At 54.0% G+C, this 44,591-nt stretch carries 38 protein-coding genes, 1 tRNA gene and 2 pseudogenes; 6 read left to right on the forward strand and 35 right to left on the reverse strand.

What is annotated here, in order from left to right; genetic code table 11:
- Window positions 1–81: 81 nt before the first annotated feature.
- From HY788_07090 to HY788_07220, 27 genes and pseudogenes are all read right to left on the reverse strand, one after another.
- Window positions 82–741: an MBL fold metallo-hydrolase gene (locus HY788_07090; protein MBI4773934.1), complete on the reverse strand. Its 660-nt coding sequence runs from the start codon at window positions 739–741 to the stop codon at window positions 82–84.
- Window positions 742–1,106: 365 nt separating this feature from the next.
- A complete protein-coding gene (locus tag HY788_07095; protein MBI4773935.1) occupies window positions 1,107–1,901 on the reverse strand; it encodes an SDR family NAD(P)-dependent oxidoreductase in 795 nt (264 codons plus the stop codon).
- 85 nt (window positions 1,902–1,986) lie between these two features.
- Window positions 1,987–2,940 carry a methylmalonyl Co-A mutase-associated GTPase MeaB gene (gene meaB / locus HY788_07100; protein MBI4773936.1) on the reverse strand — a complete coding sequence of 318 codons (954 nt, stop codon included), beginning with the start codon at window positions 2,938–2,940 and terminating at the stop codon, window positions 1,987–1,989.
- Between the two features lie 26 nt (window positions 2,941–2,966).
- Window positions 2,967–3,359, reverse strand: coding sequence for a cobalamin B12-binding domain-containing protein (locus HY788_07105; GenBank protein ID MBI4773937.1), 393 nt, complete (start codon window positions 3,357–3,359; stop codon window positions 2,967–2,969).
- A 37-nt stretch (window positions 3,360–3,396) separates the two neighbouring features.
- Complete coding sequence (locus tag HY788_07110; protein MBI4773938.1) at window positions 3,397–5,118, reverse strand: methylmalonyl-CoA mutase; 1,722 nt, start codon at window positions 5,116–5,118, stop codon at window positions 3,397–3,399.
- A gap of 220 nt (window positions 5,119–5,338) precedes the next feature.
- Window positions 5,339–6,547: a radical SAM protein gene (locus HY788_07115; GenBank protein ID MBI4773939.1), complete on the reverse strand. Its 1,209-nt coding sequence runs from the start codon at window positions 6,545–6,547 to the stop codon at window positions 5,339–5,341.
- Window positions 6,544–6,924 (reverse strand): hypothetical protein, encoded by a 381-nt coding sequence (locus HY788_07120; protein MBI4773940.1) that lies wholly within the window; start codon window positions 6,922–6,924, stop codon window positions 6,544–6,546. Before HY788_07120 ends, HY788_07115 begins: the two co-directional genes overlap by 4 nt.
- A gap of 110 nt (window positions 6,925–7,034) precedes the next feature.
- Window positions 7,035–9,083, reverse strand: coding sequence for a thiamine pyrophosphate-binding protein (locus HY788_07125; protein ID MBI4773941.1), 2,049 nt, complete (start codon window positions 9,081–9,083; stop codon window positions 7,035–7,037).
- A gap of 913 nt (window positions 9,084–9,996) precedes the next feature.
- Entirely contained in the window at window positions 9,997–11,874 is a 1,878-nt protein-coding gene (locus HY788_07130; GenBank protein MBI4773942.1) for a GNAT family N-acetyltransferase, read from the reverse strand.
- 64 nt (window positions 11,875–11,938) lie between these two features.
- Window positions 11,939–12,547, reverse strand: coding sequence for an indolepyruvate oxidoreductase subunit beta (locus tag HY788_07135; protein MBI4773943.1), 609 nt, complete (start codon window positions 12,545–12,547; stop codon window positions 11,939–11,941).
- Window positions 12,537–14,456 (reverse strand): annotated as a pseudogene (locus tag HY788_07140) (indolepyruvate ferredoxin oxidoreductase subunit alpha). The gene HY788_07135 and the pseudogene HY788_07140 overlap by 11 nt, the downstream one beginning before the upstream one ends.
- Window positions 14,457–14,502: 46 nt before the next feature.
- Complete coding sequence (locus HY788_07145) at window positions 14,503–15,522, reverse strand: Coenzyme F420 hydrogenase/dehydrogenase, beta subunit C-terminal domain (protein MBI4773944.1); 1,020 nt, start codon at window positions 15,520–15,522, stop codon at window positions 14,503–14,505.
- A gap of 159 nt (window positions 15,523–15,681) precedes the next feature.
- Entirely contained in the window at window positions 15,682–17,055 is a 1,374-nt protein-coding gene (locus tag HY788_07150; GenBank protein MBI4773945.1) for a hypothetical protein, read from the reverse strand.
- 17 nt (window positions 17,056–17,072) lie between these two features.
- On the reverse strand, window positions 17,073–17,846 hold the full coding sequence (locus tag HY788_07155; GenBank protein ID MBI4773946.1) for an MBL fold metallo-hydrolase: 774 nt from the start codon (window positions 17,844–17,846) through the stop codon (window positions 17,073–17,075).
- 78 nt (window positions 17,847–17,924) lie between these two features.
- Entirely contained in the window at window positions 17,925–19,178 is a 1,254-nt protein-coding gene (locus HY788_07160) for an insulinase family protein (GenBank protein MBI4773947.1), read from the reverse strand.
- Window positions 19,179–19,180: 2 nt separating this feature from the next.
- Window positions 19,181–21,286 carry a polyribonucleotide nucleotidyltransferase gene (pnp, locus tag HY788_07165; GenBank protein MBI4773948.1) on the reverse strand — a complete coding sequence of 702 codons (2,106 nt, stop codon included), beginning with the start codon at window positions 21,284–21,286 and terminating at the stop codon, window positions 19,181–19,183.
- A gap of 25 nt (window positions 21,287–21,311) precedes the next feature.
- Window positions 21,312–21,581 carry a 30S ribosomal protein S15 gene (gene rpsO / locus HY788_07170; protein ID MBI4773949.1) on the reverse strand — a complete coding sequence of 90 codons (270 nt, stop codon included), beginning with the start codon at window positions 21,579–21,581 and terminating at the stop codon, window positions 21,312–21,314.
- A gap of 35 nt (window positions 21,582–21,616) precedes the next feature.
- Window positions 21,617–22,579 carry a tRNA pseudouridine(55) synthase TruB gene (gene truB / locus HY788_07175; protein ID MBI4773950.1) on the reverse strand — a complete coding sequence of 321 codons (963 nt, stop codon included), beginning with the start codon at window positions 22,577–22,579 and terminating at the stop codon, window positions 21,617–21,619.
- Window positions 22,551–23,525 carry a bifunctional oligoribonuclease/PAP phosphatase NrnA gene (locus HY788_07180; GenBank protein ID MBI4773951.1) on the reverse strand — a complete coding sequence of 325 codons (975 nt, stop codon included), beginning with the start codon at window positions 23,523–23,525 and terminating at the stop codon, window positions 22,551–22,553. Before HY788_07180 ends, truB begins: the two co-directional genes overlap by 29 nt.
- Before the next feature lies 1 nt (window position 23,526).
- On the reverse strand, window positions 23,527–23,874 hold the full coding sequence (rbfA, locus tag HY788_07185) for a 30S ribosome-binding factor RbfA (GenBank protein ID MBI4773952.1): 348 nt from the start codon (window positions 23,872–23,874) through the stop codon (window positions 23,527–23,529).
- Window positions 23,871–24,158: a DUF503 domain-containing protein gene (locus tag HY788_07190; protein MBI4773953.1), complete on the reverse strand. Its 288-nt coding sequence runs from the start codon at window positions 24,156–24,158 to the stop codon at window positions 23,871–23,873. Before HY788_07190 ends, rbfA begins: the two co-directional genes overlap by 4 nt.
- A 21-nt stretch (window positions 24,159–24,179) precedes the next feature.
- The gene (infB, locus tag HY788_07195) at window positions 24,180–27,131 is read right to left on the reverse strand and encodes a translation initiation factor IF-2 (GenBank protein MBI4773954.1); all 2,952 of its coding nucleotides are present in this window, start codon (window positions 27,129–27,131) and stop codon (window positions 24,180–24,182) included.
- A complete protein-coding gene (locus HY788_07200; protein ID MBI4773955.1) occupies window positions 27,100–27,399 on the reverse strand; it encodes a YlxR family protein in 300 nt (99 codons plus the stop codon). The genes infB and HY788_07200 overlap by 32 nt, the downstream gene beginning before the upstream one ends.
- On the reverse strand, window positions 27,389–28,696 hold the full coding sequence (gene nusA / locus HY788_07205) for a transcription termination/antitermination protein NusA (protein ID MBI4773956.1): 1,308 nt from the start codon (window positions 28,694–28,696) through the stop codon (window positions 27,389–27,391). Before nusA ends, HY788_07200 begins: the two co-directional genes overlap by 11 nt.
- Before the next feature lie 17 nt (window positions 28,697–28,713).
- Entirely contained in the window at window positions 28,714–29,184 is a 471-nt protein-coding gene (locus HY788_07210) for a ribosome maturation factor RimP (GenBank protein ID MBI4773957.1), read from the reverse strand.
- 134 nt (window positions 29,185–29,318) lie between these two features.
- Window positions 29,319–29,394 (reverse strand) — tRNA-Gly (locus HY788_07215).
- A 101-nt stretch (window positions 29,395–29,495) separates the two neighbouring features.
- Complete coding sequence (locus HY788_07220) at window positions 29,496–31,409, reverse strand: tetratricopeptide repeat protein (protein ID MBI4773958.1); 1,914 nt, start codon at window positions 31,407–31,409, stop codon at window positions 29,496–29,498.
- Window positions 31,410–31,855: 446 nt separating this feature from the next.
- Here HY788_07220 and HY788_07225 point away from each other — a divergent pair, with 446 nt between their 5' ends.
- A complete protein-coding gene (locus HY788_07225) occupies window positions 31,856–32,278 on the forward strand; it encodes a cytochrome c3 family protein (protein ID MBI4773959.1) in 423 nt (140 codons plus the stop codon).
- 88 nt (window positions 32,279–32,366) lie between these two features.
- Here the strand turns inward: HY788_07225 and HY788_07230 are convergent, their stop codons facing one another.
- The 7 genes and pseudogenes from HY788_07230 to HY788_07260 form a co-directional block, all read right to left on the reverse strand.
- On the reverse strand, window positions 32,367–32,555 hold the full coding sequence (locus tag HY788_07230; protein MBI4773960.1) for a ferredoxin family protein: 189 nt from the start codon (window positions 32,553–32,555) through the stop codon (window positions 32,367–32,369).
- Window positions 32,556–32,793: 238 nt separating this feature from the next.
- Window positions 32,794–33,954 (reverse strand): annotated as a pseudogene (nrfD, locus tag HY788_07235) (polysulfide reductase NrfD).
- A 7-nt stretch (window positions 33,955–33,961) separates the two neighbouring features.
- Entirely contained in the window at window positions 33,962–34,738 is a 777-nt protein-coding gene (locus HY788_07240; protein ID MBI4773961.1) for a 4Fe-4S dicluster domain-containing protein, read from the reverse strand.
- The gene (gene dsrJ / locus HY788_07245; GenBank protein ID MBI4773962.1) at window positions 34,722–35,123 is read right to left on the reverse strand and encodes a sulfate reduction electron transfer complex DsrMKJOP subunit DsrJ; all 402 of its coding nucleotides are present in this window, start codon (window positions 35,121–35,123) and stop codon (window positions 34,722–34,724) included. The genes HY788_07240 and dsrJ overlap by 17 nt, the downstream gene beginning before the upstream one ends.
- Window positions 35,116–36,735 carry a (Fe-S)-binding protein gene (locus HY788_07250; GenBank protein MBI4773963.1) on the reverse strand — a complete coding sequence of 540 codons (1,620 nt, stop codon included), beginning with the start codon at window positions 36,733–36,735 and terminating at the stop codon, window positions 35,116–35,118. Before HY788_07250 ends, dsrJ begins: the two co-directional genes overlap by 8 nt.
- A complete protein-coding gene (gene dsrM / locus HY788_07255) occupies window positions 36,735–37,745 on the reverse strand; it encodes a sulfate reduction electron transfer complex DsrMKJOP subunit DsrM (GenBank protein MBI4773964.1) in 1,011 nt (336 codons plus the stop codon). The genes HY788_07250 and dsrM overlap by 1 nt, the downstream gene beginning before the upstream one ends.
- Window positions 37,746–37,791: 46 nt before the next feature.
- The gene (locus HY788_07260) at window positions 37,792–38,343 is read right to left on the reverse strand and encodes an RsbRD N-terminal domain-containing protein (GenBank protein MBI4773965.1); all 552 of its coding nucleotides are present in this window, start codon (window positions 38,341–38,343) and stop codon (window positions 37,792–37,794) included.
- 1,093 nt (window positions 38,344–39,436) lie between these two features.
- Between HY788_07260 and HY788_07265 the strand changes: the two genes are divergently transcribed.
- The 5 genes from HY788_07265 to HY788_07285 all read left to right on the forward strand — a co-directional run bounded on the left by HY788_07265 (window position 39,437) and on the right by HY788_07285 (window position 44,092).
- Window positions 39,437–40,099, forward strand: coding sequence for a methyltransferase domain-containing protein (locus tag HY788_07265; protein MBI4773966.1), 663 nt, complete (start codon window positions 39,437–39,439; stop codon window positions 40,097–40,099).
- 307 nt (window positions 40,100–40,406) lie between these two features.
- Window positions 40,407–41,825, forward strand: a complete 1,419-nt coding sequence (gene dsrA / locus HY788_07270) for a dissimilatory-type sulfite reductase subunit alpha (GenBank protein MBI4773967.1) — start codon at window positions 40,407–40,409, stop codon at window positions 41,823–41,825.
- Window positions 41,826–41,849: 24 nt separating this feature from the next.
- The gene (gene dsrB, locus HY788_07275; protein MBI4773968.1) at window positions 41,850–43,034 is read left to right on the forward strand and encodes a dissimilatory-type sulfite reductase subunit beta; all 1,185 of its coding nucleotides are present in this window, start codon (window positions 41,850–41,852) and stop codon (window positions 43,032–43,034) included.
- A 49-nt stretch (window positions 43,035–43,083) separates the two neighbouring features.
- Complete coding sequence (locus tag HY788_07280) at window positions 43,084–43,314, forward strand: dissimilatory sulfite reductase D family protein (protein ID MBI4773969.1); 231 nt, start codon at window positions 43,084–43,086, stop codon at window positions 43,312–43,314.
- A gap of 151 nt (window positions 43,315–43,465) precedes the next feature.
- Window positions 43,466–44,092: a tetratricopeptide repeat protein gene (locus tag HY788_07285; protein ID MBI4773970.1), complete on the forward strand. Its 627-nt coding sequence runs from the start codon at window positions 43,466–43,468 to the stop codon at window positions 44,090–44,092.
- A gap of 51 nt (window positions 44,093–44,143) precedes the next feature.
- Here the strand turns inward: HY788_07285 and HY788_07290 are convergent.
- Window positions 44,144–44,591, reverse strand: a 448-nt coding sequence (locus HY788_07290; GenBank protein ID MBI4773971.1) for a hypothetical protein, incomplete at its 5' end; no start/stop codon positions are given.

Genomic DNA, 44,591 nt, shown 5'->3' on the forward strand with positions numbered 1-44,591 from the left:
ATCACGGCGCACGGAGCCGGATAAGGGAGCGTTATAATCGGTCCATTCGAAGAAGGCTGGATCTATCGGAGAAGGTCGGATCTAGAAGAAGTCGCCGTTTACCGATCCGTTTAGAAATGGGTTCGTAATTCGTTCATGGCCGATGGTGGAACTGGGCGAAAACCCATAGTTATGTCCGGGAAAGATCTCCGTGTCGTCGGGTAGCGTCAGCAGACGTGTCCGGATGGAATCGATCATCTGTCCCCACGACGCTTTTGGACCGTCGGTGCGCCCCACCGAACCCACAAAGAGCGTATCTCCGGTGAGACAGATCCCCCCACTCGCATAATACAGACAAATTCCGCCGGGCGTATGACCCGGAGTATGGATGACTTCCCATTCGTAGGCGCCGATGCGTATCCTATCACCGTCGTTCACGATCCGGTCGGCCGGGGGCGATTTCCTCGCATTGAACATCTTGAGCCAGAAATCACCGACTTTATCGAGATATTCGGCTTCTGCGGCATGTATGATAATCTCGGCGTCTGTCCTTTCCTTCATTTCAGCGTTTCCCATGACATGATCCACATGGCCGTGTGTATTGATAATACTCACAATTTTCAGGCCCTGTTTGTCCGCCATTTCTATCAGGCGATCTGCGTCCGCGGCGGGGTCCACCACGGCGCCTTGACCCGACACGGGATCCCCCAGCAGATATGCGAAAACGGAGTGGTATCCCACCTCCAGTTGTTGAAAAACCATCTTCGGTTCCTCACTTCTTCAGGTATTTCATGATGCCGGTTACACCGAGACCGAAAGAAACCCGTTCATAGACATACCTTTTCAGCTCCGGGCGTTTCTCCGAGTACGGATCGAGCAGCTCGCGCCCGTTCGCTTCGGGTCTTTGACTCTCCGGTTCGGAGCCGGTCTCCAACCGGAGATCGCGCTTTAGCTTGGCACTGCCAAAATATTTTCGTTTTCAGACAAAGACTAAGGGCTGTTATAAGCAAGCCGCGCTGGGCTCGCGAAGTCGCCAAACGAACAGCCGGAAACAAAAAGTCGGGCCGGTGCGATACGCCGCTTGGCCCGACAAATCAGAAATCAGGATCGATTAGTGTGGATGGAAACTATCCCTTGGAACCGAGTCTGAGACCTCCATGCAGGAAATACACCGCTCCGTTCACGGCTTCGTTTCTGTACATCTCGAAGATCAAGGAAGCAACCTCTTCCGGCTCCACCAATCTTCCAATGGGAACATTCTCGAGGATGCCGTCCAGAGCCTTCTGATTCATCCCTTTAACCATTTCCGTACCCACGTATCCGGGAGCAATAGCCGCGCAGCGGATCTGGTTCCCAAGGCCCTTGCGGAAGAACTCCGCCACCAGGACACTCGGCATCACACTCATGGCTGCCTTGGTCGAGGAATAGTTGATTTGACCGGCCGTGCCAAGAGATCCCGTGGACGAAATCAGACACACCAAGCCTTTCGATCCGTTGTTGATCATCTGTTCGCAACATTCACGTATCGTCAGGAACACGCCCGTCAAGTTGATGTTGATGACCCTTTGAAATTGATCAAGGCCCATTTTCTTTTTCACTTTGCCGGTTTCTTTATCCGGGGCCAAAAACAGTCCATCAGCGATGATTCCCGCGCACGGCACCACCAGGTTAATGGCTCCGAAGGTTTCAATCGCCTTCTTGGCAAACCCGGCCATGCTCTCTTCATTGGTGACGTCGCAGACCATCGATCCTACCTGACCGCCCATCCCTTTAATCTCGTCTTCTACTCGTTTCAGCGCTTCGCCAACAACATCACCGATGAAGACTTTGCCGCCCTGCTTAACCCATTCTTTCGCCAGAGACTTGCCTATACCACTACCGCCTCCGGTGATTACGGCTACGTGGTCCTTGATTTCGAGCATTTGCTTCCCCCTTTCTGCACCTGAATACCGACGTTTCAGCTTTCCGATCAAGCCATGTTGTTTAGAGCATTGGATACCATCCGCTTTAGACCATCTTTACTCCGGCGGTGATCTCCAGGGCTGCGCTTTCGGGATCCAACCTGTGTTCCCAGATATCGTTCACCAACTGGTCCCCAAGTTCGGTTTCATTCAGCCTCTGCCACACCAGCCGGACAATCTCTTTTTCGACGAGCCGGCGCAGTTCCACCTTGAGCTGAGTTTTCCTGCGGTTCTCCAGATGGCTGTCGTTTTGAAGATGGGTACGATGTTTCCGTATCCCCTCATAAAGCTCGTTGATCCCCCAGTTTCGCATGGCAGCCACAAGGAACACCCGGGGCACCCACTTTGTCTTATAGAACGTGCTCCGACGTTCCAACATGGTGCCTATCGACTCGGCGATCGTCTCAGCCCCGGATCGATCCGATTTGTTCACTGCAAACACGTCCGCAATTTCCATGAGGCCGGCTTTCATGATCTGGACGCTGTCGCCGCTTTCGGGAACCAGCACTACCAAAACCGTGTCCGTCGCGCCGGCAATATCAAGCTCCGACTGCCCAACGCCGACCGTCTCGACAATAATGACGTCTTTGCCGCAAGCATCCAGGATCCGGGCAGCTTCTTTGGTGGTTTCCGACAGTCCTCCCACAATCTTCCCGGCGCTCATGCTCCGAAAGAAAATATCCCATTCGGGCTTTCTCTTGATGTTCATGCGGATCCGGTCGCCTAGAAGCGCCCCCCCGCTGAAGGGGCTGGATGGATCCACAGCGATGATGCCCACTGAGAATCCATCCTCGCAGAACTTGCGGGTCAGTCTGTCCACCAGAGTGCTTTTGCCGGCGCCGGGCGGTCCCGTAATCCCCAGGTAATATGCTTTACCCGCGCGGGGGTAAATCCTTCTCATTACCTCATGAGATTCGGGATCCCGACGTTCCACCTTGGAGATGAGCCTGGCAATGGACAGGGTATCACCTCCGAAGGCCTTTTCAAGGAGTTCGTCCAACGTCATATCGACTTACGTATCCTCTCTTAGACGGAAACCGAGTCCTTTATCCCGTTGATGATGGTTTCCATGGGTGTATCCGGGCCGTATACCTTGTGTACGCCGCCATCGAGAAGCTGAGGAATGTGCTTCGGGGGAATCACTCCGCCCATAAACACCTTGACTCCGGCCATATCGGACTTTCCCAAGAGGTCCACGGTCTTCAACCCGAGCGTAAGATGGTTGCCGCCGAGCGTGCTCATTCCGACGACATCGGCATCTTCCTGCATCGCCGCTTCCACGATCTGCTCCGGGAATTTGTTACCGATGTAAACCACGTCCATTCCGGCGTCCCTGAGAAACTGGCTTACCAGATAGACGCCACGCCAATGGATATCCAACCCCAGCTTCGCCATTACCACTTTTATTGGTCTTGCCATAATTCAACCTCCATACGTTGAGCTACTCAGCGATCGATTAGGAAATAAGTGGGAACGTCCAAAGGCCGAATTCGTCTCGGAAAAGTTCCTCAATCTCGCCCAAAGTGACCAGATTCTTTACCGCCTCCATCGTGAACGGATACAGGTTCTCATCCGTATGACACTTGTCTCGGAGGACCTTCAGACATTCGTTCACTTTTTGCTGGCTCCGCTCTTTTCGCAGGCGATCGAGTTTGGCTTTTTGACGGGTGTAGGTTTCCGGATACTCGAACACTTCGATCTCTTGGGTGCTGCTATCTTCAGATCGGAAATAGTTCACTCCCACAATCTTCATTTCGCCGGTTTCAATTTTCTTCTGATACTTGAGATTGTAATTGGCGATCTCTCGATGCAGCCATCCGTCCTCCACCGCCTTGACCAGTCCGCCCAACTCCTCGATCTGTTTTATGTAATCGAAGATTCGATTGATCATCTGCTCGGTCAGATACTCGACGTAATAAGATCCGGCCAAGGGGTCCACCGTGTTAATAACGCCGGTTTCAGACTGAATGATCTGCTGCGTCCTCAACGATACCAGGGCCGCTTCTTCAGTGGGCGCGGAATACGCTTCATCGTAGGAATCGATATGCAAGGATTGACATCCGCCGAACACCGCGGCCAGCCCCTGAATGGCGGAACGAGCCACATTGTTCAGAGGTTCCGTCGCGGGCAGGGTCACTCCCGCCGTCTGAACGTGGAACCGCATCAGAGCGGATTTGGGATTCTTAGCGCCGAAACGATCGTGCACGATCTTGTACCATACCTTGCGACTGGCGCGGCACTTGGCAATTTCTTCAAAAAAGTCGTTATGCAAATCCCAGAAGAAACTCATCCGTGGAGCAAACTGGTCGACGTCCATGCCCCTCCTGATCAACTCTTCAGCGGTGGCAATGGCGTTCGAGATGGCTATGGCCACTTCCTGAACGGCGTCTGTTCCCGCTTCTCGAAGATTGTATCCGTTATAGCTGATGGGGTTGAAACGGGGATAATTTTCGCAAACGTACTCCACGACATCGCATTGGAGACGAAAACTGACCGGAGGCGGCAGAATTTCCGGACCGCTGCCCACACAGGTTTCCATGATAAAGTCGTTCTGACAGGTTCCTGCGATCTTGTCTCTCGAGGTGCCCCGTTGTTCCGCAACCGCGAAGTACATACCCGGTATCACGATGGACGTGCTGGGCAGGTGGGTCACCACCGATGTGCTGATCGCGCCGAGATCGATATCCTTGAAAAATGCGTCAATGTCCCAAATGGAATCAACCGCTGCGCCGCAGTGCCCGACGTTTCCTTCGGCCTCGGGATCGTCCGAGTTGTATCCCCGGATGGTCGGAAGATCGAACAGAATGTTGACCCCCGTGGCCCCGTGTCCCAGCAAATACTTGACCCTGAGGTTACAGTCCTCGGGCGCGCCCAGACCGGCTAACTGGCGCAAGGTGAAAGGCCGACCCCGATACATGTTCGGATACACGCCTCTGACATAAGGGGCGCAGCCTGGAAAACCGAGGTCCTCGGAATAATCAATGCCGGCGATATCGGCCGGCGTGTGCAGCATCCGAATGGGAATCCCGGAATGGGTGGTGTATTGGCCCGATAGCTCGTCCTGCCGGTCGTTGTCCTTCAATACATTGTTGAACCAATCGTCATAGCCCGACTTGATCGTATCAAGTTGCTCCCGACTGAACAAACAAACATCTTTTTTGGATTCTTCCCGTCCCATATCTTGCCTCCTTTAGTGAAAGCATAGACAGCTTTAAAGAAATATTGACCTCATATGGTTTCCGAGACCTTACCGGTTTCTGAACCATCTTGTATTCTATACCAGAGTCCCGTCATCTCATTTCCAGCTCTGCTCTACCACTCGAAACAAACTCAGAGATACCTGACACCCGTAAATTGTCAAGCACTTCCGAACCGCGTCACGGGCGCGCATTGGCATCCTAGAATTCCTCGGAGCCGATTTCCAGTTCGAGGGGGTCCGTTGCTAGAGGGACTTCTGAACCGCCTTGCACGACTACTCGGCTTAGTCCGGCGGACAGCAAAACCCCTTTCGCCGTCTCCATCATATGCGACTCCACAAAAGCTTCATCGCGACGCCGAAAGGCGGGTTGATATTCGATCAATGTGACCGGCATTTCGGGATTGATCTCCGCAATGGCCCGAGCCGCGTCCGCCAACTCATCGAGTGAATGAATGCTGGGATGGTACGGCAGACTTACAGCCATGAAAACCTCTTCCCTATAACGCTCATCCAGATAACGAACCGCATTCCAGGAAGTTTCGAGGAACACCTTCGCGGTTTCTCTTGACTTGATTCCACACAACTTCATGAAGGTATCTACACGCCGCGCCTTCAAGTCCGGAGATATGTCCGAAACACCGGATTGAACGATCTCATCGATATACTCGTTCGTCAGAAGCGATGCATTCGTATCCAATTGTATGCGGCTGTCCGGGACCGTTTTTCTAATCTCTCGGATGGTGTCCAGCAGCCATCTACGGTTCAGCGTCGGTTCTCCCCCGGAAATGCCCACCCAGTAGTCCCTCTCCTTGTTCAAGCGCAGCATCGCCACCGCATCTTTAGGACTCAAGGCATTACCTTCGGAGGCAAACGTCATCTCCCAATTGTGGCAGAAATCACAATCATAGTTACAACCATGAACAAACACAGATGGATGATAGTGAGGCGGGGGACGCATGAGCGTCACGATTCGCCGAGGTTCCGTTCGTAGAACAATATCCGGATCCGTCACGATGTCCATGCCTTCCCGAAGCGGCGTAGCGCAGCTCCGGCATAGGACACCGTCTATCAGTACGGCGCAATTCCAACATCCCCCGGTATCGCAACGCGCCCGATCACTCCGGCCTTCGTCCCCCACGGTCTCCGGCGTTCCGCCCAGTTCAAACAAGGCATCCCGGACACTCAGGGCGCCCGTAATCGTACGCGCCTGTCCGTCGATTATGCAACGGATTTCGGACGGCGAACCTGAACGCGGGCGGAGTTGCCGGGCCCCCTGAGGGCATCCTTTGATACAGATGCCGCACCCGATGCAGCCGTTTCCATGAGTGGGACAACTCACATAATGCTCACAAAAGCCGCAATGCACACAGCGCTCTTCCCGCGCGACAACGAACCGGTCAGAGCTCATTCCCAGATCAACTCGACACAGTCCGCGGAACTACCGAATTCGAAGTCGAAGTCTTCCCAGAATTGTCTCTCCGCTTCGGGAGACACGTCTTCCATCTTTTCCACTCCCAACTTTTTCAGGAATTCTTCTTTTTCCGGCAGATTCAATACCAGTTGATCGAAACTGGGAAGAGGAATGAAGTCGAAGGGATGTTCCGCATCCAGGCTTGCCCAGACCACATCGCCTTTGTTGACCATCGCGCTGTCCGCCAGGGCCACGAACAATTCCCTTGGGAAATCGGGGCGCTTGAAGAGCTGTCTGACATAGCCTACGATCAGCGTGCGCTTTAGGGTTGCCTTTTCAGGCCTTGGTTCCAGATAGTTACCCAAAAACGACAATGCGGGTCCTCCTCGTGGTAAATACACAAAAGCAGAGGGGGAGCCAAACTTGATCCCCCCCCCTGACTTCCTCGGATAATCAGTTCACAGGGAACAAACGTTCAGAGCTGTTATTTGAATAGGTCGTCCTTCGGCTCATAGCCGAACTCTTCCGCTTGCAGCGGTTCCCAGGAATCGAAGATCGGCATTTGAGGCAGATCCTTCAGTTCGGGGAACCAACCCTTCAACGTGGAACGTCGGGAATGCTTACCTCTCATCGGCAGCTCTTCCCACGGGATATGAGCGTACATCAGAGAGTATACCGGGCCGATGACGGCCTTGTTGACCAGGTGCTGATCCATGATGCAGTTCATGATCACCGGGCCCTGTTTTTCGGCGATGTTGTAAGCTTCCTTCAGTTGGGCTTTGAATTTTTCTGATCGGTTACAGACCATGCCCTTGCCACCGAACACTTCGGCCAGCTTGTCGAACCGAGTATCGATCGGGCGCTCTTCACCCATCATCGTGACGCCCATCCATTTATTGCCGAAGACATCCTGTTCACCCAGGATATCCCAGTTGGGGCCATACCACGGATACTTCATGCCGGGCATCCAGCCGCAGTTGTTGGTGACGAGATAAACGATCGGGAGCTTGTACATAACGGCAACGTGGATGTCCATGGCCGCATTCATCATTCCCGAGTCGCCCATCAGGGCCAGGAACGGAATCCGCGATCCGTTTTCCAGATCGCCGACAGCCGCGCCGATGGCCTGCCCGACACCGTGGCCCACACCGGCCTGATCGTTGGCCGTGATGCAGGAGCCGGGACGGGTGAATTGGAGATACGGCATGACGAAGTCGCTCATGGTGTATCCATCGATGGACACGCGCACGGCGCTGTCATACATCTCTTCGTTCACTTCCCGGATGATCTGTGACATATATCCGAAATGGAGCATGTCTCTCGATTTATATCTCGGATGATCCGGACCGTACTTGTACGCTTTGGCGGCTCTCTTTTCCGTTGCATCCGCCAGGGACTTCTGGCAGCGTTTGGCCCACTCTTCGCGTTCCGGGCTGACCTTGTATCCATTCTTCTTGATACAATCGTTCAACTGCTTCATCACGACCTTGGTGTTACCCACCAATGACGCTTTGGTGTTGACATAGGTCCACACGTAATCGTTGCACGGAGCGATCTGAATGGATTCCGGCCACCCACCCGCGTATCCGTCAAAGAATCCGACTTTCAGTCCGACAGGGATCATCATGTCGAACTCGCTGCGGAACTTGGGGAACCCGCGATGATGCAGGGGGTGCTTTTCGGAGACGGCCGCACGCCCGAGACGCCGGGTGTTGAAAGGAATTTTGGTCAGGTTGATAAATTCTTCCAGTTCGGGGCCCGCCTGATCCCAGGCAGCATAGTCGCCCAAAATAATGAAGGGCTTCTTCGCTTCCATGATCGCTTTGGCCGCCTTCTCGATGGCCGCCGGATCGGCGCCGGCGCTGATGGGTTTCTGCGTGTCTTCCTGACGCCAGTTGGGCAGCCAGTCCGCGTGTTGCGGGAAGAAACCGCCCCAGTAGTGTTCCCTGGCTTCATCTTTCATGAACAGACAGTCAATGCCCAGTTCGAAGGCCACCGGTCCCATGGGGGCCGACGTGGCGATACGGAAACCACGGGTCATGAACTGCTTCACGGACCATGGATAGAACACTCGCTGCGCCCACTTACAAACGTGCGTAAAGAATTCCGCGGCAATACTTTCCTGGATCGTGTTGTACAGATGGTCGTGCTCTTGCTCGATACCGCCCGCCAGGAAGACGATAGGAGTATTGCTCAGAAAGGCCTGTTGCATGGGGCTGAACGCGTTTCCGGTTCCAGGACCCACCGTACCAAAGGCAACAGCCGGCTTTTGGGTGACCTGAGAATAACCCTCGGCAGCATACACGGCGTTTTGCTCGTGCCCGAAAATGATCAATTTGATCCCAATTCGGGAAATGGCATCCACAAAATGCCAGATGTGACCGCCCGGGACGCCCCAGGCTATGGTAACACCATGTTCTCGCAGCACTTCCGCCACGTACTTGCCTACACTGGGATACAACTCTCGTTTCCCAAGAGGAACCTCTAATTTCTTCTGTGCTTCTTCGTCAAACTCAATTCCAAGCTTCGGCATTCTACGCTACCTCTCTGTGTGTTAGCTCCCTTCATTGGGAGACTGCGGTTCATGCCAATAATGCGCTCTGAGAACCTAATACCCCGAATGCAGCGATCGCCTTGCTTTGTATCACCACCTTCCCTCGCCGAATTAATTTGGTCAGTTTCACACCCGGGCATACATCGTAGGCTCGACACTCACCTGGTCGTCGCGTAGGCCAACTGACACAAAGTGGGCTAGCTGGCCCAACTAGCCCGAAATTCCTCATTTTTTTGGAGACTAAGAAAAAAGAATATCAGTGTCAAGGAAAATCCTAGTATCGGATTGCACGGAGCCCTCAACACGTTTCGGGCTCGCATTCTTGGAATCGGTGAACGGGGGGTCCGGCCTCACAATCTAACGCAGCTTTCCAGTCCCCGGATAGGCGCACGTAAGCCCATCTCGCTGTTCGATCAGGTTCCCCCAGCCCTCGTACAGCGACCTCGCCTTCTTCCGTATCGCTTATATCCACACTATCATCAGAGACGTGCCGCATCAACCATAATGGGAGGCGCCCGGACGCCATCCTGTATTTTCGCGGTTCGCAGCAGCAGTCACGCGGAAGTTCTGTTCATCAACCGCCTGCCTGAGCAATAACCCTTCACTCTGCCTCAGCCAAACGGTTTCTCCAGTATTACGAAGTTATTAACAGGCCTCTTAAATCGCATTCTCACCTATCATAGCGACTATTTGAAAGTCAAATATTTTTCTTTCCATGTATTGAAAAACGGGATCTTTTTTCTACAGACCGTCTAATTTCGAGAATCGACATCTCCTGCTTCGTTCTGAACCGTCCGTCCTGAACCGGTTTCTCCAAACCCGATCCCATCATCCATAAAAAACTTTGTCACATCAGTTGATTAACGCATCATCGGCCTTCGGTCCCACCACCTCATTGCGCCGGCGACCCGTCAAAACGGAGCTGTATATGGAGCACATCGTCTTCTTCCAACTCCGTGAGCATGCGATAACCGGTCTTCCGGAAAACGCGGACCATCCCCATGTTCGTGCGCAAAACATACGCAGCAAACCCCTTCAGTCCGTTTGCGCGTGCGATCTCGATCAGATAATTTATCAGGAAAGATCCGATTCCGGTGTTCTGGTACTTCCTGTTCACCGCAAAATCCACTTCGGCCGTGTCCGATCCATCTTCCCTGATGTAATGGGCGACCGCCACGATGCGCTCTCCGCCGCCTTCTCGCAGGGTCCCCACGATGGTCATCTGATTCAGATAGTCAATATTGCACATGGCCTGCACATCCCGATGAGGAAAGGCCTTCATAGGAAGAAAAAATCGCGTTCTGACGTCTTCCCGGGGCATGAAGTAGTAGAGTTCCTGCAGCGCTCTCTCGTCCGTGGGCTTGATGGGACGGAAACGAACGCCGAGGTCTTCTTTGAAAGTTCGCTTAGTCTCCCATCGGTCCGGATACAGGCGGCCCCGCTCGTCGGAGAGCGCTTGATCTTCATACACGTAGTGCAACCGTTTGGCATCCGACATAAGCTGCCTGCGGAACCTCGGGTGAGCGATGTCAATCAGTGCGATTGTTCGCTCGCGAATACTCATACCGAACAGGTCGACGATGCCGAATTCGGTGACCACGTATTGTACGGAGGCTCTGCTCAGGACAACCCCGCTGCCGGGGGTAAGCTGGGAAACGATTCGAGATCGGGAACCATCGGGGTTAGTGGAAGGTATCACAACGATCTTCTTGCCACCTTTGGATAAGTCGGCTCCATCCATGAAATCCGCGTAGCCGCCGAATCCGCTGAAGATTCTGTGACCCTGGGAATCCGCACACACTTGACCAGTCAGATCCAGTTCAATGGCCGGGCTGATGGACACCACCTTGTCGTTGAGGGCGATGGAAGCAGGATCATTCACCACCTCCGTCGGATGAAGCTCCACGTCCGGATTGTCGTGAACAAAATCGTACAACCGTCGGGTTCCGATGCAGCAACTCGCAATTACCTTGCCTGGAAACGACTTCTTTTGCCGATTCGTAACGGCGCCGGATTCGATCAAGCCCAGAAATGCGTCGTGCAGGACGTCCGTGTGAATCCCGAGGTCCTTCTTTCCACGCAGCGAAAGCACCGCCTGAGCGGAGGTCGGAGCCAACCCCGCGGCGATGACGGAACCGTCATCCACCAGACCGGCCACTTTTTCCGCGATTCGATCCTGGATATCCGTCGGAGTCGGGAATCGATACTCCAACAACGGCTCCTCGTGCTCAACGATGAAATCGATCTCGTCTACGTGAATGCGGCTGTCTCCATGCACCCTAGGCATAGAACGATTGACCTGGGCTATGACCGTTTCGGCGGACTCAGCGGCCGACTTTCCGATATCCACGCTGATTCCGAACGTGCAGTAACCGTGTTCGTCCGGAGGCGACACCTGAATCAGCGCCGCATGTAGGGAAAGCCGGCCGCTCGTGAACAGCTTGGGGACATGGCGGAAATGAATGGGCATGTAATCGGCGTTCCCCGTGGAAACGGCCCCCCTGGTTCCGGAGGCGACAAAAAAGGACTTTACGCGGAAGGACTCTTTATAGGCATCGGAGGTTAAGGACCGTCCTCCTAAAGAAAAAGAATGGATTAATTCGACGTCGGATAACTCATAGTGTAAGGCCTCGAGTGCACTCACCAGATGGCGGGGTTCGGCGCATCCCGAGCTTATGAATACGCGCTGGCCCGGTTTAATCGACCTCAGCGCCGTATCCGCACCCGTCTTCTTCTTCTCGTAAACGCTCTTCCAATCACTTGTACCCATACATGGTCTCCACTGGGTCCGGCATTTCCGAGCCAGGTTTCCACGCATGAACCCGGTTGGCGCTCTATTGTTCCGTTGCCATACTCACGCCTCTGTAAAAGGCTTCCCTGTTGGCCTCCCACTTGTCCGAGGGAAGGCGCTCCCGAAGCACCTCCAACATGATCTCACTCGGAACAGGAACGAGTCCGGCGCCAAAAAGGGTTCCCATCATCACGATGTTGGCCACAATGGCGCCGCCCAACTCCTGCGCGATTCTTGTCGCCGAAACCCAATACACCCCGGCGCTCAACTCCTCGAGGGCCTGCCGGATTTGTTGAGGCTCCGGATACTCGAGCTCGCCGGCTATGACATTTAATGGATATACCGGACGGTCGTTGGTCATGACAACCACATCCGGGTTTCCGTAATCCGCCAATACGCGAAGCGTTTCCACCGGTTCGAGCCCCAAGATCACATGAGCAAGCCCTTTAGGGATCAGGGGGCCGTAACGCCGATCCCTGGATATGCGAATGTGGCTCATCACGGATCCGCCACGTTGGCTCAGACCGTAAGTATCGCCTACCGTCACTCGTAGGCCGTTCCTCAGCAACGCCTCTCCCAGCCAATGGGCCGCGATTACATTGCCCTGGCCGCCGGCTCCCGTAATCACCAGGTTGAGCGGTTCACCCAGCATGGTTCAGCACCTCCCGCGAAATGGCCCCCTCAGGACAGATATCCGCACACACCCCGCACCCCACACAAATGACCTCGTCCACGATCGACTTGGCGGTCGTCCGATCGAAATACAGTCCGGGACAACGGAAGACGCGCGTGCAGTACCGGTTACACCCGCAGTCCTCGCCTGTGCACTACTCCGTATCCACTCGAACGGTATATGGAAAACCGCCCTGCTTGCGCTGAACCAGAGCGCAGGCGCGTCTGAGAATCAGCACCCGGACCCCCTCCTCGTTGAGAAGGCGGTAGATGGCGTCTCGTGTCGCATCGAGATCGTAAGGATCCTGAACAACGACCGAAGCGCCCAGCGATCGGCATAGGGCCTCGAGATCCAACGCCCTGGCTCCCGGCCCCATGGCGCCCTTTTCCAAACCGGGATGCGGCTGAAAACCAGTCATGGCCGTCGCTCTGTTATCGAGAATGATCAAAAGGTATTCGGCTCCATGGTGAACGGCGTCCACCAGCGGCGGAATCCCGGCGTGAAAAAAGGTCGAGTCGCCCACAACGCTGATAACCGGTTGATCGAAGCCTTGACCCCTAAGCTTCATGAAGCCTCCGGCCACACCCAGACCGGAGCCCATGCAATGCGTCAGTTTGGACTGTAAAAACCCGGTGGGGAACAAAGACAGCGTATAACAGCCGATGTCGCCCGATACAAACCCTCCGCGCGCATCGAGTTTCAGCGCGTTCTTGATGCTCCAGAAAGACGCCCGGTGAGGACACCCGGGGCAAAAGCCAAAGGCTCGAGGAGGAGCCATCGCATCGGCCATCGCCTTCGCCCGATCGGCGTATTCACGATCCCTTAGCGGGAGATGCCGGTCCAACAAACGCGCGAGGGCAACCATGACCAGATCGGGATTCATTTCACCGTCTTTCGGCAGGGTTTCATCCACCCTGCCGTGGAACGTCTTCATACCCAATGCTGAACAGGTCTGCGCGAAAAACGCTTTCACACCATCCTCGACAAACGGATCCACTTCCTCCACGAACAAAATGCGATCACATCGATCTAGCTGCCTGGCAAGCCATCGCCGCGGCAGGGGCCAGGTGGTTCCCAGCTTGGCCACGCCGACACGCTTTCCGAGACCCAACAATTCGACCGCTTCCCTCGAATACAGGTAGCCGTTGCCGCATGTGATGATGAGCAGTTCCGCATGATCGGGGCCTTCGTACCAGTTAAATTCCGATCCCTCGAACCAAGCTTCCGCCCGGTCCATGTTCCTGTGCATTCTCTGATGGTTGGGAGCTACAGGAAACGTCTTCCAAAGCGAGCCGAGATCAAACCCGGGGATCCGCTTCTTTTCCGGAAGCGTTCCCAACGTCACCGCCTCCCTGGAATGGGAAAGGCGCGACACACTACGGAGCACACACAACGACCCGAGCGTCTCGGATAATTCGAGGGCGTACTTGGCCATGTTCAACGCTTCTTCAGGGAAGGCGGGTTCAAGCAGAGGCACATCCGCGACCCTCGCCACAAAACGCGCGTCCTCTTCGTTGGTGCTCGATATCGCGCCGGGATCGTCACAAGTCACCAGAACCAGGCCGGCCTTGACGCCGGAAAGGGCCAGGTTGGTAATAAAGTCCATGGCCACGTTGACGCCGTTTTGCTTCATGGCCGCCATCGAGCGAACTCCGGCAAAGGAAGCAGCCGCCGCACCTTCCAGAGCCACTTTCTCGTTCACGGACCATTCTGCCCAGATGCCCAGATCCGGAGCCACGGCAGCGATGTTCTCGAGGATCTCCGACGAAGGATTTCCGGGATACGCAGCGCAAAATTGAACGCCTCCTTCGAGGAAGCCCCGGGCGATGGCCTCGTTTCCCATCAGTAATACGCGAGCGCCGGCCTTGCCTTTCGCAATCTCAGACATAGCATGTTCCCTTACGCGACATTTCCAATTGGTCTCGGATTTCGACTCAGTCTCGATTCATTCTATCCCGCTGCCTGGCCAGCCCGCGCGCCCGTTTGGCCACGGAAGCCTCTTCAAGATGGCTCAGGTTCGATGAAGGCATCTCGGCAACCTCTACAACGCCTCGATCGGAGGCCCTTTCGAGCAGTTCCCGCCCCAATTCGGTGCGGACGATCGCCGTATTCCATCCTACGTCACCTTCCAGGGCTCCTACCGAGATATCGGCCTGTTCTGCGGTCATGTCGGGACACAAACCGCAGCCTTCCATAGCCATAGGGCGTATGCGATCCAGAGGAAACTCGCGGATCGCGTCTGACCGAGCGATCTGAAGCACATTGGCCGGAGGGGGAGGAATGTCGTATTTTCGGATCTCGGGGCCGACCTCCTCCCGTTTCAAGAAGCGAATGAACGAGCGATAATCCAGGGCCCAGGTACAGAAAAGCCATACGATCAATGATATGGAGGCCGAGTGCTCTTTCTTTGTCAGAGCTGAGGCTCGCATCTTATTCAAGGCCATGGCCTGGCACGGCAGCGCCACCAGTCCGGTGGGAGCCGCGCTCCGTTGAGCTTCCCGATTGAAGACGGACAGACTGCCGCCAGCCACATATCTGGAACCGCCGCAGGCCGAGACCTCCTCCCGGGTCACGGCCACAACCCCGTGGGGGCCTCCGATTCCTTCTTTAGAGGTCAAAACCGCCCTGGAAATGATTCCTTCGTGCAGCGCACAGTCTATTATGGCGGAGACCGTCCCTCCATACTGTCCCGTTTGCTTCCACGGATCCACAGTAGCTCTCGTTCTGTGCACGGACTGGAAACGGCCAAGAGGCGGGACCGTGCCGTTCGACAACTTCATCGGAACCTTGGGGCACACCTCGTAGCATCGGCCTTGTTCACGTTCACAAACATCCGTGCACACAACTTTGCCGTCAAGAAATACCAGATAAGGGCATAAACTCACGCATGCGCCGCATGCCACGCACAGACCGGGGTCGATCACTTCTTTCAGCAGTGTTTTCAACGCACTCATTATCGATCCTCGAAGCCATTAGAACAGGGGGTGGAATGGATTGATCCTTGGGTGATCGACGGCCCACTCATCGTAACCGATACGGCGTGTTCGGTCTTCCGTCCCGACCACGCCCACCCGAAGGTCGATTGAAGCCCTCCGTCGTCCTCCATTATGACCCTAAAAAGGCAGCTTTTGCTTGCCATGCGACTCCAAACAGATGTCCGCCAAAAGGTCCACAAGCTCCCCTTTAGGGTCGGGAGCACCCGTTTTCAGCGCAATGTCCGTGTCCAGCACACGACCGAGGGCGAACACAAGTTCATCTTCCGTAAAATTGTCTGCATACTCGATGAGTTTGAAAATGCCGTAAGGCGCCATCTGTCCGATCACCTCCTTATCCGCGTCGTCGAGTTGCTTGTGCATCTCGCGCTGGAACTGATTATAGGTCACCCTGCCCTGATGAAAGCGGCCTTTTGCCCAGAGCAGCCGTCTTACCTCATCCCCGATCACCTTCAGAACAGCCAATGGAAAGAATCCCTGGTCCCATAATTTCTCGAGTACCAGACAAGACCGCCCGAAATCCCTGTTGGCCAGAGTGTCCATGACCTCGTAAACGGCCTCTTCGCGACTCGAACAGACGACCGCTTCCACATCCCCTAACTCTATGATCTTACGATCCCCTACATAGGTAATCAATTTCTCCAGCTCAGAGCCGATCTGGCGCAGATCGACTCCCGCATACTCCAGAAAGCGCTTGTGTGCGTCCGGGCTTAGTTTTTTCCCCGCCTCCAGCAATTGCTCGCGCAATTGCTGCACAATCAGCTCCTGTTTCTGGTCCTTCGCCTTTTTGGAATCTCCCTCGCCCACCGAACAGTCCACAACGAGCCCGACTTTTTCAAGAAGCTTGAAAAGACGCTTTCGTCGATCCACCACGTTCGCCGACAGAACCAGGACGTTCTTGCCGGCAAAGCCCCGGTCCAAGGCCGCATCGAGGATATCGTCCGACACTTCGGCGATGCTCCGGGACATCCCCTGATCAAGCCCATGCTCCACAAGCCTCTTGATCATGGCTGCGTCCTCGGAGGTCCTTTGGAGCCCAAACGCGGCCTCCCACTGGACGTCATCCATTTCAAGAAGAAAGCCGACGCCGGTTTCCTCCGCGCCTAATCTTACGGAAGCACACATGCGCTGCAATGACTTCAGCGCTTCGGACAGGCTGCCTTTCTGATAGTATGATCGGGCCTCGGATAACAGGTCTTTGGCCGTAATCCTGGAATGAAACACCCGTGTATTCTTGACCAGGACGACTTTGGATCCGGTAAGTAACGGAAAAGAATTGAGAAAGTGGACCGTGTCCGCAACGTTTTCCCGATCCCCGTCGATGACGACAAGATTGAACGCCCGTTGTTCCTCTGTCAGAAGCACATCCAGCAGGGCATCCACCGCGCGATTTGTCAGGTATTCCTGTCCGAACAACAGATAAACCGGCCAATAGTGGCCTTTTGTCAGGCCTTCGAGGACCTTGGCGAGTTCTTTGCATTGGATCGTGGGCACGTACTGTTTTACTCGTACTAGATGTACGCCTCCGTACTGGGACGATCTTGCGAACAAACATGTATCGCCGTTTTTGTAGATTTGGCCTTCAAGACGCCGCCGACCGCCGACACCGCTTTGTCCGCCAAATTGTTGGCTTCGCTCAAATGGGCCAAAAACACGTGTCTCAAATCCAAGTGGTCCAGGTCCGCCAGCAATTCGGCTGCCTGGTCGTTGGATAAGTGTCCTAGCCGGCTTAGGATTCGCTGCTTTAACGGTTCGGGATACGGACCCAGCCGGAGCATTTCTCGGTCATGGTTGGTCTCGAGGATAAGTGCGTGGCAGTTTCGCAGACAATTCCGTGTGAGCGCACTCGCAAAACCGAGGTCCGTGGCCAACCCAAGTTTAACGTTGCCATTGGACACCGTAAAGTTCACCGGGTCAACCGCATCGTGTGAAGAAGCGTAAGGGCGAATCGTAAGATCCCCAACCTTGAAAGAAACACCGTCTCGAAAGAAATGAACATGCTCCACTTGCTTGAGCATCGAGGATGCCGCATGGTAGGTCGGCTCAGTAATGTACACGGGCAGTTCGTGCTGTCTGGAAAGCACCCCCACGCCCTTCACGTGGTCGGCATGCTCGTGGGTCACAATGAGCGCCGACAGTTGGCCGGGGTGAGCACCTATGCATAGAAGACGTTGTCGGATCTCCTTGCCCGACAGACCGGCGTCAATCAATATGCTGGTGCGTTCGGACTCGATAAAAACGCTGTTTCCCTTGCTCCCACTGGCGAGTACGCAAATGCGTATCATTTAGCGTCCTTCGACAACAACAGGTTTTCGCGACCAGGCTGAACTCGGTCGATTTGGGCCTCGGCCTCTCGAAGACCGTCAGGAAGGAAAGACCGAAATTCTGTCTACAGGCCCGAGGGTGACTAAGGATACTTTGGTGGGGTCTAAACGCCGACCGGCCAGTTCGATGAGGCCGTCAAGCGTAACAGCGTCGATGCGTCGCTCGATTTCCTGATACGAAATGAATCTCCTGAAAGAGATTTCATTCTTGGCCAGTCTCATCATACGATTTTCCACGTTTTCCGCATTTAGCAGGATACTTCCCTTGAGGTAGTTCTTGGACGATTCCAGATCATCCTCGGTCAGGTCTCCGGATCGCAAGCGGGCAAACTCTCTGGCGGTGAGTTCCAGGGTTTCATCCAGCGATTCGGGTCCCACTCCGATGTAGACGCCCAGCATTCCGGCGTCTTCATAAAAATTGAGATACGAATAGACGGTATAGGCCAAACCGCGCTTTTCCCGAATTTCTTGGAACAATCGGGAACTCATGTTGCCGCCCAGAATAATGTTGAGCAGGGTGTCCGCGAATCGCGATTGGCTCGTGGCGCTCGGTCCCGGGGTTCCCAGGCACACGTGGACCTGCTCGATGTCTTTGTATACGAACGTCTCTTTCTTGCTGTTCTCAGGAGAAGTTCGCTTGTTCCGGAAAGACGTATCATGAAAGGACGAGAGTTCCTTATCCAAGAGATCCAGAAGACCCTCGTGCTCGACATTACCCGCCGCGGAAACAATGATTCTGGATGGCGCGTAGGACTTGCGAACATAGTCGAGGATTCCGTGTCTATTCATCCGCTCTATATGTCTCCGGCTGCCGAGTATGGAACGGCCGAGGGGGTTGCCCTCCCAAAAGGCTTCCCCGAACAGAACGTGAACGTAATCTTCCGGGGAATCCTCGATCATGTTGATTTCCTGCAGAACGACCGCCTTTTCGAGCTCTAGATCTTCCGGGTCAAACCTGGACCGCATGAAGATATCAAGGAGCAGGCCAACGACATGTTCCAGGTGAGTGTCCAACACTTTGGCGTGGAAGCAGGTGTGTTCCTTTGCCGTATAAGCGTTTGAATTTCCGCCTATCGTGTCGAACTCCTTGGCGATTTGAAAGGCCGATCGAGTGTCGGTGCCTTTAAATACCATGTGTTCGAGAAGATGAGTCACACCCTGTTCCGATTCCTCCTCATCTCTCGATCCGACTTCCAGCCAGATCCCCACTGCCACCGAACGAAACATGGGGATCTTTTCCGTGATCACGCGGACGCCGTTTTCCAAAACGGTTTTGCGGTAGCTGCTCTCCATGGCTACCGTTTGCCGCCGCCTGCCGGCAAAGCGTCCTTTCGGCTGAGTCGAACCTTGCCTTGCTGGTCTATGTTGATGACTTTTACAGGGATGCGGTCTCCCTCATTCACCACGTCTCTGACGGTTTTGACGCGTTCGGTGTCCAGCTGAGAGATATGCACGAGGCCTTCGACCCCGGGCAGGATCTCAACAAAAGCCCCAAAGTCTGTTATCCGTTTTACAATGCCTTCGTAAAACTCCCCAATTTCCGCTTCACGCACGATCGATTTAATGGCCTCGATCGCTTTCTGCGCCGTCTCTTCGTCGGGAGAAGCGATCTTGACCAGACCGCTGTCGTCTATATCGATACGCAGCACCCCGGACTCGCTCGTGAGCGCTTTGATGGTCTTTCCACCGGGTCCGATGACGTCCCGAATCTTCTCCGGTCTGACCTGATAGGTAACGATACGCGGAGCGAAGGTTGAAAGGACCGGTCTGGCTTCAGGCAGGACTCGGGCCATGCTATCCAGAATATGCAGCCGTCCTTCACGAGCCTGCTCCAACGCTTTCCCCACGATCTCGCGATCGATTCCGGCAATCTTTATATCCATCTGAATGGCTGCGATTCCGTCGCGTGTTCCCGCCACCTTGAAGTCCATGTCACCCAGATGATCTTCATCCCCTATGATGTCGGTCAAAATGGCGGACCGCTCGCCTTCCTTAATCAGCCCCATGGCAATACCCGCAACGGGCGCCGAGATGGGTATTCCGGCGTCCATCAAGGCCAAGGAGCCCGCGCATACCGTCGCCATGGAGGAGGACCCGTTCGATTCGAGAATTTCCGACACCACCCGAATGGTGTAGGGAAATTCTTCATTCGAGGGCAGGACTTTGGACAGAGCACGTTCTGCCAACGCACCGTGTCCGATTTCCCTGCGTCCCGGTCCCCGCAGCATACGGGCTTCACCTACGGAATAGGGAGGGAAGTTATAATGTAGAAGGAAGGACTTAAAGGAATTGCCCATTAACGACTCGATACGCTGCTCGTCCGAAGTCGTTCCCAGGGTGGCTATGCCCAGAGCCTGGGTCTCACCGCGGGTGAATAAGGCGGATCCATGGGTTCTCGGCAATACGCCCGCCTCGCAAGTAATAGGTCGAACGGTTCGAAGGTCTCGTCCGTCAATCCTTCGTCCCTCATCAAGGATCATTCGGCGCATGGTTGCCTTCTTGATTTTCTCGAAAGCCTCCAGCACCTCACCGGTCCGCCCCTCGTAGTCCTTCGCCAATTGTTCCCGTAACCCGATTTCGATTTCCCTGATCCGATCCTGCCGCGCCAGCTTATCCGCAATGGTCACTGCTTTCTTCAAAGAGCTCAGACTCAGCTCTTCCACTCGAGCCCGAAGTGTCTCGTCCGCCGAGGTCGCTTCGACGACCCGCTTGGGCTTGCCGATCAGCCTGCACAGTTTTTCCTGGCCTGCAATAATGGGCTGCATCGTTTCATGAGCGAACATGATCGCTTCCAGCATATCGTCTTCCGAGATAAACGCGCCTCCCCCCTCGACCATGACTACCGCGTCCTTCGTACCCGCGACAATGATGTCCAAGTCGCTCTCTTTCAATTCAACCGAGGTGGGATTGACGATTAGACGATGATCGACCCTTCCGACGCGAACACCTGCAATCGGGCCTCCGAAAGGAATGTCCGAGATGTGCAACGCTGCGGAAGCCCCGACCATGGCCAATACGTCGGGTTCGTTTTCCTGGTCTACGCTCAAAACGGTGGTGATAATCTGGGTTTCAAAACGATAGCCTTTAGGGAAAAGGGGGCGAATGGGCCGGTCGATCAACCGCGATGTCAGAGTTTCCTTTTCGCTGGGCCGACCCATCTCGCGGCGGAAAAAATTGCCGGGAATGCGTCCGGATGCGTAGGCCATCTCGAGATAATCCACGGTGAGCGGCAAAAAGTCGATCCCTTCGCGCTTATCTTTCGTTGACACGGCGGTTGCCAGCACAATGGTGTCTCCAAGCTTCACAATGGCAGAGCCACTGGCTTGCTTGGCGACCCTTCCCGTCTCGATCGAGAGCTTCCTGTCAGCCCCCAAGTCGATTTCAATACATTCAGGCATAATAAATCCTCACACCGCGCTTCAGAAGTTATTTTCGGATGCCAAGCTCCTGAATCAAACCACGGTACCTTTCAATGTCTTTTCGTTTAATGTAATTGAGCAGTTTTCTCCGTTGTCCCACCAATTTTAGAAGTCCTCTTCGCGAATGGTGATCCTTCTTGTGGACTTTGAAATGCTCGGTCAAATGGTTGATCCGTTCGCTTAATAGGGCAATCTGAACCTCAGGTGAACCGGTGTCGTGTTCATGAAGCTTAAACTTCTCAATTACCCGTTTTTTCACATCAGCGTTAAAGGCCACTTCCTTTACCCTCCTCCTATTCGTGCTACGTGCTATTAATTAAACACTCTCAAGGACCGAAGCTTTTCGATCCGTCTGTTTTCTGCGTCGAAAACCGGCGACATGATCGCCACAAGATCGTCTTCCTCTGATAGTACACGTAAGATAGGGGCGCTCTGTAATCCGGCCACGATCTCTTCGTCCAGGTGAGTCGTCCCGAGCTGGGAACCCTGTCGTATCCTCTTGGCCAGGCATTCCCGTACCTGAATCGAGGGCATATAGCCCAGCGCCTCGTTTAAGCCGACCAGCAGGCGATCCAGGGCGCCCGAGCTATAACCGGACTCCAGCTCCTGGAAAGTGACCGCCTTGTCTATCCCGAAACTGCCGCACCGGATCCTTCTCAATTCCGATACATGAGCTCCGCAACCGAGCATTTGGCCCCACTCCGAGGCCAGGCTCCTCACGTACGTCCCGGACGAACAACGCACCCGGAACGCGACTTTCGGCAATTGAATGTCCAAGACCTCCAGTTCTTTGACTTCCACCTCCCGGCTGGGCATTTGAACCTTTATCCCTTGCCGGGCCAACTTATAAAGCCGCGTCCCGTTGAGCTTAACGGCCGAGTAAGCGGGGACCAGTTGAAGCCGTCTGCCCAATAGTCCTTTTCCCGCTTCTTCAACGTCACTGGACCGGACACCATAGACCGAACGCTCCGAAGTCACCTTCCCGGTAATGTCCAATGTGTCGGTATCGACCCCAAGAGTCATTGCTGCTTCATAGACTTTGTCGCTTTCCAGGAAAAACCGCGACGCCTTGGTCGCCTGGTTCAAACAGACGGGCAGAACCCCGGTGGCGAATGGATCCAACGTTCCCGTGTGCCCGGCCTTCTTTACCCGCAGGAGGTTTCTGACCCGGCTTACCGCTTTCTGGGAACTAATCCCCGCGGGCTTGTCCAGAACAATAAAAGCGTCGGGTCCGACGTTGTCTAAACTAGCTTTGCCCGGTTTCATCTCTTCCATTCATTCGCGCTGCGATTTGACTTAGAATTGCATCCCGGTTGGCCTTAATGGAGCCCGGAACCCGGAAACCCGCCGCGTTTCTATGACCGCCACCGCTGAATCCGGCGGCAACGGCCGCCGCATTGACATTTCCCGACGTCCTCAGGCTCACCCCCGTCGTGGCGCCCCCATCCACCTCTTTCATGAGAACGGCCATCTCGACACCCGGTATGGCCCGAACATAATCGATGAAGCCTTCGGAGTCGGCGACACCGGCGGCGCATCCATCGAAATCATCCTTTGTGAGCACCATCAACCCAATCCGTCCTCCGTTCAACCTCTCGACCGAATCCAGCGCCAGTTTCAAAAGACGAAGACGATTCATCGGCAGATTGAGATACAGTTCTTTCGCCACAAAGGCTGGATCAACACCAATTCCCACCAATTCCGCAGCCATGAGAAAAGCTTCGCTCGTCGTGTTCCCATACCGAAACGAACCGGTATCCGTGACCAGTCCCGTATAGAGATTCAAAGCGATATCCGTTTCGATCTCCGCGTCCATCGCCTTGAACAGCTCCAATAGCAAGGCCGTTGTCGCGCAACAACTCGTATCGACAAGGTTCACGACTCCAAAATTAGTGTTATATAAGTGGTGGTCAATGTTTACAATTACGGGAATCGAGGCAAGTCGGTCGGCCGTCTTGCCCACTCTCGAGATATCCCCGCAGTCGACAATGACGGCCGTATCGACATCCTGCACACTTTCCAGGTCGTGCCGTATGCGGTCCACGCTTGGAAGAAATCGAAGGAATTCGGGAACCTCGCTCTCCAGGTACATGGTCGTTCTCTTGCCCCGGCTCTCCAGAAAGATCCCCATCGCCAGAACGGAACCTACGGCGTCCCCATCCGGATCGACATGGCTGGCAATCAGCACATGCTCCGCTTCGGCGATCTTGGAAGCTATCATGTCAAGACTCATCCTTTATCTCTTTTATCACCCGTTCGATACGATCCGCGTAATCGAACGAGACGTCATAATCAAAACGAATCTCGGGAACGAATCTCAAGTTCAGCACCTGACCGATCTCTCTTCGAATCATCTTGCCGGCGCTCGAAAGCCCTTCTTCCACGACGCTCTTATCCTGATCCAGGCTGGTGTAGTACACCTTCGCCAAACGCAAATCATCCGTCATTTTAACGCCGGTAACGGTGACATTCCTGACGCGGGGATCCTTCACCTTCTTCAACAGCAAATACGAAATCTCGCGGTGGATAACGTCGGCCACCCGATCGGCGCGTTTGTAGCGAACATTCATACGTGGATGATCTCAATATCGGAGTCTACGAGGTCTCCGAGTTGCATGCTTTCAATATGGTTCAAAATGTTGTCTATGCACGAGTTGACAAAGCTATGGTCATTTCCCACGACGCTGAACCCCAAAACGGCTCTCCTCCACACATCCTGCAGCTCTATTTCCGCAATCGAGACGTTGAATCGGTTTCGCACTCGCTGAATCAAACTCTTGACCACCTTCCGCTTGTCTTTCAAAGAATGGTTCTCCGCCATCAGCAGCTCTAAACGACAGACTCCTACGACCATGCGCCGGGCCCCATCAAGCGACTATTCAAGAGTCGGTTGCACCTCTACCAGGATATAACTCTCCATCACGTCGTCGATCTTAATATCGTTGAAATTCACGACATTAATCCCGCACTCGAGTCCCTGGGCGACTTCCTTTGCGTCCTCTTTGTACCGTCTCAACGACCCGATATCGCCGTTGAAAACAACCACGCCGTTCCGAAGCACTCTTATTTTGGAACCACGAATAATTTTTCCGCTGGTCACGTAACATCCGGCCACAGTACCCAATTTGGTTATGTGGAACACTTCGCGCACCACCGCCTGACCCAGCGTTTTTTCCTCATAGGTCGGTTCGAGCAGGCCTACCATCGCGTCCCTAATGTCGTCGAGCAACTCGTAAATGACGTTGTAAAATCGAATCTCCACCCCTTCTTGTTCGGCTTGATCTCTCGCCTTGTTCGTGGGCCTGACGTTAAAGCCCACTATGATCGCGTTCGACGCCGCGGCTAACATCACGTCCGACTCCGTTACAGCTCCCGTGCTTGCATGGATAATCTGCACAGTCACAACGCGGGTGTCCAAATTGTGGAGCGCATCGACGATGGCCTCGACGGAACCGTGGACGTCGCCTTTCAATACGACATTCAGTTCCTTTATCTCTCCTTCCTGTATCTGCTGATACAGTTTCTCGAGCGTCATAGCGCCGGATTGAGGCAGCAGAGATTGCCGGATTTCGTCCTGTCGGTGTTCGCTGATCAGCCTGGCGGTCTTCTCGTCATCCACAACGACGAATTCGTCTCCCGCGTTCGGAACGCCGGACAACCCCTGAACTTCGATGGGAGTCGAAGGACCGGCTTCCTTGACGGTCCTACTCTGGTCGTCCATCATGGCGCGGACTCGACCAGCCTGTTTTCCACATACAAAAGCGTCGCCCACACGCAGCGTTCCGGACTGCACCAATACGGTGGCCACCGCTCCGCGCCCCTTGTCCAGTCTGGACTCAATGATGGTGCCTTTCGCTTTGGCCGAAGGATCCGCTTTGAGTTCAAGAACCTCCGCCTGCAACAAAACGTTTTCCAGCAGGGCGTCAATGCCTTCCCCTGTCTTGGCCGAAACAGGGACGAACATGGTGTCGCCGCCCCATTCCTCGGGCATAAGGTTATACTCGGCCAACTCGCGCTTTACCCGATCCGGATCCGCTCCGGGTTTGTCGATTTTGTTGACAGCCACCACGATGGGGACTTCTCCGGCGCGCGCGTGATCAATAGCCTCCTTGGTCTGCTGCTTCATTCCTTCGTCCGCCGCGACAACGAGGATCACGAGGTCCGTAATCTTGGCGCCTCTGGCCCTCATTCCGGTAAAGGCCTCATGCCCAGGAGTGTCTAAAAACACTACGTCGCCGGAGTCCAAAGTCACTTTGTAGGCGCCTATATGCTGGGTAATTCCACCAGCCTCGCCTTCCGTAACGTTGCTTTTTCGAATGTAGTCCAACAAAGAGGTTTTTCCATGATCCACATGGCCCATTACCGTAATAACCGGGGGGCGTGGTTCCAGATTCTCTTCCTTCGTCTCTACGATGATTTCAAGACGATCCTCAACGTTCGCCTGACGTTCAACCTCGTAGCCGAAGTCCGCGGATACCAGCGCTGCGGCGTCGAAATCCACAGCCTGGTTTATATTGGCCATCACACCCATTGACAACAGTTTTCGCAGAAGTTCTGCGGCCTTGATCCCCATCTTCTTGGCCAGTTCCGCGACCATGATGGATTCGCCCATTCGAATCCGCCGCTTGATGGCCTTTGGCACCGTGATGGTCGTCTTCTTTGACTTCCGAACCGCCGGTTTTTGTTTTTTGGTTCTGCCTTTGGCTTGACTCAGATCATACAGTTCATCTCGTTCCACTATCTCCCTGCGCTTGACCGCTTTCTTGGGCGCTTCCAGTTCAACTTCCTCTGCCTTAAAGCCTCGTCTGCCCTTTTTCTTCCGGCCCGGTTTCGCCTCCGCAGGAGCTGTTTCCAATGGTATTTCAGGAGGTTTCTCCGCGGCGCCAAGATCCCCCGAAACCGCTCGTTCCTTGACCGCTGCCTGTTCAGGCGGTCTTTCAGCCGCTATTTCCACCGGCTCCGGCATTCTTATGATCCGCGCAGGCGTTTCTTTTCTTTTCTTCTTCGGTTTCTTGGCTTTGGGTTTGGGTTTTGCTTTGGGTTTCAGCGCTTCCCCTTCAACGATCTCCGCAGCCTCTACTTCCTCTCCCACTTGTTCGACCTGTCCCACCCGCGTCCGCTCCCGCATTTCGACCAGCTCAGCTCCCTGCTTTCGATCCGCATGCAATGGTTCTTCCATAACCGGTTCTATGGCCGGAACGGTTTCAGCTTCAGTTGTCTCTACGAACTTCGGCTCCGGCTCGGCCTCCGTCGGCCTTTCCGACTCGATACCCCCGGCAGGTGATCCTGCTTTCGCTTCCGGCTCATCGGAAATCCTTTCGGCCTCTTCGACGGGCGTGACTGCTTCCATCGTCGGAGCAGGCGCCTTCTCGGCAGCTTCACGACTCTTCTCCCCGGCGATCTCGACTTCACCGGCGGATATTTTCTCCACGTAGGGTGCTGTTGGTACAGCAGGCTCGGAGGGCGGCTCGGGAACACCTCCTTCAGCCGGCATAGCGAGGGGTATAGCCGGTCCCTCTTCAGTTTGGAACTCGGGGGGTTCCGGGATTTCCACCTCCCCTTCCGAGGGCATCGTCTCAGCCCCGGATGGTGGAGACGTCACGACCGCCTTCCTGCGACGCCGGATGATTCGGTCGGCCACTCGCTTTTCCTCAACAACCTCGGGCTCGTTATCACCGAATTCCTTCCGCACACGCTCGACATCTTTTTCTTCGATGGCGCTCATGTGGCTCGATACATCGATTCCGGCGGCAATAAGCCGGTCCAGGAATTCTTTGCTCTCTATGCCCAGTTCTTTAGCCAACTCGTACACTCTGGTTTTTGGCATCTAGAAAACCCCCTAAGTCGATCCTCTCTGGTATATCCGAAGCATCGACGCACACCCCGAAACTTCGTTCAAAAAGCTGCCTCCGGACCGCATGATCAAGGCAGGCCCGATCAGGGCACACATAAGCACCGCGGCCGGGAAGAACTTTCTTAACATCCCACTCCACGCGATTCCCTTGCAGACATACGAAACGCCGCAGCTCATCGCGGCTCTTCCTTCTCCGGCAAGCGATGCACATCCGAACAGGAAAATCTCTCTTAGGAGACATCCGATTCCTTTTCCTCCCCCTCGACCTCGGAATCGGACGTCACGCCTGTTTCGGATGGAGCACCCGCAAGAAGCAGTTGGCGCGCCGACTCAATGATCTTTTTGGCCTTCTCCACCGTAAGACCCGGAAGCTGCATCAATTCAGCCTCCGAACTTCGCGCCACATCCTCGGCGGAAGAGAACCCATGTTCAAGAAGCACTTCGGCCGCAACATCTCCTGCTCCCTCCAATCGCAACAAGGACTCGAATCCCTCTCGAAGGATTTTGGAGTACTTGCTCTCGCTCGTAACGTCGATCTTCCAGTTGCTTAATTTAGAGGCGAGCCGCACGTTTTGACCGCGTTTTCCTATGGCCAAGGATAGCTGATCGTCCGGAACGATGACCTCCATCACTCTGTTGCCTTCGTCAATAACCACTCTCGTGACTTCGGCGGGCGCCAAGGCATTGCAGATGAAACGAGCCGGGTCCGGATTCCAGAGCACAATGTCGATTTTCTCCCCACGGAGTTCCTGTACCACGGCCTGAACTCTCGACCCTCTCATTCCAACGCATGCTCCCACTGGATCGATATCGCTGTCCTCTGTCGATACGGCAATCTTGGATCGGCTCCCGGGTTCTCGGGCTACGCTCGTGATCTTCACTATCCCTTCGGCAACTTCAGGGACCTCGATTTCAAAAAGGGCTCTTAAGAAGTCGGGGTGACTGCGGGACAGCACAATCTGTGGTCCCCTTCCACTTCGATCTACTTCCAGAACGTAGGCTCGAATTCGATCGCCTTGCCTGTATGTCTCACGAGGAATTTGCTCGTGATAGGGCAGCAACGCCTCGGCCCGCCCCAAATTGACGACCACTCCGGCCCGGTCAAGCCTCTGGACTATACCGTTGATGACTTCACGCCTGCGATCCTTGAAATCCTCATAAACAATCTCGCGCTCGGCATCTTTCATGCGTTGAATGATAACCTGTTTGGCGGATTGTGCGGCTATTCGACCGAATTCAGCCATTTCGACCTTGGTCCCGATGCTGTCGCCGATCTCACATTCCGGATCGAGTTTCCGCGCCTCTTCCAGACCTACTTCGAGTTCAGGCTTGGTTACGTTCTCCACTACTTCCTTGAATTGGAAGACTTCCACCTCTCCAATATCTTCATTAAATGCAACTTCCAGATCGTATTTGTGGCCGAACTTCTTCCGAGCCGCTGATCGAATGGCCTCCTCGAGCGTGTTGACCAGAATGTTGCGATCGATTCCTTTGTCACGGCTGATTTGGTCGATGGTTCTTTTTAGATCCGTGGTCATGGCACGAGTACCCTTTCCTAAATTTCAACAAAGATACTAGCCTTGGCGATCTCTTCTATAGGCACGATCATGACTTCACCATCCTGATCGATAGTTACCGAATCTCCGCTATAATGCACGAGCCTGCCAATTAGATCCCGTTGGCCTTTCTCCGGGTGTTTTTTCAGAACACGCACTTTCTTTCCTACAGCCCACTTGAAATCTCGATCTTGTTTCAAAAGGCGGTCCAATCCCGGAGAAGAGACTTCAAGCGTATAACTTTGTTCTATCAAATTCTTGGCTTCGATTAGGTCGCCGATTCTTCGACTAATTTGAGCACACTCACCCACCGTGATTCCACCTTCCCGGTCCACGTAAGCCCGCAGGACCCAGCCGACGGGCTCGCGTCTGTACGTAACATCAACCAGCGCATACCCTTCTTCCTCTATAACCGGTCCCACTAGGGAAGCGACCTGGTCCAGCACCCATTTCTCTCGTGCGCTCGTCATAGTCCGCTCAAAAATAAAAAAAGCGGGTATTATAACCCACTTCGAGTTAGCAGAACACGCGGATGATTTATGGAATCATCTACTAATCGAAGTAGACACGCCCACTTTCAACGCAGCGTGACCTCAACAAGAGATGGAGCGGGCAACGGGATTCGAACCCGCGACACCAAGCTTGGGAAGCTTGTACTCTACCAACTGAGCTATACCCGCGCGGTTTCTGAGTAGCAATTATTGCCCTGAATGTCAATTTCTTTTTTCTTACCCGTAGTAAGAGACGCTTCTGCCGACAAAAGGTTTATGACCGGCCATCCTCAGGTCCCGGGAGCGCCTTTCCCGTCTTGATCCGACTTCTTGATGCGGCTGTATCTCAGCCGCAAAAAAGACTGCTCGGCGTCACGATAGCCTTCGTCAATGTCGATCACTCTCTGATAAAACTTAAGCGACAGATCCAATTGGCCCGTCCTCTCATACAACTTGGCCAGTTGATAAAGTATGGACACGTCCTGGGGATGGAGTTCACTGGCATGTTCAAACTGAATAGTGGCATAGGCTATGTTCTGCTCCTTCAAATACACCACGCCGAGATACTCCCTCAATCGACCGTCGCCCGGCAAAGCCTCAACGCCTTCGGTCAAAACCACCTTCAAGGCCTCCGGACGTTCGTCTTTCAGCTCACGAAACAGATAATCGTAAACGGGACGATCTCGCGGATCGATCTCAAGTTGCCGCTCGGCCGTCGAAATGGCTTTGTCTCTTCGACCGGTGCGCTTATATATATCGAACAGATAGGAATTCGCTTTCGGATGATCCGGGTCCAGCGCCAATGCCCGCATGAGGGCCTCCTCGCTCTTCCTGTAATTTCTCCGCATAAAGTACAGACGCCCCAGATTATAGAGCACCTCCGGATTTTCAGGAGCTAATTTGGCGATCACTTCGTAGGCCGAAAGGGCGCCGGTGGTGTCGCCCAGTTTTTCGTGCGCCGATGCGAGTTTAAGCATAAGGTCGATATCCTCGGGCGTTTCTTGAATCAGCTTCTCCAAGTGAGGCACCAACCCTCGGTAATCCCCTTTCTTCTCGTAGCTGCTCACCAATAAAATAATCGTCTCCCGGTCGTCCGCTCGCAGCGAATTCGCTTTTTCCAACGCGTTGATCGAAGCATCCGTTTCCCCCATGCGGTGGTAAAGCTCGCCCAGGTTGAAAAACACATTGGGATCTTCCGGATCCAGCTTTGACGCCTGTTCATACATTTGAACCGCTTTCTTCAGTTCCTTCTTTTCAACATAATAGTATCCCAGTTTTTTCAGAACGGCGGCACGCTCCGCACCTTGAAGCGACGGGACCGCCTTCTCGTAGTAGGGAACGGCTTTCTCTGAGTTCTTCAATTCCTCGAACGCCTGCGCCGTCAATACCAAATATTTTGCATCAGGATTGATGGCCACGGCGCGTTCGAACGCTTGCGCCTGGGATTTCAGGTCACCATTGCCGCGATACAGCTCCACCATCTTGTTCAACCATATGGGACGGGTGTCTCTCTCCGCGATCCACTCATAGAACTCCGCCGCCTTTCGCCAATTTCCGGTCTTTTCATATAAATCCGCAAGCGATTCGCGTGTCGAGACGGACGAGGAATTCAACGAGAGGGCCTTTTCAAGCATCAGGATCTTCTCCGCCGGGTCCGCTGAGCGCTGAGATCTCAGCCACCAGTACTTCTCATCCCCGACCACCTTAACGTTCACCTGACCGATAACGTCGCCACGATAGACCATCTGGATGGGCTTTGTGCCTTCCAGCATCCAGGAACTCTCCCCGAGCGCTTCATCGACCCTGCTCCCATTCAGTAAGGCTTCCCTGGAAAAAACCTCCGAGGTAAAATCGAGGCTCCAATCGAAAACAGCGTTTGAATCGATTCGAACCAGTTTGACGGTATCCGAATTGTTCACCTCAAGCGTTTGACCGGGTTCAACGCTCACGGAAACCCCGTTGACCTCGAACAGAACGGCGTTCAGTCCGAGTTCCTGACGGACATCAAAAGGGAACATCCGGACCAGGAAAGCGGCGCCAAGGTACGCCAGAACGAGAAAGACGCCTACACTCACGATCCCCATTCTCGTCTTCCTTTTCCTGGCCCTCAGCCGGTTGGCCACCCAGTCCTCTTGCCGCCACTTGGGAAGGTCTCCCCCTTGTTTGGGCTTCTCATAGCCCGTCTTTTTCAGTTTCTTTTCCATTGGTCATGGTTCCCGATGCTTGCGGACTGACAGCTCTCTCTTATCTGTTCAGACACATAATCTCCGAAGATGATACTGGATTCTAAGAAAAACCGAATGAGAGTTCAACAACTTGCGCTCCGTCGACACAGAAATCTTCTTGACTTCCATCCTCAATCTGATATTTTTACCAGATATCGTATGCCCTTGGCGACTAAGGGAATACAAGTCAGTGATCGTGCGGGAGCCCACAGTGCAATGCTTCGAATGACATCTCAGAGGGCATACGAAAAACGCCGATCGACCGTTTCGAATCGTTTCCCCGATCCTCTCCCTGACAAACTCGTTTCAATCCACCCTGCTGACGAACCATCCTACCACAGGACCCGTCGGCTGTCCCCCTGTAACAACCGCTTTTAATCAGCGTTCACATATCGTATCATAGCGGAAAGGAGGTGAAATTGCAGATGAAACACGTCAATCGTACCACTCTGGTGCTGGTGCTGGTCTTGTTCGTGTGCGCGGTGATCGGTATCGCCTACGCGGCCCAGGAAGTTCCGGACCAATTCAAGATCGATTACCGCGATAAGTTTGAGAAGGCCATCAAGACTCCGGTGGATCTCTCTCATAAGAAGCACCACGACGACTACAAGGTTGCTTGCACAGAATGTCATCACGTCATGAAAGACGGAAAGAACGTCTGGCAGCAGGGGGATCCGGTACAGAAATGCATCGAATGCCACTCCCCCAATAAAGAGGAGGCCAAGGCCAAGAACGTCTTGGACCTGCGCAACGCGTTACACAAGAATTGCCAGTCATGCCATAAAGATGCCGTGAAGGAAGGCAAGAAAGCTCCAGTCAAATGCACTGAATGTCACGTTAAAGAGTAGCCTTGCTCTGAGGCGACCCATAAAGCAGAGAGCCTGCACGCTGTCGCGCGCAGGCTCTCTGCTTCAGGTACTCCGAGGCCGGAACCTCTTACTGCTCCGTAACCGTGATCGCGTCCTGTTCACAGACTTCGATGCAGCTTTCGCATCCGAGACATTCTTCCATGTTTACAGGAACCGCCTTCCCGCCTTGCATTTCGTACACGTCGACAGGACAGACTTCCACGCACTCTTCGTCGCCGATGCACTTATCCGGATCCACTTCCACCATGTAGCTCATATTGAACCTCCTTGGATTGATCTTGCTCTGGCTGGAACAAGATTGACTAAATTAGTACTTGCGGGATAGCTGAGCTAAGTTCCACCCGAACAAAACGTTTCCGCAATTCGCCTCAGTGGCGCAATCTAGGGTAAACTTATTAAGCCATCCAGTATGCTCTTTCAACACCTAAATGCCATCAGGAGCGCATCCATCATGCTCCCTCAAACGTCTCGAACTATTCACGCGATACGGACGCTTAGGCCTCCACCTCTTTCTTCACCGACACCGCAATACGGTACAGAACCGTTAGAATCAATAACCCCATGGCCCAAACACCCAAGGATATTAACAGCTCAGGAGGTGTCGGCACGTATTCGTATACCTCGTGCAACGGGTTAGGCGTAAATCCGCCGGCGATCATGCCCAGACCTTTGTCGATCCAGGTGGCGATAAACACCAAAGCACATCCCACTGCGAGCACTCCCTCCCTACTACGAGCCTTTCGTCTCAACAGAACGCCGATGGCCGTGAACGCAATGATGAATGACGCCCACATCCACGGAACGTACGTGCTATGTCCATGCAGGCCGAAAAAGAGATACCTGAAATGATCCAAGTGATCCGGAATCTGACTATACCCCACGGTAAAAACTTCCAGAAAAAAGAAAAACACATTCAGAATAATCGCGTAGGTCACAATGGTGCCCAGAGTCTGAATGGCTTCCTTTCCCGGTTCGAACCTGGTCAGTTTTCGAAGAACCAGGCACAGGATCACCAGAAAAGCCGGGCCGGCGGCAAAAGCGGAAGACAGAAAGCGAGCCGCCATAATGGCGGTAAGCCAATATCCTCTGCCGGGAAGGCCCGCCTACAAGAAGGCGGTAACCGTATGAATGCTGACGGCCCATGGAATCGACAAATAGATGAAGGGCTTGATCCACTTGGGCGGCCCCACTTCTTTCCGCTCAGCCGTGAGCACCACCCATCCGACCAAGATATTCAGGATCAGATAGCCGGACAGCACCACGAAGTCCCAAAACAGCACGGAATTAGGCGTTGGATGCAGCATCACGTTGAGACCCCGGTCGGGGCGGCCCAAGTCCGTGACGATGAACAACACGCACATGGTCACCGCGGCTACCGCCAGGAACTCTCCGAGGATCGTAATCCTGCCGAAAACTTTATAATTATGGAGATAGTAAGGCAGAACCAGCATCACAGCCGATGCGGCGACACCCACCAGAAAGGTGAATTGAGCAATGTAAAAGCCCCATGATACGTCTCTGCTCATTCCCGTAATGGTGAGACCTACCTTGAACTGCCAATACCAAGTGGCGAAGGCGGCTCCGATTACGACCAAAAGCGCCAAAACCCACAGCCAGTACCTTCGACTTTGAACGAATATCGCTTTCTCTAACATCTCGACCTCACACTAGATAAAGCACGGATGGACGTGTGCCAAGAAAGGTTTTGCGCCGGATGGCGTACTTACCGCGAAGCGCCCTTCTGACGTCGGAATCCGGATCCTCAAGGTCTCCAAAGATCAGCGCCTTGGGTTTGCAGGCTTCCACACAGGCAGGCTGCAAACCATCCGCCAGCCGTTCCGCGCAGAAATTGCACTTTTCCACTACGCCTCTCATCCTGGTCGGAAACTCGGTACGAACCTCTTTTATAAAGGGTCGCGGGTCTTGAAAGTTGAAGCTTCGGGCTCCGAACGGGCATGCGGCCATGCAGTATCGGCAGCCGATGCATCGATGAAAATCCATCATCACGACGCCGTCTTCCCGCTTGAAGGTCGCCTTGGTAGGGCAGACCCGCACGCAGGGTGGATTATCGCAATGATTGCAGAGAACCATGAAAGGGGTCCCCGTCAATTGAGCGAACTCGTCGACCTGGCCTGGAAATGCGTGCTCATAAGGCGTCTGCCAGATCCACTTGATTTCCTCTTTCGCGCCCTCAATTTCCGGGACATTGTGCGTAATGTGACAGGCGGCAATGCAGTCTCTGCACTGGTCCTTTGCGATCTTCTCCTGGCATGTTTTCACATCGACGACCATGCCCCATCGTTTCGCCTGCAGGGCCCTCGGCTTCGATGAGTAGGGGGATTGGCCGGAGCCTGCCATGGCGTCTGTTACCGGTTTGGCTCCAACCCCCAGAGCGCACAGACCGGCTAACTTCAAAAAACTCCTACGGTCTTCGTTCATCACTCTTCCCCTTTGGCACATTATGGCAGTCCCAACAGTACGGTCTTACCGACGTGTAGTTGTGGCATCGGTCGCAAAATGTGTCCTTGTTCGAGTGGCAGTCAAGGCATGTGTTCGTCAGGCTCATGTTGTAGGCCTGTCCTTGAGCGTTGGTATAGAGCCTGTTCTTCTCTCGGACAACTTTGTTCCGCCAATTATCCAGCAACTGCATGTGCGACTCTTTCATCCATGGAGTCGCCTCAATGCAAACCTTTGCCTGCTTGGCCTTTTCGGTCAGTACCAGTTCCGGCGCAGGCCCGGGCTTTCCGATACTGGACCAAATTGGATACGCCATGAGACCGACGAAGATAATGAGACCGATGATAATCTTGACTGAATTATACATCCTCTTCCTCCTCTACTCCGGGGAGAGGTTCACCGCGAAGGTTCAGGGTCCGCTCTTTCTCTCCAGGCATGATCAGGGCGTTGGCCACGAGTTCGTGGAGGCCGCATACCCCCACTTCAGGAACCCAGTACTGCATCGAGGCGGTCAACACGGCGCGGTCGATGGCGCAGATGCAACTCATCATGTTGACACCATGTTTTTCATGAACGTATTTGGCCGCGTTCGCTCTCGGAAAGCCCCCTCTCATGCGTATTTCCATGTTTTCCCCGGCATTGAGACCGGAGCCGCTCCCGCAACAGAAGGTCTGCTCCCGTATGGTGTTTTCGGGCATTTCGTAGAAATGATTCACCACGTTCTTGAGCACGTATCGCGGTTCTTCGAAGAATCCCATGCCGCGGGCCGTGTTACACGAGTCATGCCAGGTCACCACCAGATCATCGTTTCTACTCGGGTCCAGAGCCAGCTTGCCGTTCTTGATCAAGTCCGCGGTAAATTCCGCAATATGGACCACCTTGGTGGACGCGGCCTGATGGAATTTCGTTCCGGTAAGAGGCGATACCGGGACCTCCAAGAAGTCCGCCGGCCCGTTCATGGTGTCCATATATTGATTGATGACCCGCCACATGTGGCCGCATTCCCCGCCAAGAATCCATTTTACGCCAAGCCGCTTGGCTTCCAGATACATCTTGGCGTTGAGCCTTTTCATCATCTCGTGGGACGTAAAGAGGCCGAAGTTTCCGCCTTCGGAGGCATACGTGCTCCATGTGTAGTCCAGATCCAGGGCGTGGAAAAGCATAAGGTAGCCCATGCAGGTATACGTGCCCGGGTCGGCAAACACATCCCCGGAAGGCGTAACGAACAGGAGCTCGGCCCCTTTTCTGTTGAAAGTGGGAGAAACTCGCACGCCCGTTACACCCTCGATTTCATCCACGAAGAAATCGATCATATCCTTGAACGCATGCGGCTGAATTCCAAGATGGTTTCCCGTCCGGTAGCAGTTGGCTACCGGCGCGGAAATCCAGTCCGTATTCAAACCGATAAGATTGAGCAACTCTCTCCCGATGATCGTGACTTCAGCCGTATCGATCCCATACGGACAAAACACGGAACAACGACGGCACTCGGTGCACTGAAAAAGGTAGTACCACCATTCCTTCAAGACGTCGACCGTGAGTTTTCTCCCGCCGGCCAGCTTTCCCAGAATCCTGCCGGCCGTAGTGAATTCACCGCGATAGATGGATCGGATGAGTTCCGCTCTCAGCACGGGCATGTTTTTCGGATCGCCGGATCCGATGAAGAAGTGGCACTTGTCCGCGCAAGCCCCACATCTCACACAAATATCCATGAACACGTGAAAGCTTCGGTAACGATCGAGACGATCCTTGAATCCTTGTCGGACGATTTCCATCCAATCGCTGGGTAACGCCCAGTCTTCGTCCGGAACCGCCCATTCACGCGGATTTGGAAGTCCGACGGCCTCCAAATTCTTGGGTTTTCCCGCGTGACAATATACGCCCTCACGAAACTGCACCGGAACGTCCATCCAACCCGTAAACGACGGACTGTGTTCGATTTGGGCCAGTTCAGTGGGCTTTGGCGTTTTAACGGCCATTACGACTCCTTTTCTACTGGTAATCCGGCTTCAATCATTTTTTCCCTGAACTCGTCCTCATAAGCAGCGTAGCCATGGACCTTGACGGGGTAATTCCAGGGATTCACGTGCCTGCGGATACGAGAATCGTTGGGAAGATTCCTGGTTGGACTGAGAAACACACCCCCTAAATGAACAAGCTTGCTGAAGGGGAAGTATGCGATCAGCGCGCTGACAAGAAATAAGTGCACATAGAAGATCGTGCCGATGCCTTCATTGATCTTGGGCTTCAAACTGAAAAGGCTCACCACGAATTCCTTGATCCCGACCACGTCCACTCGTAGAAAATATCGCATGAGTATTCCCGAAATCACGATACCCACGATCAGCAACAGCGGGAAATAGTCGGCCGGAAGCGAGATATACCTTATCTGCGGGATGATCACTCTCCGAACGAAGAGCCAGCCTAGTGCGCCCAGAATAATCAGATCGGTCATATAGAGACCCGGAACCCCGACCTCGAGCCATCCGTCCACCCGTTCCAGCCAAGGTACAAAAAACGGAACGTTTTCGAGAAAAAGTCGGAAGTGCCTCAAAAAGATCACCAGAAAACAATAGTGGAATGCAATCGCCGCCAGCCACAGAAACTTTTCCGACCCGTAGATCGCCCTCGGGCCTTCCTGCCTGTAGTCCAGTTGCGTATTTCTAAAAAGCGACCGGAACAGGAGCACCTCGAACAGCATCCTGATAATGACGCCTCCCTTGGTGCACGGATTTTCCACTTTGTTCCATTTGATCCAGGGTAGCGTTTTCTGTTGGCCGCAAGTGGTGGGAATGCGGAACGGAACCGGTGAGCGCCCCCATTTGATCACCCGCCAGACCATTCCCCCAAAAAACAGCAGAATGGCCGCGTAGGGTATGATCACTCCGAAGAGTACACGCAGATCAACCGCGTAGACTCCGACGAGGGGGATCAAAACAAGCGCGGTAACCGCTATCAACGCAACCGACATCGAAAAAAGGAAGTTCATTGAATCATACCTCGCTTAAAATTTAACTATAACCCCGACAATGCACCTAATCTTGTTCAGCATCTGTTTCAGCTTCCTTTTTCAGTTCGAGATCAACGATCAGATTGGCCCGTTGGAGAAGTCTGAAGGTTCGATTCTTCAGTTCGTTAGCTCGGAGATCGTACAGTTTCTCCCGGCATCTCATGTAAATGTCGAAGGCCAGCAAGGCTACTCCGTCGATCCTCGTCTCGAGTTCGAACAACTCCTGGGCCGAGACTTGCCCGCTGTTGATCTCCGCCGCTAATTCTCCGCGGAGGATCCCTTTGAGCAGAAAAACGAACCGTACCGCATTGGAAGCTGTGAAATCCTGCACAGCTCTGACCCGAATAATGTTGTCAAGGAAACGCGACAGTTCCTGAATTTCGGCCCCCTCGATCAATCCATCGTAGATGGCCCCTATCTCCTCGGATAAGATGACACCCACGGGATTGGCGAAACGATTCTTCTTCGTCTTGAAAATCTTTGCCGTCTGATCGGGGTAGCTTTTAAGAATGTCTTCGAACCATGTATCCAGAATTCTGGACTTTCTTCGCTTGTCCGCTAAAAGTACTTCTATCACTTATACATAAACCTTTATCGCCATCAGCAACCTGCCTATTGCGTGAAAAATATTACAAAACCCCTCGGCACAACGATCCGCAGAGCCTCTATCATCGGCCGTTCTGTTTTATAACCATTTGATATTAGACAAGAAAAGGCTTCCTCAGTCCAAGGCTGCCATTTGGAAGTCACTTTTAAAACATGTTGTCTTTCTTTGTCAAGACTAAATCCGAGTTGGGAGCTTGAAGCCGCACGGGCGCCCCCGGCATTTTTACCATTCAAGCGATCGCATGCTAAGAAAACCTCGAAGTGTCGACCGGGTCCGAAAGCCGGGCCCTGGATCGGTTTTCCAGCCAACCGGTATCATCGCCGCATCCCATCGATGGAATGCCCGTCAAAAACGTGTGGTTCCGGATCCGGTGTTGGGCCTTCGGTTCCAATTCCTAGGTAAACACCAATATGTATAGATAACAGTCTGTATAGGAAATAAAATCCTTGTCCCGCCGCCCTTCCTGCAAAAAACATCCCGCCGGCCCGGCTACACTACCGATCCGTCCGGACGTTCCATCACTTCCGGAGGCAAAACCGGGCGGCTCCGCAAGGAAGTGAGACAATAGCGCCTATCCGCCGCGTTACTATCCGCTTCGACGCCCGACCCATCCGGTGTGCGTCCGCTTTCTTGCATCGATTTTCGTGTTGTTTTCTGTTTGCCTTATAGATATGGTGACCGGGAGTAAAGAGGAAATTCAGCGGAAGACGTACTCGACACCGGCGAGAACAATGACACATGAGCAAAACAAGCCCCCATCGGCTGCCGTAAACGGCGATGTTGCGTCCTGCCCTGACGTCCTCTTTAGACCTGCGTAACACGGTGGCCCTCGCCGGAACAGCGTCTCGAAACTCCCTATCGACAGCTTTCTGGAATTCCTGCCCGTGTTTCCATTCGAACAGACGGACCTGTCCGCGCTCTTTCGTGCGCCCCCGTAAGGCAGGATTTACCGAAGGAACGGGGCGTATGCCCAATGGCCTCGACACAAGCACCGAATGCGCGTCGCGGCTAACGGAGACGATTTTCACATTCCTCTAATATATACGCAGAGGCTATGAAAAACATGGTTTCACACCCCGTTCTTCCCTCCAAATACGAAACGACGACCACGGATATCCGAGTCGCAGATAAGAGCTTGACGTTTCTGCAAATCCGGAACATGGACGCCGTTATTGGGGAACTGCTCAAACCTGGGAAAAAAGGGGAGGGCGAGCGGCCTTTTTGGGCTAAAATATGGGAAAGCTCCGTCTTGTTGGCCCATTTGCTCTCGATGCTTCCCGTGAAATCGGACGCGTCGATGCTGGAAATCGGATGCGGCATGGGAGTGGCGGGATTGTTTGCGTCGGCGTTCGGCCACGATACGATCCTTACGGACATCAATGAAGATGCGTTGGCCTTTGCCCGAGCCAACGCCGCTTTGAACGGCCTCGAAGACACCAGGATCGTCCGCCTGGATTGGGGGTCGGACCGCTTGGAACGGAGGTTCGACATGATATTCGGCTCGGACGTCCTTTACACGGACGGCAGCTACGGTCTTCTGATCGAATTTCTGAAAGCGCATTTGAAGCCGGACGGCAAAGTCGTCCTTGCGGTCAGCGGCTTTATCTCGGCGGCCACGTTTTTTAAAGAGGCGGAACCGGTTTTTAAAATCGGCAAAAAGACCTATGCTCTTCGATCCGACACCCGAAGCCATTCTATTTTTCTGTACACCCTCGAATATCCATGAGTGGCTCCATTTTCCAGATTTTGTGTTGACAAACGAACGCTTTTACGAGTATAAAGCCATGTCTAAGTGCTTGAAAAATTGACAAATTATAATCTTCACAAGCACTTACGCCTTTTTTTCCGTTTGCCGAAAAGAAACGGTGGATGAGGTGTTTGCACCGTCCGACACGATATTTCAACACGACTTCAAGGATCTTACCGGGTCAAGGGAGGAGGTGAACCTGGATTCATCCAGCGATTGTCTATTCGATTTCAGCAATGATTCAATATAGAAGGCAGATGACTATTCACACAAGGAGGCATAGCTGATGGCATTTGAACCTCAAGAACCCCAAAAAGAGTTGAAGTACGATGAGCTACGCATCTACTCCGACGCAGAGTTGAAAAACTACACAGAGAAAGAGCTCAAGAACTTCAAGATCAAACACGACATCCCCATGTGCGAAGATCTGGAGTCGGGACCGTGGCCGAGTTTCGTGGCCGACGCCAAACGAGAGGCTCTTCATAGAAGGAAGCTGGCCGCGGATCGCATGATGATCGAGCGGGACGTAGTGGAAGACATGCTCGGCCAGTTGGAACTCTCTTTCAAAGATGGTGAGACCCACTGGAAACACGGCGGAATCGTCGGCGTATTCGGCTACGGCGGCGGTGTTATTGGAAGGTACTCGGACCTGCAGGTCAAGTTTCCTTCGATTGCTCATTTTCATACAGTGCGCGTGAACCAGCCAGCCAGCAAGTTCTACAATACCGATTATCTCAGAAGCCTTTGCGACCTCTGGGAATATCGGGGAAGCGGCATGATGAACCTGCACGGTTCCACCGGCGACATCATTTTCCTCGGAACCTTTACCGAACAGCTCGAGCCTATCTTTTACGAGCTGACGCACGTAATGCAGCAAGACCTCGGCGGTTCCGGATCCAATTTACGTACGCCCTCCTGCTGCATCGGCAAGGCGCGCTGCGAGTGGGCCTGCTACGACACCCAGGAACTCTGCTACGATCTGACGCACCATTATCAGGATGAGTTGCATCGTCCCGCGTTCCCGTACAAGTTCAAATTCAAGTTCGATGGTTGCCCCAACGGCTGCGTGGCCTCCATTGCGCGTTCCGACCTGTCGTTCATCGGCACCTGGAAAGACAACATCCGGATCGATCAGAAAGCAGTCAGCGCCTACATGGGAGGCGAAATCATCCCCAACGCCGGCGCTCACAGGGGCAGGGACTGGGGAGCGTTCGACATCCGGAAAGAGGTCATCGATCTGTGTCCCACCGGGTGCATGTGGCTGGAAGGCGGCAAGCTCATGATTGACGACAAGGAATGCACCCGTTGCATGCACTGCATCAACGTCATGCCCCAGGCTCTGAGACCCGGTGTGGACACCGGCGTCAGCATCCTTTGCGGAGCCAAAGCCCCCATCCTCGAGGGCGCCCAAATGGCGGTCCTGACCATTCCTTTCATGAAAGCGGAACCACCCTACGACAACATCAAAGCGTTCATCGAAAAGGTCTGGGACTGGTGGATGGAAGAAGGAAAAAACCGCGAACGTCTCGGCGAACTGATTCAGCGTCAAGGCCTGCCCAAGTTTATTCAAGTCCTGGGGATTCCGGCCATGCCGCAAATGGTTAAAGAACCTCGAAGCAACCCCTATATCTTCTGGAAAGAAGAAGACGTTCCCGGCGGTTGGCAGCGAGACATCCAAGACTATCGATCCAGGCACGCGAGATAGATTCGCAGAGGAGGTATATTAAATATGGGACTATCCACTGAAAGAATCGGACTGTATAATCCTGCGAAACCGATGGAAAATCGGATCACCGACTTGGGGCCGCGTCACTACTGGCAGTTTTTTCCTCCCGTTATTCAAGAAAACTACGGCAAGTGGAAATACCATGAGATCCTGGAACCCGGGGTGCTCGTCCATGTGGCTGAAAGCGGCGACAAGGTATTTACCGTACGCGTGGGCGGTTCGCGCTTCATGACCGTCGAGCACGTGCGTGAAATCTGCGACATCGCGGACAAGCACTGCGGCGGCCACCTCCGCTTCACCACCCGAAACAACATCGAATTCATGGTTGACAGCCTTGAAAAGGCCGAGGCCCTGAAGAAGGACCTGTGGAGCCGAAAACATGTGAGCGGCAGCTTCAAGTTCCCCATCGGCGGCACCGGCGCGGGTCTCACCAACATCGTTCATACCCAGGGATACCTCCATTGCCACACGCCGGCCACGGATGCTTCCTCCATGGTGAAAGCCGTATTGGACGATCTTTTCGATTACTTCACCAGCATGACGTTGCCGGCCCAGGTCCGCGTGTCCATGGCCTGCTGCTTGAATATGTGCGGCGCCGTGCATTGCTCGGACATCGCCCTTCTCGGTTACCACAGAAAACCTCCCATTGTGGACGAAGAAGTTCTGGAGAAAGTCTGCGAAATTCCGCTCGTCATCGCGGCTTGCCCGACGGCGGCCATTTCTCCCTCCAAAACCGAAGCCGGGAAGAAAGCGGTAAAGATCAAAGAAACCCGCTGCATGTTCTGCGGTAATTGCTACACCATGTGCATGGCGCTCCCGCTGTCGGACAAGGATGGCGACTGTGTGACAATATTAGCCGGCGGTAAGATCTCAAACCGTATCCATCCGCCCAGATTCTCGAAGGTCGTCATCCCGGCGTTGCCCAACAACTTTCCACGGTTTCCCGAAGTATGCGAATCCGTGAAGAAGATCCTCGAGGCTTACGCCGCCAGCGCCAACAAATACGAACGCATCGGCGACTGGGCCGAACGTATCGGCTGGGAACGTTTCTTCGAGAAATGCGATCTTCCGTTCAGCGATCACCTGATCGACGACTACCGGCTGGCCTACGACACGTTTCGCACGTCAACCCAGTTCAAGTACACGGACGCGTCCTGGGCGGTGACCGAGGCGGTGGACGGGGAATAACGTCATCGACTGAGAAACGGTCCCGTACCGTTCTCGAAGGAGCAGACGCATGGAAGACATCAGAAACGCGATTCTCGAATTTGCCGAAGGCAGCAAAAAAAGCAAATTCTATTTCAGCGATATGGAAAAAGGCGTGAAGGAAAAACTTCCCGACGCCAAAACCAGAGACATCAAAAAGGCTGCAACCTCGCTGGTGAATGAAGAGAAACTGATCTATTTCTCCACGGGCAGCAGCACCATGTACGGACTCAAGGGAAGAGGTCAAACCGAAGACCACTAGGCCCGTTTCGTACGAATTTCCTCTATCGAGACGAAGCCGCCTCCCGCTAAGGGGAGCGGCTTCGTCTTGTCAGGGAAGTCGCGCCAAAGGTTGGCGCGCCGACTCCCATGGCAAACCGCGGCCGACAAACCCATAACCAAAGGTGCGGAAAATGAGAAAACCTCAGGATGCGGATCAGTTCATACAACAACAGAAAGACATTCTGAAAGAAAATCCGGAATGCGCCAACGCCTACTACAATGTGGGCATTAAACTGCTCCAGGAGGGTCGCCTCGAAGAGGCGGCGGAGGCTTTTGAGAATGCCGTAGCCAACAGCGGACGCATGTTTGAAGGGTGTGTCAATCTGGGGTACATCCACTTCAGATGGGGCAATCTGGAAAAAGTGGTCGAATACAACAAGAAGGCCGTGGGAATCGAGCCCCGGTACGCCCGTGGATACGCGAACATCGGATTCGCATATCTACAGATGTCAAGGACGGATGAGGCCATCGAGGCCCTCGAAAAAGCGATCATGCTGAATCCCGACATCGCCCAGGCCTGGACCAACCTCGGTAACGCCTATTTACAGAAGGGAGACGTGGACAAGGCCATCGAGGTCGGTGAAAAACTGGTTGAAAAGGCTCCTTCTTTCGGTCTCGCCCACAACAATCTGGCCAATGCCTATTACGTGGCCGGCGAGTATTCAAAGGCCATAAGGCATGCGGACAAGGCCCTGGAACTGGGTTTCGAGGTGCATCCGGATTTCTTGAAAGAACTGGAATCCCACCGGTCCAAATGACCGCATTACGAAAAAACGCCTTCTGACGACAGGCGCGCCGGACCGGCGGACTCAGTCTCGGAAAGCCTGAACAGCTGCGTGGAGTTCGCGCGCGTGGGTCTCCAGCCGACCTTGAATCACCTCGAGAGCGTCGGGATCGTCCCCGAAATAGGGCTCCACGAGCGCGTCCAGTACCCGGTGGAAATCTTCGGAGCTCAAACCCTCGATTAACGAATACAGGTCCTCGATCGGTCCCAGTACGGGTACATAGGCGACCGATCCGGCTCGAAGGCCCTCGAAAAATCCTTCAATGACCGCAGGCAGACATACCTCGTCGGCCCACAAGATGTCATCCACTCCGTTCCGGCGGTCCAGGCGCATATTCACGCTCAATCCGAGAAAGAAGTACACGAGAGCCGTGTAAGCGGCTTTCTTACCCTTGCCGAAATCGAACACGGACTGGTAGTCACGCGCCGTCGGCAATCTGACGTCGACGATTGCGCCGTGAATACGCACTGCG

Source organism: Deltaproteobacteria bacterium (assembly GCA_016208165.1).
Classification (GTDB): domain Bacteria; phylum Desulfobacterota; class Desulfarculia; order JACQYL01; family JACQYL01; genus JACQYL01.

Coding starts and splice junctions, on each gene's coding strand:
- dsrJ (MBI4773962.1), bottom strand. CDS start 35,123: ATGTATAATTCAGTCAAGATTATCATCGGTCTCATTATCTTCGTCGGT.
- HY788_07190 (MBI4773953.1), bottom strand. CDS start 24,158: ATGGTCGTAGGAGTCTGTCGTTTAGAGCTGCTGATGGCGGAGAACCAT.
- dsrA (MBI4773967.1), top strand. CDS start 40,407: ATGGCATTTGAACCTCAAGAACCCCAAAAAGAGTTGAAGTACGATGAG.
- HY788_07285 (MBI4773970.1), top strand. CDS start 43,466: ATGAGAAAACCTCAGGATGCGGATCAGTTCATACAACAACAGAAAGAC.
- HY788_07125 (MBI4773941.1), bottom strand. CDS start 9,083: ATGCCGAAGCTTGGAATTGAGTTTGACGAAGAAGCACAGAAGAAATTA.
- HY788_07160 (MBI4773947.1), bottom strand. CDS start 19,178: ATGGAGAGCAGCTACCGCAAAACCGTTTTGGAAAACGGCGTCCGCGTG.
- HY788_07200 (MBI4773955.1), bottom strand. CDS start 27,399: ATGTCTCCTAAGAGAGATTTTCCTGTTCGGATGTGCATCGCTTGCCGG.
- HY788_07280 (MBI4773969.1), top strand. CDS start 43,084: ATGGAAGACATCAGAAACGCGATTCTCGAATTTGCCGAAGGCAGCAAA.
- HY788_07090 (MBI4773934.1), bottom strand. CDS start 741: ATGGTTTTTCAACAACTGGAGGTGGGATACCACTCCGTTTTCGCATAT.
- infB (MBI4773954.1), bottom strand. CDS start 27,131: ATGCCAAAAACCAGAGTGTACGAGTTGGCTAAAGAACTGGGCATAGAG.
- HY788_07225 (MBI4773959.1), top strand. CDS start 31,856: ATGAAACACGTCAATCGTACCACTCTGGTGCTGGTGCTGGTCTTGTTC.
- HY788_07250 (MBI4773963.1), bottom strand. CDS start 36,735: ATGGCCGTTAAAACGCCAAAGCCCACTGAACTGGCCCAAATCGAACAC.
- HY788_07240 (MBI4773961.1), bottom strand. CDS start 34,738: ATGAACGAAGACCGTAGGAGTTTTTTGAAGTTAGCCGGTCTGTGCGCT.
- dsrM (MBI4773964.1), bottom strand. CDS start 37,745: ATGAACTTCCTTTTTTCGATGTCGGTTGCGTTGATAGCGGTTACCGCG.
- HY788_07110 (MBI4773938.1), bottom strand. CDS start 5,118: ATGGGACGGGAAGAATCCAAAAAAGATGTTTGTTTGTTCAGTCGGGAG.
- HY788_07155 (MBI4773946.1), bottom strand. CDS start 17,846: ATGATACGCATTTGCGTACTCGCCAGTGGGAGCAAGGGAAACAGCGTT.
- HY788_07145 (MBI4773944.1), bottom strand. CDS start 15,522: ATGAGTGCGTTGAAAACACTGCTGAAAGAAGTGATCGACCCCGGTCTG.
- rbfA (MBI4773952.1), bottom strand. CDS start 23,874: ATGAATGTTCGCTACAAACGCGCCGATCGGGTGGCCGACGTTATCCAC.
- HY788_07230 (MBI4773960.1), bottom strand. CDS start 32,555: ATGAGCTACATGGTGGAAGTGGATCCGGATAAGTGCATCGGCGACGAA.
- nusA (MBI4773956.1), bottom strand. CDS start 28,696: ATGACCACGGATCTAAAAAGAACCATCGACCAAATCAGCCGTGACAAA.
- HY788_07220 (MBI4773958.1), bottom strand. CDS start 31,409: ATGGAAAAGAAACTGAAAAAGACGGGCTATGAGAAGCCCAAACAAGGG.
- truB (MBI4773950.1), bottom strand. CDS start 22,579: ATGGAAGAGATGAAACCGGGCAAAGCTAGTTTAGACAACGTCGGACCC.
- HY788_07115 (MBI4773939.1), bottom strand. CDS start 6,547: ATGAGCTCTGACCGGTTCGTTGTCGCGCGGGAAGAGCGCTGTGTGCAT.
- HY788_07105 (MBI4773937.1), bottom strand. CDS start 3,359: ATGGCAAGACCAATAAAAGTGGTAATGGCGAAGCTGGGGTTGGATATC.
- HY788_07180 (MBI4773951.1), bottom strand. CDS start 23,525: ATGATAGCTTCCAAGATCGCCGAAGCGGAGCATGTGCTGATTGCCAGC.
- HY788_07135 (MBI4773943.1), bottom strand. CDS start 12,547: ATGCTGGGTGAACCGCTCAACCTGGTGATTACGGGAGCCGGCGGCCAG.
- HY788_07095 (MBI4773935.1), bottom strand. CDS start 1,901: ATGCTCGAAATCAAGGACCACGTAGCCGTAATCACCGGAGGCGGTAGT.
- HY788_07210 (MBI4773957.1), bottom strand. CDS start 29,184: ATGACGAGCGCACGAGAGAAATGGGTGCTGGACCAGGTCGCTTCCCTA.
- HY788_07130 (MBI4773942.1), bottom strand. CDS start 11,874: ATGGGTACAAGTGATTGGAAGAGCGTTTACGAGAAGAAGAAGACGGGT.
- dsrB (MBI4773968.1), top strand. CDS start 41,850: ATGGGACTATCCACTGAAAGAATCGGACTGTATAATCCTGCGAAACCG.
- HY788_07265 (MBI4773966.1), top strand. CDS start 39,437: ATGGTTTCACACCCCGTTCTTCCCTCCAAATACGAAACGACGACCACG.